Origin of the sequence: Seramator thermalis (genome assembly GCF_004138125.1) — a bacterium.
GTDB lineage: Bacteria > Bacteroidota > Bacteroidia > Bacteroidales > Dysgonomonadaceae > Seramator > Seramator thermalis.
This window is the reverse complement of sequence record NZ_RXHS01000009.1, coordinates 1-57,671: the sequence shown is the minus strand read 5'-3', so window position 1 is coordinate 57,671 and position 57,671 is coordinate 1. Positions and strand designations below refer to the sequence as shown.

At 43.0% G+C, this 57,671-nt stretch carries 33 protein-coding genes and 1 pseudogene (1 of these 34 running past the window's edge); 32 read left to right on the top strand and 2 right to left on the bottom strand.

The features are described 5' to 3' along the window. A protein-coding gene (locus tag EJN84_RS08095) for a transposase (protein WP_238943975.1) crosses the window boundary here: on the bottom strand, window positions 1-923 show its 5' portion. It extends 154 nt beyond the left edge of the window; the window shows 923 of its 1,077 coding nt (coding positions 1-923); the start codon lies at window positions 921-923; the stop codon falls past the left edge of the window. Between the two features lie 646 nt (window positions 924-1,569). On the opposite strand from EJN84_RS08095, the pseudogene EJN84_RS08090 reads away from it, so the two are divergent. The 31 genes and pseudogenes from EJN84_RS08090 (at window position 1,570) to EJN84_RS07945 (ending at window position 55,515) form a co-directional block, all read left to right on the top strand. Beyond that, a pseudogene (locus EJN84_RS08090) lies at window positions 1,570-2,707 on the top strand (IS630 family transposase). An 88-nt stretch (window positions 2,708-2,795) separates the two neighbouring features. After that, window positions 2,796-5,318: a hypothetical protein gene (locus tag EJN84_RS08085; RefSeq protein WP_129594952.1), complete on the top strand. Its 2,523-nt coding sequence runs from the start codon at window positions 2,796-2,798 to the stop codon at window positions 5,316-5,318. A gap of 334 nt (window positions 5,319-5,652) precedes the next feature. After that, a complete protein-coding gene (locus EJN84_RS08080; RefSeq protein WP_165004184.1) occupies window positions 5,653-8,778 on the top strand; it encodes a SusC/RagA family TonB-linked outer membrane protein in 3,126 nt (1,041 codons plus the stop codon). A 13-nt stretch (window positions 8,779-8,791) separates the two neighbouring features. Continuing rightward, the gene (locus EJN84_RS08075; RefSeq protein ID WP_129594950.1) at window positions 8,792-10,798 is read left to right on the top strand and encodes a RagB/SusD family nutrient uptake outer membrane protein; all 2,007 of its coding nucleotides are present in this window, start codon (window positions 8,792-8,794) and stop codon (window positions 10,796-10,798) included. 25 nt (window positions 10,799-10,823) lie between these two features. After that, window positions 10,824-11,615 carry a DUF3823 domain-containing protein gene (locus EJN84_RS08070; RefSeq protein ID WP_129594949.1) on the top strand — a complete coding sequence of 264 codons (792 nt, stop codon included), beginning with the start codon at window positions 10,824-10,826 and terminating at the stop codon, window positions 11,613-11,615. 149 nt (window positions 11,616-11,764) lie between these two features. Next, on the top strand, window positions 11,765-14,629 hold the full coding sequence (locus tag EJN84_RS08065; protein WP_129594948.1) for a glycoside hydrolase family 3 C-terminal domain-containing protein: 2,865 nt from the start codon (window positions 11,765-11,767) through the stop codon (window positions 14,627-14,629). 77 nt (window positions 14,630-14,706) lie between these two features. Then, window positions 14,707-15,186 carry a glycoside hydrolase family 71/99 protein gene (locus tag EJN84_RS12375; RefSeq protein WP_238943974.1) on the top strand — a complete coding sequence of 160 codons (480 nt, stop codon included), beginning with the start codon at window positions 14,707-14,709 and terminating at the stop codon, window positions 15,184-15,186. Beyond that, a complete protein-coding gene (locus EJN84_RS08060; RefSeq protein WP_238943973.1) occupies window positions 15,183-16,199 on the top strand; it encodes a glycoside hydrolase family 71/99-like protein in 1,017 nt (338 codons plus the stop codon). The genes EJN84_RS12375 and EJN84_RS08060 overlap by 4 nt, the downstream gene beginning before the upstream one ends. Window positions 16,200-16,242: 43 nt before the next feature. Next, entirely contained in the window at window positions 16,243-17,223 is a 981-nt protein-coding gene (locus tag EJN84_RS08055; RefSeq protein WP_129594947.1) for a family 43 glycosylhydrolase, read from the top strand. A gap of 62 nt (window positions 17,224-17,285) precedes the next feature. Continuing rightward, the gene (locus EJN84_RS08050) at window positions 17,286-20,093 is read left to right on the top strand and encodes a glycosyl hydrolase family 28-related protein (protein ID WP_129594946.1); all 2,808 of its coding nucleotides are present in this window, start codon (window positions 17,286-17,288) and stop codon (window positions 20,091-20,093) included. Window positions 20,094-20,139: 46 nt separating this feature from the next. Next, complete coding sequence (locus EJN84_RS08045) at window positions 20,140-23,019, top strand: glycoside hydrolase family 2 protein (protein WP_129594945.1); 2,880 nt, start codon at window positions 20,140-20,142, stop codon at window positions 23,017-23,019. A gap of 14 nt (window positions 23,020-23,033) precedes the next feature. Then, window positions 23,034-25,976 (top strand): glycosyl hydrolase family 28-related protein, encoded by a 2,943-nt coding sequence (locus tag EJN84_RS08040; protein WP_165004181.1) that lies wholly within the window; start codon window positions 23,034-23,036, stop codon window positions 25,974-25,976. Next, window positions 25,936-29,457, top strand: a complete 3,522-nt coding sequence (locus EJN84_RS08035; protein WP_129594943.1) for a glycosyl hydrolase family 95 catalytic domain-containing protein — start codon at window positions 25,936-25,938, stop codon at window positions 29,455-29,457. The genes EJN84_RS08040 and EJN84_RS08035 overlap by 41 nt, the downstream gene beginning before the upstream one ends. A gap of 136 nt (window positions 29,458-29,593) precedes the next feature. Next, window positions 29,594-32,101: a glycoside hydrolase family 3 C-terminal domain-containing protein gene (locus EJN84_RS08030; protein WP_394343089.1), complete on the top strand. Its 2,508-nt coding sequence runs from the start codon at window positions 29,594-29,596 to the stop codon at window positions 32,099-32,101. Between the two features lie 81 nt (window positions 32,102-32,182). Further along, entirely contained in the window at window positions 32,183-33,448 is a 1,266-nt protein-coding gene (locus tag EJN84_RS08025; RefSeq protein WP_129594941.1) for a glycoside hydrolase family 71/99-like protein, read from the top strand. 63 nt (window positions 33,449-33,511) lie between these two features. Further along, window positions 33,512-34,876 (top strand): Gfo/Idh/MocA family protein, encoded by a 1,365-nt coding sequence (locus tag EJN84_RS08020; RefSeq protein ID WP_129594940.1) that lies wholly within the window; start codon window positions 33,512-33,514, stop codon window positions 34,874-34,876. Window positions 34,877-35,012: 136 nt separating this feature from the next. After that, window positions 35,013-35,960, top strand: a complete 948-nt coding sequence (locus tag EJN84_RS08015) for an IS1595 family transposase (protein ID WP_129594939.1) — start codon at window positions 35,013-35,015, stop codon at window positions 35,958-35,960. A 54-nt stretch (window positions 35,961-36,014) separates the two neighbouring features. Next, window positions 36,015-37,778, top strand: coding sequence for a family 43 glycosylhydrolase (locus EJN84_RS08010; protein WP_317125859.1), 1,764 nt, complete (start codon window positions 36,015-36,017; stop codon window positions 37,776-37,778). A 24-nt stretch (window positions 37,779-37,802) separates the two neighbouring features. Continuing rightward, the gene (locus EJN84_RS08005; RefSeq protein ID WP_129594938.1) at window positions 37,803-40,055 is read left to right on the top strand and encodes a GH92 family glycosyl hydrolase; all 2,253 of its coding nucleotides are present in this window, start codon (window positions 37,803-37,805) and stop codon (window positions 40,053-40,055) included. Between the two features lie 10 nt (window positions 40,056-40,065). After that, window positions 40,066-41,145 (top strand): metallophosphoesterase family protein, encoded by a 1,080-nt coding sequence (locus EJN84_RS08000; protein ID WP_129594937.1) that lies wholly within the window; start codon window positions 40,066-40,068, stop codon window positions 41,143-41,145. A gap of 2 nt (window positions 41,146-41,147) precedes the next feature. After that, on the top strand, window positions 41,148-41,999 hold the full coding sequence (locus EJN84_RS07995) for a metallophosphoesterase family protein (protein WP_165004178.1): 852 nt from the start codon (window positions 41,148-41,150) through the stop codon (window positions 41,997-41,999). A 15-nt stretch (window positions 42,000-42,014) separates the two neighbouring features. Next, entirely contained in the window at window positions 42,015-45,182 is a 3,168-nt protein-coding gene (locus EJN84_RS07990; protein WP_238943972.1) for a glycoside hydrolase family 2 protein, read from the top strand. 126 nt (window positions 45,183-45,308) lie between these two features. Continuing rightward, window positions 45,309-45,602 (top strand): transposase, encoded by a 294-nt coding sequence (locus tag EJN84_RS07985; RefSeq protein WP_129594934.1) that lies wholly within the window; start codon window positions 45,309-45,311, stop codon window positions 45,600-45,602. Between the two features lie 13 nt (window positions 45,603-45,615). Continuing rightward, on the top strand, window positions 45,616-46,065 hold the full coding sequence (locus EJN84_RS07980; RefSeq protein ID WP_129594933.1) for an IS3 family transposase: 450 nt from the start codon (window positions 45,616-45,618) through the stop codon (window positions 46,063-46,065). 116 nt (window positions 46,066-46,181) lie between these two features. Further along, complete coding sequence (locus EJN84_RS07975; protein WP_262707352.1) at window positions 46,182-46,418, top strand: integrase core domain-containing protein; 237 nt, start codon at window positions 46,182-46,184, stop codon at window positions 46,416-46,418. 626 nt (window positions 46,419-47,044) lie between these two features. After that, window positions 47,045-48,619: a sulfatase-like hydrolase/transferase gene (locus EJN84_RS07970; protein ID WP_129594931.1), complete on the top strand. Its 1,575-nt coding sequence runs from the start codon at window positions 47,045-47,047 to the stop codon at window positions 48,617-48,619. A 322-nt stretch (window positions 48,620-48,941) separates the two neighbouring features. Beyond that, window positions 48,942-50,018, top strand: a complete 1,077-nt coding sequence (locus tag EJN84_RS07965) for a transposase (RefSeq protein ID WP_238943971.1) — start codon at window positions 48,942-48,944, stop codon at window positions 50,016-50,018. Between the two features lie 902 nt (window positions 50,019-50,920). Beyond that, window positions 50,921-51,733 (top strand): 4-(cytidine 5'-diphospho)-2-C-methyl-D-erythritol kinase, encoded by an 813-nt coding sequence (gene ispE / locus EJN84_RS07960; protein ID WP_129594930.1) that lies wholly within the window; start codon window positions 50,921-50,923, stop codon window positions 51,731-51,733. A gap of 51 nt (window positions 51,734-51,784) precedes the next feature. Continuing rightward, window positions 51,785-54,334 carry an alpha/beta hydrolase family protein gene (locus EJN84_RS07955; protein WP_129594929.1) on the top strand — a complete coding sequence of 850 codons (2,550 nt, stop codon included), beginning with the start codon at window positions 51,785-51,787 and terminating at the stop codon, window positions 54,332-54,334. A 31-nt stretch (window positions 54,335-54,365) separates the two neighbouring features. Further along, window positions 54,366-55,133, top strand: a complete 768-nt coding sequence (locus EJN84_RS07950; protein ID WP_238943977.1) for a HipA family kinase — start codon at window positions 54,366-54,368, stop codon at window positions 55,131-55,133. Further along, on the top strand, window positions 55,123-55,515 hold the full coding sequence (locus EJN84_RS07945) for a DUF3037 domain-containing protein (RefSeq protein WP_129594927.1): 393 nt from the start codon (window positions 55,123-55,125) through the stop codon (window positions 55,513-55,515). The genes EJN84_RS07950 and EJN84_RS07945 overlap by 11 nt, the downstream gene beginning before the upstream one ends. A gap of 38 nt (window positions 55,516-55,553) precedes the next feature. Here EJN84_RS07945 and EJN84_RS07940 read toward each other — a convergent pair whose 3' ends face one another. Beyond that, window positions 55,554-56,021 carry an Lrp/AsnC family transcriptional regulator gene (locus EJN84_RS07940; protein WP_129594926.1) on the bottom strand — a complete coding sequence of 156 codons (468 nt, stop codon included), beginning with the start codon at window positions 56,019-56,021 and terminating at the stop codon, window positions 55,554-55,556. Window positions 56,022-56,207: 186 nt separating this feature from the next. Between EJN84_RS07940 and EJN84_RS07935 the strand changes: the two genes are divergently transcribed. Further along, window positions 56,208-57,488, top strand: coding sequence for an O-acetylhomoserine aminocarboxypropyltransferase/cysteine synthase family protein (locus EJN84_RS07935; protein WP_129594925.1), 1,281 nt, complete (start codon window positions 56,208-56,210; stop codon window positions 57,486-57,488). The last annotated feature ends 183 nt before the right edge of the window (window positions 57,489-57,671 follow it).

Below are 57,671 nucleotides of genomic sequence, written 5' to 3'. Positions count from 1 at the left end.
GCGTTCATTTTATTGCTCAAATGAATAATCTTTGCAATATTGACCGTTGTAAGTGATGCGTTGAAGTGAAAACAGAGTTTGTCCAAGTCTCTTGCCTGAGAATGATTCAATCCGGTAGCCTGTTTGGCATCTCTGAAATTGAATTCCATTTGAAAACGACAGTGATAATACGCCAAAACATCAAGAGCATTCATTTGGGTATCGGTGGAGAATATCAAACGTTGTATCGTTTTTCCGTTTTTCTCCGTTTTTTGTTCGACAACCAATAAAATGTCCGTTTTCAAAGATTTGGAGTTGACAACGGCATAAAAAGCCCGGGTGTTTTCATTGATTTGAATTTGAGTAAAAACATTCATATTCAAATTCTCAAGGTCAACTTTTCCTGCCCATTGGGTTGGCCTTCCTTTACCGGAGTACTCACCCGTAAATTTATAACGCAGGTTGGCATCGTCCCTGAGTTTGGATATTACGTGAAATCCGTTTTTCATAAGAGGTTGAATGAATGTTGTTTTCGAAAAAAATGCATCTGCAACAACGATACGGGATAATTTCTGCAGTTCTTCTTTTCTCTCGATAATAGAAAGAGCATACCGGTCGACTAAAGACACGGAGACTGTTTTTAATGTTTTTGAAGGAACAGTCTGTACGGCTTCCAAATGAAAGCTTTGATTCAAGTCGACGTCGATTAAAGCGATTTGTGCAATTTCAAGCCCTTTTTTGGTGCATTGGTCGCAGCCCGACCAAAATGAGCCGAGATAAGGTGTCTTATTACCCGATTTCTCGATATAACTTGGGTCAAAGGAAATAGCGATTCGTTTGCCGATATGGGGAGTGATCAGTGAAGAGTTGAATGACATGAAATCAAATCTTTCTTTAAACCGATTCCGAAAACGTTGTTCGCAGTGCTTGCTGTAACGGCTCATTTGCTTAAAATTAATTCGACCGGGAATACAGAGATACAACATAAAGATTTCCAATAAAAAGTCACGTCGCCATTTATTGCGTGATAAACCTTTCAAAGCGTTACTGACAATTGAATTAAAGGCGTTAACTTCCCTGAAAATCATACTTTATAAATTAGTTGAGTAATCTATAAAGATACTGATTTTCAGGGAGTTAACCAAATAAAATATAAGATAATTTATTGATTTACAGTTATTTAACTATAAATATAACATAGTATTGAAATACTGATTCGCATAAATAATTAAAAAGGGAACCATTCTTAAAGAAAATTACGTAAATATTTATATTGAGCACAGTCGAAATAAAGAAGAAATGAATGAGGCTTTGATGGCTTTTCCCGTATATTACATGATAGAAGACATGGCGGAGTGAGAAAAGAACCGGGCGTAAAAACCCCTTTTCGGGCTGTCGAAAAATGGTTTATGTTAAAACCTGAAATTTTTAAACAAAATCATTTCATATTTAAAAACAAAATTTTATGTTTGTAACCGAATAAAAGTCCAAGTTTTCATAAACAACCTTGTGAAATTTGACAAATAAGATAGTGTTAAGTTAATTTGGATATGACGGATATTGTTTATATCTTTAGGTCAAAAACGACGAATGGCACATTACACAATTAAGCTAAATAAAAATGAGGTAGAAGAGTTCAATAATATCATTAACAAAGGGCGTCATACCTCGCAAGTCTTTCGCACAGCGTACATTTTACTAAACTGTGATAAAGGCGAATTTTCAGAAAACAAAGAGATCACGAATGCAGAAATCTGCAAGATTCTCAAAGTAGGTGAAAGGACAATAGATCGGGTAAAGAAAAAGTTTATCGAGGAAGGATTTGAAAGTGTGCCGGAACGACGGGCATCGCCGCAGAATTATATCAAAAAGGTCGATGGAGATATGGAAGCAAAATTGGTAAAACTCTGTTGCAGTGAGCCACCTGAAGGATTTGCCAAATGGTCACTCAGACTCTTGGCTGATAAAATGGTAGAGTTGAATTATATCGACTATATCTCTCATGTAACCGTGAGGAAGGTTTTAAAAAAAACGAACTTAAGCCTTGGAAAGTAAAAGGGTGGGTTATCCCACCGGAACAAAGCAGCGAATTTGTAGCCAACATGGAGCATGTGCTGGATATATACAAGCTGCCGTACGATGAAGATTATCCGGTTGTATGTATGGACGAGTCGCCCAAACAATTGATCGAAGAAGTGGCATCAACCCCCATCATGCCCGGACAGGACACCCGAGTGGACTACGAATATATAAGACATGGAATGGTCAATATTTTCATGGCAAATGAACCACTTAAGGGTAAAAGGTTGGTTGAAAAATTACGGAATACAAAACAAAGAAAGACTGGGCGAAATTTATGAAGCGGATAGCTGATGAAATGCATCCAACGGCAAAAAAGATAAGGTTGGTCATGGATAATTTCAAAACACATGATGCCTCGGCTTTCTACGAAACCTTTGTCCCGGAAGAAGCCAAACGGCTATGGGACAGATTTGAGTTTGTTTTTACCCCAAAGCACGGGAGCTGGCTAAATATGGCAGAAATCGAATTACATGTCCTGAATGGACAATGTTTAAACCGACATATCGATTCAATAGGGAAAATAACCTCGGAAGTTGAAGCATGGGTAAATCACAGAAATAATAAAACGGCTAAAATTAATTGGCAGTTTACTAACGACCAGGCACGGATCAAGCTAAAAAGACTTTATCCGTCAATTTTATATTAACACAACAATAGTTTATCTTTGCCTTAAATGCGGACATAAGAAAGCATACCATTTTGTTTTTATACATTTGTTTATGATTTTTCAAAATATGAATTGGTGTAAAACAGTAATTTATCTGTTGTTTTTTGTCTGCTCATTGAAGGCCTCGGCTCAAAATGATATGTTCTCCGGTTTGTATTTTTCTTCCCACGAGGTGATTCAAGACAAACGCACTTCTTTAAATCTGACACCCCGTGATTTTTTTAAATTTTCTGATCAGTTTTCACTTGAGTTTGAAGCTAGCTTCAGAGAGGGAGATGGCTATTACGGTTATATTTTCAGATTGTTGGGAGATGATGCAACCAATATTGATTTGGTATCGAACCTTGCTTCCACCACCTCTAACTTTTGGCTGGTATATAAAGAACAGACACTTCTTTCCTTCAAATGGGAGCAACTGCTGGGTGCAGGTTATGATCAATGGGTGAAAATCAGATTCGACATGGATATACCGAACTCCCGTGTCTCTTTGTCCATCAATGATGTAAAGCAGGAGGCTACTTTCCCTGAATCAGTCAGAACTCATCTGTTTGATGTTGTTTTCGGGGCGCTTCATCATCAGGATTTTATTAGTGTGGATGTGTGCCCCATGTCATTGAAAAATGTGCAATTATTTAACAATGGTGAGCTTTGTAGATACTGGAAATTGTCGGAACATTTCAATGATAAAGTGTACGATGAAATTAAAAATGCTGAAGCATGGGTTTCCAATCCCATCTGGATCATCGACAGACACGTCAAATGGAAGAAGATAAAGGAATTTCAAGTCGATGACCTGATGGGAAGCACGCATGATGCGCGAAACGGAAGAATTTTTTTTCTGAATGACAAGAAAATATACTGTGTGAATATGGATTCCTTCGCAGTGGATACGATTCCTTATCTGGAAGGTAAACCTTACGAAGATAGGCTTGCGCGGCAAATTATTTACAATGAATATTTCGATCAGTTATGGTCTTTTGATTTTGATACAAATGTAATTAATGTTTTTAATTTTGATACTCATACTTGGTCTGAAAATTCCGACAAAACGGTGGAATCATTGTATGCCCATCAGAATAAACTTATTTCTCCCGTAGATAGTTCATTGGTTACCATAGCCGGATATGGTCATTACATGTATTCGAGTGTTGTTCACCACTACAACAAACAATCAAAATCATGGGAAAAGATCGACAGAAAAGATCAGATAGGCCCTCGTTACCTGAGCGGGGCTTCTGTAATAAGTGATGAACAGGCATTGGTATTCGGAGGTTATGGTAGTCAGACCGGTCATCAGGAACTATCACCGAAATTTTATTATGATCTGTTTTATTTTGATTTAAATGAGTATACTTTTGAGAAAATCTGGACACTCCCTACTCCTGAAACGCCTTTTGTTCCCATTGAAACATTGGTATATGATGAAGGTCAGAATTGTTTTTATACCCTGATATATAACAATATGCAACACAATAGCCATCTCCGGTTAGCCCGGTTCAATATTGATGATGGGGAATATGTGGTGTTTAATGATTCTATCCCGTATAACTTTCTGGATGTTGAGTCATGGACTTCCCTTTTTCTGGATGAAAAGAGATCAGAATTAATTACCTATATTACTACCGGATCAAAGGTGGAAATATTCTCCATCGCCTATCCCCCTAAATTAAAACAGGAAATTCTGCAAAAAGCAGGAAAAAAGATATCGGTGGTACATCTGTTATGGGGAGTCTTCATTTTGTTTCTCTTAGCTGGCATACTCTTTGTCGTATTGATGAGGAAACGTCGTAGAGCCCCTTTTTTTTACGATGTACCCGTGGTTTCGAATTATACAGAACTCATCCAGCTACCTGAGCAAAACAAACCAGCCTCCATCTATTTATTGGGAAATTTTAAAGTGATTGACAGCGAAGGCAACGATATCACCGGTAGTTTTACACCCACTACTACTCAATTGTTTTTTCTGATGCTGATGAACACCATCAAAAAAGGCAAAGGGACTACTTCTCAGGAGCTAAAGAATATTTTGTGGTTCGACAAGGACGATAACAGCGCCCGAAATAATCGAAATGTATATATTAACAAATTAAGGTCAATTCTAAAATCGTTTGAAGAGATAAAAATAATTAATGACGGTGGGTATCAGGCTATACAGGGTCTTGATCTTATTTTTTGTGACTATATGAGGGTGCAGACATTGATCAACTTACTAAAAAATAACCCCATTTTCAATAAACAGGTATTAGTGGAATTGGTCGATTTGGCTCTAACCGGTACACTTTTACCATTTGCACAATTTGAGTGGCTTGAATCATACCAAACAGAATACACAAATGTCCTGATAGATACGATGCTTCAATACAAGGAACATGCTGAGGTAAAAAAGGATTTAATTTTGTTGGTAAAAATGGCAGATGTTATTTTATTACACGATAATATCGATGAAGATGCCATTTCAATGAAATGTTACGCCCTCTTTCACATGGGACATAAGAAACAAGCATTGGATTCCTTTAATAAATTCTCCTCAGATTACGAAACTTTACTTGCTGAAAAACCAAAACTAACTTTTGAAGATTTAATTAAATAATCTCAGTGAGTTTACTTTTAATGTTTCTTTTACCCTTGAAAATAATCCCTTAAATAGACCTCTCTTTCTTTTGTTATCAAAAATAAAAGTTATAAAAATAAAAGTTATAAAAATAATCTTGCCATTAATCGAAATTTTAATCACTCTATTAAGTATATCGGTTTTTCTTTGTAATAAAAATTAATGATTAAATACGTTTAAAAAAGATCTTTATTACCAGAATTTGAAACATAAAATGAAAGGTTTCCTTTCAGATTCGCATTATTAATTTATTAATCTAAAAAAATGAGACAATGAAATGAAAAGAAAAATTTTAAATCTATCAAGAGGAATTATGTACATATTATTTTGTACAATTTCTTTATCTGCCTTTGCCCAAAACATTAAAGTTACTGGAAAAGTAACGGACAACACAGGAGAAGCTATCATTGGAGCCAACGTTACCCAAAAGGGGACGACAATAGGAACGGCAACCGATATTGATGGCAATTTTACCTTGAACGTACCAGGGAATGCAACTCTTGTAGTTTCCTTCTTGGGGTATATTCCTCAAGAAATAAATGTGAATGATCGGACAAACATCAACATCACTTTGTTGGAAGATGTACAAGCTTTGGAAGAGGTAGTTGTTACGGGTTATGGTACGCAAAGGAAAGCGACACTAACGGGTTCAATTTCATCAATTAACAGCGAAAAATTGACTATTACGAAAAATGAAAACGTTGTTAACATGTTGGCCGGTAAAATGCCTGGATTGCGTATCACACAAAGATCATCACAACCGGGGCAATACAATACTGTGATTGATGTTCGTGGTTTCGGCGAACCTTTGTTTGTAATTGACGGTGTAGCCCGGAGCAAAGATGATTTTGCTCGAATGAATCCGGAAGAAATTGAATCCATATCTTTGTTGAAAGATGCGTCGGCTGCAATTTATGGTATTCGGGCAGCGAACGGTGTAATGTTGATTACCACTAAGAGTGGTACTGCTCAGAATGGGAAGGTAGATGTTAGCTACTCTGGAAATGTTTCGATGCAAGAAATGCTTTTTATACCTGGAGGCTATACCGTTTACGAGTGGAAAATGTTGAGGAACGAACAAAATTATCGAGACTTCAACAATATGTATTTCTCTCGCAAGTCACCTATTCACTCCGATGAAGAATTGGCTGAAGCACTGAATGCAAAGGAGTACAATTGGCAGGAAAAAGTGTTCAACAAACTTACTCCTCAAACTCAGCACAACATGAGTGTTAATGGAGGAACAGAAACACTTCGTTATTTCTTCAGTTTAGGTTATCTGAAACAGGACGGTTCATATGCTAGTGGCTCATTATGGTCCGACAAGTACAATTTGCGCACGAACGTCGACGCAAAAATTTCCGATCGCTTGAGCATGAGAGTCTCTTTGGGAGCTATTATAGGAGCCGTCCATGAACCAGCTGGAGGTCTGTGGGACAACTATAAACAGGCATTTCTCGTAATTCCCGGTACTCCGTTTTACGCGAATGATAACCCTGATTACCTGAACGGTTACACTCCATGGAACAACGAGTTCACAAATCTGATAGGGAAAATGGATGAGAAGTACGCCGGATATACCCATAGAAAAGATCGGAGAATGAACGGATCTTTATCTCTAAATTATGATATACCTGGAGTGAAAGGATTGTCGGCATCTGCATTTTATGATTATTATGAGAATACGCCGGACACCAAAACGTACAAAAAAATGTATGAGACGTATAAATATATAGAGGAAACGGACTCATATGTTTTGGCGAAATTGGAGAACGGGCCTAATAATACCGTGACACGCTCCGCCAGCTATTCTACCGGAACGACCTTGCAATTGGCATTGGCTTATCAAAATACTTTTGGGGATCACAATGTCGACGGAAAAATAATTCATGAAGAAATTTATTCGGAATGGGATAATTTCAATGCTTCTCGTATATTAAAATTGAATGCAGAGGATCTGTTTGCTGGAGAAACTAATGGTCAAACTGGCTCTGGTGGTACTCCTGGTGATCGGTCTCAAAGCGCATATATTGGCAGGATGAACTACGATTACGCCGGGAAATACATGCTAAGCCTTATTGGCCGCTATGAAGGAAATTCACGCTGGCCTGCAAATAAACGTTGGGGATTCTTCCCATCAGTAGCTGTTGCATGGCGCTTAAGCGAAGAAAATTTTATTAAAAATAATTTTGATTTCGTGTCTAACCTTAAGTTAAGAGCCTCATACGGTAAATTAGGAGATGAAGCAAATGCCGGCAATTACCCAGAAATTTTCGTGGGATATCAAACCCATGGTGATTTTGGATGGATTTACTCTAAAGGTACACCTACACAAGGAGTGCGTGCCACTGCTATTCCTAACCTACAAAAAACTTGGATAGAAATTACTTCTCAGAATGTGGCTCTGGACTTCGGTTTCTTACGAAATAAAATTAGTGGAACTTTTGATCTGTTCAGACGCGACCGCGATGGTTTGATGGCTACTAATTTAGCAGTTATTCCCGGAACCGTAGGTGCAAATTTGCCGCAAGTAAACATGAATAGTGACCGATATTATGGATGGGAGTTTGAATTGGCTTATCGCGATCGCATCGAAGGGTTTAATTATTCTGTTTCAGGCCAGATTTCATCGACACGCAGAAAGTGGTTGTATCTGCAAGAAACACCTGCCAGCAACTCGTATGATCACTGGCGGAACCGTTACAACGGAAGATTTCCAAGTGAAGATATGTGGTGGTCGATTGAATCAAAAGATATGTTTACAAGTATAGAAGAAATTCGCAACTTTACAACATATCCCATTGGTCAAGCCACATTGCCGGGCGACTGGTATCTAACTGACTGGAACGGTGATGGTATTATAGACGGAGGTGATAGCCGCCCAATGGCCACTAAAGGGTTACCGTATTTTAATTATGGGTTTACGTTGGCTGCAAACTACAAAGGATTTGACCTGGCTGCTCATTTTCAGGGTGCTCAAAAAGTTTATATGGATTTATCCGAAGTCTTTACCGAACCGTTGCCTTTTGGCGGACAAAACAGTTTAAACTGGTTCCTTGACAGATGGCATCCCGTAGATCCGAATGCCGACTATTGGCATCCGGATACCGAATGGATTCCGGGATACTATCCACTTACGGGCGGTGGTTCCCGCCGGGAGAATTCAAATGCGATAATGGATGCTTCATACGTTCGTTTAAAAACGCTGGAATTAGGATATTCTATGCCCAAATCCTTGTTGGCTAAAGCGAAAATTAAAGACGTACGGATATATCTAAACGGATATAACCTGTTAACTTTCTCAAAACTGGATAAAGAAATTGATCCGGAACGCCCTGCTGTCACCTCAGGAGCCGGAGGTTCCCCGGGTGGTGCAGCTAATCAGTATGTGTATCCTAACAACAAAACTTATACCGTTGGAGTAAGTTTTAAATTCTAAATAACTGAACAATATGAAAATAAAAAATTTAATTATTATCTGCATAGCCTTTTTTTGTATTGGTTTCTATTCCTGTGTAGATTTGGATTTGGAACCTAAAGGGCAGTTTACTGAAGCTGAATTTTTCGGTACGGAGGCAGGCGTACAAACCTATTTTGCCGGTTTATACGGATGGTTGCCCATTGAGGATTTTCATTATCAACAGAATAACGGTTATCGCCCCGGTGACGCGTGGGGCACATGGGAGTCTCCGAAACAACAACAGGCAACCATGTCGGCCGAATACGTGGGAGATCCCCAGGTGAATAATGATGGTAACGATTACTGGCGTTATGATCGTATTCGCGATGTGAACACGTTCATTAATAATTTTGAAAAATACAAGCATTTATATAGTGAGAAAAAATATAACGAATTGTTAGGTGAAGCACGTTTTCTGCGCGCATTCATTTTTTCGGGAATGGTAAAACGATACGGTGGAATACCCATTATAACAGAGGTCCAAGATCCTATGGGTGATATTGAGACTTTGCGCGTGAAGCGTGACACCGAATATGACTGCTATAAGTTTATTTATGAAGATTTGAAGTTTGCTTCAGAGAACATGACCGAAAAGGCGGATAAATATCGTGGTACCAAATGGACCGCTCTTGCCCTGCAGTCCCGTCTGATGCTTTACGCCGCAACGATTGCAAAATACACTCAATATGTACCTTTTGCAGGTGAGGAAGCGTATGAGAAAGGATTTGCAGGAATTGATGCAAGCAAGGCTAACGAGTTTTTCCAATATTCATATGATGCCAGCAAGGAACTCATCGAATCGGGGCCCTATGAATTATACAATGAATATTCCGATCTGGCGATAAATTTCCACGAAATGCTTTTGGATACTGAGTCAAAGGAAACGATCTTCTTCAAGAATTATATCCACCACGATTTATTTGATCGTAATGCTTACCTGATAGGACACAACTGGGATGCATTGATGCTTCCGAACCCCAGCATGTCAAATTTTGTGGGTGCCCAGGCTTATCCATCCTTAACGACCATGCGGTCATTTGAAGGTTTCCCAAATCTTGTTGCTGAAGATGGTACCCCCAAACGTTGGGACAGCCCTGCTGATATTAGGAATAGCATGGAACCACGTATGCGCGGTAGTATGTTTTTTAATGGTGATGTATTTCAGGATGTAGAATTTGAAATTCGTCGCGGTTTATACAAAACTTTTCCATGGAAAGCCGACGTTGTAATAGATGGACTTAATAATGAATCGCCGCACAATACGAATGGTAATCGTTTACTGAGTAATGATTATAACACGAGGTATACGTTTACCGCTCAGGAGGCTGCCAATATTAAAAACATTAAGGTAAAAGAAGAAGGTGGTACGTATTACATCAACGTTATTGGGGCACACGGGACAAGAAACTCCACCGGTAGAGAAAACAATTGCCTTACGGGTGCATACGTTCAAAAATACATCAATCCAAAAATGGAAAAAGGTAGGATTATAGAACACGCCAGTTTCCAACCTTGGGTAGTGTTCCGCTTAGGCGAAGTTTATCTGAATCATGCAGAAGCTGCTTATGAGTTGGGCTATAAGGATGAAGCTAATACCTATATACGTAAAATTCGAGAAAGAGCAGGTTGTAAAAACCTTGATATATCAAGTAATCCTGCTGATGTTATTCCTTGGGATTATGAAAAAACAACAACTGCTTATCCCATTGACGTGGAATTACAGTTTATTCGTGATGAGCGCTATCGTGAATTATGGGGTGAAAATCACCGCTGGTGGGATTTGCGACGCTGGAGAGTTGCAGACAAAGTTTTAGAACAGTTCAGACCCCGAATTCTTTCGTGTTATTATGTGCTGGACGAAGATAAATATATTTATCTGGATGAGCGTGAAATGGGTGATCGGACTTGGACTGCCAATAGAACTTGTTATTATCAGGCAATTCCTGTGGGTGAAATCAATAAAAACCCCAACCTGTTACCTCAAAATCCATTCCGTTAATGTATCATTTATAATTTAGAAATTCATGAAAAAAATATTATTTTTAATGGGAGTAGTTCTAATTAGTTTCTCTTCTTGTTTTGAGGTGGATAATTGGGATGAGCCCAATTGCACTTGGAAGGGAACCGTAATAGATTCATATACCAATGAACCTCTACTTTCGTCACAGAACGACTGGCAAATCCGTATTTGGGAAAGATCTTGGACTGGATTGGAAGGCGGTGCATCCAATTTTCAAGATTTGCGGATAAAGCAGGATGGAACGTATCAAAACACCAAGCTTTTCGCCGGAACTTATGATATGCTTCCCTATAATGGCCCTTTTTGGCCTATGGATACGATTAAAAATTTGGAATTGAAAAAAACGTTGGAGTATAACTTCACGGTTATTCCGTACATACAGATTGTGGATTTCAAAGCTGACTTGGTTTCGCAGGATGCTAAGTATTACGTAAAGATGGCCTTTAAGGTAAAAGCTCCTTTATTGGAAAAAGATGGAAAAGTGCTTCCTCGTCTTTACGAATTGAGACCTTTCCTGAGCCTCACTCCTTATTGTGGAAACGGGGCAGATAGCAGTATCGGTGTACCCCAGTACAATGATTACGTCAGGATTCGCCCTGCTGATAATTGGGAAAACAGTTGGGATAATTTAATCAGCAATGGTCCTGGCGATAATACAACTCCCGAGTATGAATTCGATTTGATGGAGGTCAAAAAAGGATATACGTATTATGTTCGTGCCGGAGCTGCCGTAGATGATACTTATCGCAGGCATGTTTATTCACCGATTGTCAAAATTGAAGTTCCAAATAACTAAATTCCAGATGTAAGAAGTTGAATAATCACCTTGAATCAGTGTTTTCAATTTATGAGAAATTGGTTTGAGGTGATTATTACGAATAAAACTGTTCTGATGCCATGATATCAGGCACCCATATAGATCGAATTATTTTACAACTAAATCACATGAACAAAACTATTTTGTGTATCATAATATATTCGGTAGTTTCTTATTATGCAGTTTTTCCCCAACAAAAAGGAGTTATAGCCGTATCAGCTTCTGTCAATGCCAACCAGTCGGCATTGACTTTAGATGGCAATTCTTCTACAAGTTGGATGCTCACTGCAGAGAATGTGAAGGACGACCATTTCTTGATGTTTTCATTGCAAACACCGAGTGATGTGAAAGGATTGGTGATTGAGTCGGTAGGTATTACGAACAGAGAATTAAGAGATCTGATTGATATTTTTGTAACATATGATCCGATGAATTTTGGAGATGCCGTTAAATACACTGTAGGGGGGGAAAATAATATGTTTACAATAAATTTTCTTCCCAAATACGGAGCGTATGTGAAAATATCATTCAAAGGCGGTATTGTAAATAAGAGCATATCTATAAATGAGATAGATATTGTTTACGATGAAAAGAAAAGGGTACAAAGAGAAATGAAAGAACAACCCTGGAGAGATCCGCAACTTCCCGTAGATAAACGTGTTGAGTTGCTGCTGAACGCCATGACTCCGGAAGATAAGATGGAATTACTCCGTGAAGGATGGGGTATACCGGGTATTCCTCATTTAGGAATTCCTTTTTTAAATAAAGTAGAGGCGATTCATGGTTACTCCTATGGAAGCGGTGCGACCATATTTCCCCAGTCCATAGCCATGGGTGCAACATGGAACAAAGAGCTGGTGGAAAAAGTGGCCATGATTATTGGAGATGAAACAGTCAGTGCCCATACACTGCAAGCTTGGTCACCTGTACTGGACGTTGCCCAGGATGCTCGCTGGGGACGGTGTGAGGAAACCTATGGCGAAGACCCTGTACTTGTTTCTCAAATAGGTGGAGCCTGGATCAAAGGTTACCAGTCCAAAGGGTTGTTGACTACACCCAAACACTTTGGAATGCATGGAGCACCATTGGGGGGAAGGGATTCACATGATATCGGCTTATCGGAAAGAGAGGCTCGTGAGATTCATCTTGTTCCATTTCGCCACGTGGTGAAGAACTACGATTGCCAGTCTATCATGATAGCTTATTCCGACTATTTGGGTGTTCCCATAGCCAAAAGCGAGGAGCTGCTTCATGGCATTTTGCGTGAAGAGTGGGGATTCAATGGTTATATAGTCAGCGATTGTGGCGCCTTGGGTAACCTTACCAGCAGAAAGCATTATACCGCAAAAGATTTTGTCGAAGCGGCTAATCAAGCTTTAGCGGCAGGTATTGCCACCAACTGTGGGGATACATACAATAACAAGGATGTGATCGAAGCCGCAAAAAAGGGAGAACTAAATATGGAAAACCTCGACAACGTTTGTCGAAGTCTGCTGCGTGTGATATTTAGAAACGGACTCTTCGAGCATAACCCCTCCAAACCTTTAGATTGGGATCAGACATACCCGGGATGGAATAGTCCCGAGCATAGAGATGTAGCACGAGAAGCAGCACGGCAGGCTGTCGTATTGCTTGAAAATAAAAACAATATCCTGCCCCTGTCAAAATCAATCAATACAATAGCAGTTATCGGTCCTGGTGCCGATGATCTCCAGCCGGGAGATTACACCCAGCAATTGCAACCAGGCCAGTTGAAATCTGTTTTAACCGGTATTAAGGCAGCCGTAGGCCCAAATACGAAAGTGCTGTATGAAAAAGGTTGTGAGTTTTTTAGCCAAGAAAGGTATGAGATTGACAAGGTATTGGCTGTAACCGGAAAGTCAGATGTTGTTGTAATGGTTCTTGGTGATTGTTCTAACAGTGAGAATATGCAGGGAATGGTAAAGACCTCAGGAGAAAATCACGATTTAGCTACACTTGTCTTACAAGGGTATCAACAAAAGATGCTGGAGGAAGTTTGCAAAACGGGAAAACCCGTAATATTGGTCTTACAAGCCGGACGACCCTATAATCTTTCTTATGCAGCCGAACATTGTGAAGCCATTTTGGTAAATTGGCTTCCCGGACAAGAGGGTGGGTATGCTACAGCCGACGTTCTTTTCGGAGACTATAATCCTGCAGGACGTTTACCTATGACTTTTCCACGTCATGTGGGACAATTACCCCTTTATTATAATTTTAAAACATCGGGTCGCAGGTATGAATATTCGGATATGGAATTTTATCCGCTTTATCCGTTCGGATATGGATTGAGCTATACGCAGTTCAGCTATGCCGATTTGAAAACCGAAGTGCTATCAGACGGGAGCGTTATTGTAAAAGTGAAGGTATCCAATACCGGCGAGCGGAAAGGTGACGAAGTGGTACAATTATATATTACCGATATGTATGCGACTGTGAAAACGCGGGTAATGGAGTTGAAAGATTTTGAAAGAATAACTTTAGCATCCCGGGAAACCAAGGAAGTGATATTTAAACTGTCGCCATACGATCTCTCTTTGCTGAATGACAAAATGGATCGTGTAGTTGAACCGGGTGAATTTAAAATCATGGTGGGAGGAAAAAGTCCTTCCTACAAAGCTGCCGACAGGATCAAAGACAGTGTGGGCTTTCAGCATACATCAGAGGGACTGAATGGAATAATTGAATATCCCTTGTCTTATTCTGCCGATTTTGATATCGAGTACACGGGTATGGAAGAGAATCTCGTGAACCACAACAAAAATGTGTTTGTGACGGTTAAAAATAAAGGGAACTTAACGGATACGGGTAAAATATATCTCTACATGAACGACAACCGATCGGATGAGGTACATCATTTTGAACTGGACCCGGGCCAAGAAACGAAAATCAATTTTGAAATTGATAAGAATACAGAGATACAAAATCTGACATTCGTTACAAAGTATAAAAAGTTAACGATTGATTATTGATGATTATACTTAGAGTCATGAGGTAATCATCCGATGATAAGGGTGAATGATATTAAACTAAAAAAATAAAAAATAAAATGATTAAAAATAATTATATGCAGATTAAAAGTTTTTGCAATCTTACACTATTGAACGTCCTGTTATGCTTATTTGCCTGTAATAGCGGAGAAGGAGAAATAACGGATCCGGTGAAGCCGCCGGAACAGCCTCCTGTAGCTGATGATATTTTCAATAAACCTGATTTTACACCTCATAAAGAGGGGGAACCGTTTGATACTTATCGCGGATTGGTAATGGCTGGTTATCAAGGCTGGTTCTGTGCGCCTGGTAGCGGCTGTTCACATGGTAATCATAAAAATACCGAGTGGTATCATTACCGAGAAAATGAAATGTTCGAACCTGGTGTGCTGAGAAATTCTATCGACTTTTGGCCGGATACTAGGGAATATGAAAAAAAATATACGCCAGGAAAATTTATTCTTCCCAACGGTGAAAAGGCCAGTGTATATAGTGCTTATGATATAAATCGAGTGTCTTGCTTCACTTTAAATGGATGAAGGACTACGGTACCGATGGTGTTTTTATGCAACGCTTTGTAGGTGAAGTGATAGATAATCCCGATGGAAAAGATCATTTCGATAAGGTTTTAGAATCTGCTATGGAGGGTTCCAATACTTATCAGCGTGCAATTTGTGTGATGTACGATTTAGGCGGGTTTTTATCGGACAGGCTGACTAAAACACTGGCTGATGCTCAGAATATTATGGATAAATACCAGCTAAAAGATAGAACAAAGCAAAAGTTTTATCTGTACCAGAACGGCAAACCTCTAATTGTATTATGGGGAGTGGGTTTTAATGATGGACGGCCTTATTCTCTTACAGATGTGGAAAACCTCATGAAAGGATTAAGAGAAAAAGGTTTCAGTATTATGTTAGGGGTTCCTACTTTCTGGCGAGAAAGACGAAACGATGCCGTATCTGACCTTAAACTGCACGAATTGATTAAGGCTTCTGATGTTGTAATGCCTTGGTTCGTAGGACGCTATGGGATGAGTAATTATGCCGACTTTCACACGTTGATCGAAAAAGATATTGCTTGGTGCAGAAGCAACAGTGTAGAATATGCACCTCTTTGTTTTCCGGGATCCTCGGACCGTAATATGCATCCAAATAATGCCATCAATAAACGGTACGGGGGGCAGTTTTTGTGGAACCAGATTTATCATTGTATTAAGTCAGGTGCACAAATGCTGTACATTGCCATGTTTGATGAGATTGATGAAGGAACGGCAATTTATAAATGCCTAAATCAGCGTGATGTGCCCGGTAATGACCCCGAGAATGATTACTGGGTGCTGTATCAGAACGGAAAGTATAGCATCAGAACCAGTCAAGTAACCGGACTTACGGGAAACGACTGGTGCAAGCTGGCCAGCGAACTGAATGTGACTTTCCAGGGAATAGAAGACGGTTTGCCTACAGATCATTACCTTTGGCTTACCGGACAAGGCCGGAAGATGTTAAGGGGTGAAATTCCTTTGAAACAGTCACTGCCGGAAAGAAAATAAATTGAGAAATAAAACGATATAAAATAATTAGAAACAGATAGTTATGAGAAGACTTTTATTATCCACAGCTGTGGTTGTTTTTACATTGGCAAGTTGCCAAGCCCAGAAGGAGAACACTGAGACTGTTGTTTTGGGGCCTAATCCGTTTATAACCCATCTTTACACAGCCGATCCCTCTGCCCGTGTTTGGGGAGACGGGCGGTTATATGTGTATCCGTCGCAAGATATTGATCCTCCGAAGGGTTGTGATATGATGGACAAGTACCATGTTTTTTCGACAGACGATATGGTGAATTGGACGGATCACGGTCAAATTGTGGAAGCAGCAGACGTTCCCTGGGCCAAAAAACCTTCTCTTGCTGGAGGTGCGACTTTTATGTGGGCACCCGATTGTGTGTATAAAAACGGAAAATATTATTTCTATTTTCCCCATCCCAGCGATGATCCCTGGAACGATAATTGGAAGATCGGAATCGCTGTGAGTGATAAACCCGCATCCGATTTCGTTGTCCTGGATCATTGGCTCGAAGGGTTGGGAGATGACACCTTTGCCATGATCGATCCGAACCTCTTCATTGACGACGATGGTCAAACTTACTTCTATTATGGCGGTGGAGGTAGATGCGCCGGAGCCAGATTGCACGACAACATGACTCAATTGGCAGAACCTTTAACTTTCATGGAAGGGCTTGTGGATTTCCACGAAGCTACCTGGGTTTTTAAAAGAAATGGAATCTACTATCTTACTTATTCTGACAATCATACCGAAAATGGAAGAGGTGCCAACCGGATGAAGTACGCAACAAGCAATAAACCGCTGGGCCCCTGGACTTATAAGGGTACCTTTCTGGGATCAACAAGCTGTGATACCAATCATGGATCAGTAGTGGAATACAAAGGGCAGTGGTATGTTTTCTATCATAGCAGTGATATTTCCGGACGCGGCAACCTCCGTTCTATTTGTGTGGATAAGTTGTATTTTAATAAGGACGGAACCATTCAAATGGTACAACAAACGAGATAACGCTTTGTTGATGATGTTTTGGTAAAGAAATAATTAATATTCATCTGTAAGACGTATATATCATGAATAAAAAAATATATTTATTCGGTATTTGGTTTCTCTTTCTTATTGTGAATTGTTCACAGGCTCAAAAAGAAATGAAAAATGCCATCACAACCATTTATCCGACAAAAGATTGGGTAATATCCGACTATGTGGTAACTGACCCGATGTTTGGAGCGAAAACCGAACCTGGGTTCGACAACAGAGCTGCTTTTCAGGCTGCCATCGACGCCGCATACCATGATGGCGGTGGTGTGGTGTACATCCCAGCGGGGAATTATGAATTTCACAGTACCCTAACCGCTACAAGTAGGGTCAGAGTACGCGAGGGGGGGGCAGAATCGATGAAAGATTTCAATTATGAGTATGTTCTACAACTTCCCCCGGGTGTGCAGATTCGCGGCGATTGGGCAAACCCAGAACTGCATGGGGGAAAGGTGCTCGGAACGATTCTGGAAGTGTACGCCGGAAAAGATTCGCCCAATCACAATGGAACGGTAGAAAGTTGGTGGAACGATCCGCAGGCAAATAACGTGCTCCACACGACCTATACCAGCATAGCCGACAGATTCATCGACATGCGGGAAGGTACCGGCGTAACCAACCTTTCAATCTGGTATCCGGAACAGGATATAAAGGATGTGAGACCTTATCCATGGTCGCTGTATCAGGCCACAGGTAACAGTGCAACGGTCGAAAATGTAACGCTGGTAAACTCTTACAACGGTTTTTATTCAGCACCTAGCGAGTTGCATTATGTTCTTAACAGCTACATGACGGCACTAAATACTGGGATAGAGGTACATGTATGTACAGACATAGGGCGTATCGAAAACGTGAAGATCAATCCTGCCTATTGGGCAAATTCGGGACTACCGGGGGCGCCTTCTCTCAAGGAGGTAACTGCCTTTACAAAAGCACACGGTACGGGGTTTCAGATGCATCGTTCCGACTGGGAGTATGTATCCTATCTGAATATATCCGGATATAAAACAGGGATGTGGATAGGAAGAGAGCCCGGATTTACCGATGCTCCCAACGCGCAGTTTTTTTGGATAAATATTGAAGATTGTGAAGTAGGCCTCTATGTTCAGGATGTCAATCCATACGGATTGCTCTTCTCCAACTCTCAATTTGGCGCAGATAAGAATGGACTGTCAGTTTATTTCTACAATCATTTTAGTTCTTCCGTACAATTCAACGGTGTGGATTTCCATGGTTCTGTCGTTAGTGATGGAGGTGGCGGGGTAATATCTTTTGAAAATTGTACATTCGCCGACTACAAAGATTACGCGCTTAAAATAAATAACGGAAATGTGTTGCTTAGTCAGACAGAATTTTCGAAACCTGGCAACCATGTCTACCTGACCGAAGAGGTGGATACATTAAAATCGATCAATTCAGGGTATCATCGTAAGTTAAAGGTGAAAAAACAGGGTAAGAGGGCGTACGTGGAGTCCATTACCGATGATCAATATCTCTTCGACCCGATTCCGAAAAATGTCAAGACCGATATTGCCAAACATCCCAAACCGGTATCGAACAAATTACTGCGCGTCGATTTGCCGAAAGCGGCCGGCCTTAATGGCGATGAGCCGACAATAGACATTTCTGCAGCATTGCAGACCGCACTCAACAGGATGAAAGATGCAGGCGGTGGCACCGTTTTCATGCCTGCCGGGAGATACCTAGTAGACAAACCTGTCACCATTCCTTCGGGAGTTGAATTAAGAGGTACCTGGGATGTACAACACCATACACAAAGCGGAGGTACAGCAATATTCACAAATTATGCGGGAGGCGGTGTCGGGGAAAAGGGTACCTCACTCATACAGCTTGAAGCAAACGCAGGCATACGCGGGATGAATATTGTACAGCTGAACATAGCCAGTGATGAGTTTGACGTTAGCAATCCGAGGAAAACTCCTTTTCTGATTCAGGGGCGGGGTGAAAATGTTTATATTGTCAATGTAACGGTTCCTGCCGGAGACAAAGGAATCGATCTCGCATCATACAACACCAGCGGACATTATGTGGATTATTTTGCCGGTGTACTTGCCAGAGCAGGTATCTGGGTAGGCGGCGGTGCTGCGGGCGGATTTATCAGAAACATACAATTTAATCCGCATTATGGAACAAGACTTCCTCGTGGAGGACAGGGATACCCACGTGTAGCTTTGGGGCGGTTTGTTCAGGCAAATTGCAGCGCTTTCAAATTTGCCGATGTGAAGCACGAGACAATCTTCAACAATTTTGTATACGGATCGGTATATGGCATTCACTTTTTGAAAGATGCGATCACCGGTAAAAATCCGGGAGAGATGATGATGGTGGGTCATGGCTCTGATGGTTGCACGTATGCTTTATTTGTGGAAAATGCAGATGAAAAAAGCAAAATCGTAGCGATCAACTCCGAATTGGTGAATACCCGAATTCAGGGACAACCTGTCAGATCATATGTACTCATGGGAGATGAGATAAATACCGGTAATGTTCATCCCGATGCGCAGCTGATACTCTACAACAGCGCATTTTGGGGTAGCCCTACCGTAGGTGCCATTATCAATAATGGTACCGCACGTTTTCAACAAGCCAATTTTCAACGTACAGGTACGCCGGGTGTAGATGTCAGAGGAGGGAAGGCATACGTATATTCTTCGTACTTCGCACAACCATTAACGGGAGTTCCTGCGGGTGATAATGTGTACGTACGACTTCGATCGACGGGCAAATCCATAGAACTCACGAACAACTATTACCAGTCAGGAGTGAGAATCAATAACGAAGGGGCGAAGGATATCCTTGGATCAGATGTCTTACCAAAATAATTGCAATTAAAAAGATTGAAATGAATAAAATCTTTTAACAACGGATATGTCTATATCAAAATTAATTTATAGTTTATTGTTCTTTCTTGTTTCTTATCTACATGTGCAGGGGCAGGTTTTATTTCAAAGAGATTTTTCCCCCGCGGAGGGATTAGTAAATAAGTATGAAAAAGATTTTCGAGACGAGATTTGTTTAAACGGCTACTGGGATGTGCAAATCATCCATTTGCCTGCCGGCTGGAAAAACGGAAGCGGTGTTCCACCCATACTTTCCAAGGCTGTTGATACAGAATGGGAGAAAACCAAAATAAAGATTCCTTCGCCCATTAACGTGAATAACTGGGGCGGCGGTCAGGACGTTGGAGAAGGCACCCGTTTCCCCTATGCCCCAGGCTCGGTTTATTACCCCAGTTATCCAAAACATTGGGTAAATGCGCGCATGGGTTGGTTACGTAAAAACATAACAATACCCTCAGATTGGAAATCGAAGCAGGTCGTACTTCATTTCGAAGCAGTTGCCGGTGAATGTGTTGTGTATATTAATGGCAAAGAAGTCTATACCAACTTCGACTCCTATCTGCCCTTTGAAGTGGATATTACCAGAGACATTAAACCCGGTGAAAAAGCAGAAATACTATTGGGACTGAGACATAGCAAGCTATTTGATAAACACCATCCTCTTTATGATAAGTTCGGGGCGGTTTATCCTCCCGGTTCCTACACAGACGATCTTATTGGAATATGGCAGGATGTTTATTTGCTCGGATTGCCGGAAGTAAGGGTTGTCGACGTTTTTGTGAAACCCTGGCTCGACAGGAACGAATTGGACGTTGAAGTAACTGTTACAAACAGCTCTCAGAAAAAACAAAAGATAGTTTTGGATGGGGATGTACGCAAGTGGATCAATAACAACCAGTCTAAAGATCCGCTGTTTGCTCCGGAAATTTCGTGGGAGTTGTGCCATGCTTCCGCATTAAAAATAAACTCACAAAAGATAGAATTAAAACCGGGCGAAACAAAAACTATTCATCTATCGACAAAAGTTGACAACAAATTAGACACATGGTCACCCGAGTTCCCCAATTTATACACCCTTCTGTTAGACATAAAACAAGGTAAACAAACGTACGACCGTAAAGCTACCCGGTTCGGATGGCGACAATTTAAAATTGTAGGTGATGAATTTCATCTTAATGGAAGCAAAATACAGTGCTTTGGAGATATCCAGCATCCTTTTGGTCCATATGTCTGTTCACGACGTTTTGCCTGGGCATGGTACACCATGATCAAAGACTTTGGCGGAAATGCTGTGCGCCCTCATGCACAACCATGGCCAAGAGTTTATTATGATCTGGCTGATGAGATGGGACTGATGGTTCTTGACGAAACTGCGCTATTTGGAAGTTCCATACGCCTTAATCTGGAAGAAGAGATTACTTGGCAACGATCGGAAGAACACTTTCACCGGTTGATTCTACGCGACAGAAACCACCCGTCAGTAATCGGATGGAGTGCCGGAAACGAGATGTTCGCGATCGCGCTCCTGAACAAAGCCGAGAAATCAGTTTCAGATATATGGGATGACAAGATGGTAGCCATGACACTTACTGCTAAAGAAATTGATCCTACCCGTGACTTTATCACCATAGATGGCGACGGGAATATGAACGGGCGTCTTCCTGTGTGGAGCAAACATTTTGGACATGGCCTACATCTACAGGATTTACCGAAAGACCTACAAAAACCATTAATCGTGGGTGAATGTGGTGCCACTTACTACGGTAAGCCCGCACAATTGTATACTTTTGCAGGTGACAAAGCTTATGAATCATACTACGGGCGAAGTGAAGCTTTGGCTGTCGATTTATACCAGAATGTGACGAAAATGGCACGTCCCTACCTGGCTTATTTCTCGCCGTCTGAGGTCTGTTGGTTCGGAATCGAGCATCTGGGTCTCGGCTACAATGACTATTCTCGCTTACCGAATCTACATGATGGTGTTTTCGCAGGCAAAAAGTATGAAGAAGGAAAGCCCGGTTATCAGTTTGAAAGAATTCCTCCTTATGTATCCACATTCAATCCGGGGATCGATCCAGAAAAGCCCCTCTACAAACCATTGCCGATGTTCGAAGCCCTGAAAGCCGCAATAGCCAGAGAACCATCGCCCTGGGATACGTACACCGAATATAAATACTCCGAAAAACCCGTGATTCATGATTATCAATACGGGAATGCTCTTTTTTTAGGTGATGAAAACGGATCATTATACCGTCAATTGAAGAAAATAGGAGTCAGCCTTTCAGAAAAACCGTCACAGCTGCTGATTATTGATGCGCATACCTACCAGGGAGGACAAGATAAACTGATCGAAGATGTCAAAAGACAAGGTGGAGTCCTCCTGTTGATGCTTCGTAACCAGGATATAAGCCCGGCAATCGGGACGCTGTTGCCCGAACGCATGGAACTCACGAACAGAGAGGCTACCGCGTTGGAAAGCAACAAACAAAGTGCATGGGGCAAACATTTCGATTTGCCTTCTATCTATTTCAGCGAGATCAAAGGCGATAAACATATCCTGAAATGCGGGCTCGCGGGAGATTTTACGGCGAAAGGAGAAATAATACTGACCGCCTCTCGAACGGACTGGTCTCTGTTTAATGAAATTCCCGAAAATCGAAAATGCGGGCAGATAGTTCTCTACGAGCAACTGGAAAAACCCGAAGGTGCAGCCTTAGTATCCCTAAAAGTCGGCAATACATCCTATATTGTATCAGCATTGGATTATGCCATAAGCACAGAAGAAACGTTCGCCTTCTGGAGAAAGTTATTTCCGGTAATGGGCGTCAAACTAAATCCGGTATCCGAATGGATGAACGAGGAAAATAAAAAGGATCATGATCTATTAATGGATGGACCCGTCAATTAACAATAATTATGGACATGGAAGCAAGATCTTTTTTATTTTGCTCATTATTCGTGCTAAGTTTTTCCGGTTTGTTTTCACAAAGTGTATTTTTCCCGGATGACACCAAGAAGCGTGGATATTACGATAGACCATACAAGCGTTATGAAGCAGAACCAGGGAAATGCTTCACTACTGGATTATTTCTATTTCCCACTTCTGTGCAATCGGAATTGCAGAGCGAAGCCTCCAATTCTATGGCAACTCAACTTATAGAGAAAGACTCTTATATTCAGTGGAAGAATGAAGAGGCAGCTGATGGAATGGTCATTCGTTTTTCTATTCCTGATGGCAAGAATGGAGGAGGGACAAAAGGAGTAATTGCTTTGTACATCGATGAAAAATTTATTGAAAACATCACACTCGATTCCTATTGGGCATGGCAATATGCTTTAATGACAGGCCAAATGTATCCCGACAATATACCTGAGGCAAACAAATTTGCCCGTATGCGATTCGACGATATTCGGGTTAAACTCACGAAGAAAATACCCCGGGAAGCTACTTTTAAATTGGTAAAGGTTGACGATAATAAAATTCCTTATACGATTGATTTCGTTGAACTGGAACCTATCCCGTCTTCGGTAACATACGAATCAATCACAGATCAAAATAAAGTAAGTTATCGTTTATCGGATGGTCCTTTGGACGAATTTATTAGAAACAATGGAGGGAAAACCATTTATATTCCCGCAGGAAAATATGACGTTTTCGAGAGAATTTTTATACATGAACCAAATACCAAAATTATCGGTGCGGGTATGTGGTACACCGAGATTTATTTTGCTTCTTCGTCTGACAATGCAGAGACATATGCAAAAAGAGGTATTCAAACTGATCAAAACAATATACTGCTTGATGGATTGTATATAACATCGGCTAATAACAGGCGCTATTTTGTTTTGCCTGATGGACGGAATGGAGGAGTAGGAAAAGGGGTTATGGGTTCATTTGGTTCAAATTCTATCATCAGAAACGTGTGGATAGAGCATTTTGAGTGTGGAGGTTGGATCATAGGGACAAATAATCTTACTGTTCAATATAGTCGCTTTCGGAATCATTATGCTGATGGATTAAATTTAGCAACAGGGAGTAAAAATTCCCTCGTTGAATATTGTAGTTTTCGCAACAATGGGGATGACGACATGGCTTCATGGTCAAGTGGTAAAAATATGTGTGAGAACAACACATACCAATACTGTACGGCAGAAAATAACTGGAGAGCATCAAGTGTCGGTTTTTTTGGAGGAAAAGAACATAAAGCATTGAATCTTGTCATCACGGATGCCATGGAAGCAGCCCTGCGAGCAACAACAGACTTTCCAGGTCAACCTTTCAGTGATGAAGGTTTACATCTTTACGAAAACATTTCCATCTATAATTGTGGTGCACAAGAGGGCCCATTGGGTTTGAAGGGAGATTTTATCAGCGGAAAAACAGCAGGGGCAATACATCTTACCAGTTATTCTCATTACGATTTGTTGAATGTGAAATTTTCAAATATAGATATTTTTAATTCAAGATCTGATGCAATTTATCTTGATACCAGCAAGGATAAAATGATGAAAAACATTCATTTTGAAAATATTTACATCAATGGTACAGGAAGATATGGTATCTCTTTCAACAATGCTGTTGGAGAAGCAACATATTGTAATATGATTTTTGAAAATATTGGAAACGAAAACTTTGGAGTGATACCCAAGGGATTTGAATTTACAAAAGATGAGGCATGCTCCGCCAACCCCGGTCCTTACTATTTTGACGAATCGGGTATCTCACGACCGGTACTGGAAAACTACCTGAAACGATCGGTTACCATGACCGAATTCCTGGCAGTTGACCCTTACACGAATGATGGTCCCTATCCCTACAAAGAAGACGATGTCCGGCTGATAAAAAATATTGGCGCAAAATTTATAGGAAGAGCCATTTACCGGTGGGGGAGAGAAGATGTCCTGATCATTCCTGATTATATAGAACAGGCAAGAAAAATAGTCGAAGAGGTGCATGCCTACGATAAGGATATCATTTTCCAAGCATCGCTATTTGAAATTATCACACGGAATGTGGAAAAAATTCCCATTCCTGCCTGGGTATTCGAGGCAATAGGGGTGCCCGCCGAAGACCGGCATTTTAGTTATGAACTGATGCTAAATCCTGATGGGAAGTTCGTGAATCATTGGCGTGAAGGTTCAAGCGTTCCCGACATCACGAGGCAGGAAACCCAGTTGTGGTTCATTTTTCTTGCAGGAACTTATTTCGATCTCGGATGCGAAGCGCTTCACCTGGGACAGACAGCTCTGATGGGGATGGCCGATCCCGATTTGCTATACTGGCAGTCGTTTATTGACAAACTAAGGAAATATGCTAAAACAGCCACTCGTCGGGGATGGGTACTGCTGGATGCCCATGTGCCGTATGGGGGAATGATCGTAGATGGAGTGAGTTTGTTGGATTTCAATTCTTTTCCGTTGCGGATAAAAGAAATCCCTGACAAACCTCGGCAGGCCCTATTGGAAGTGGGTTATCTGGATGCCTTGTATCTCAAGAGTAAAGGAGGTACCACCCCAAGTGGCTGGCATTGCCAGTCGCTGCCCTACCTGGTTGAGTTCGATAATTTTGGCTGTAGCCGCACTCCGGGCGAAGCAACTGTCGACAGTCATTTCATATGGGGTTATGATGAAATTACCTGGTTTTATCTGCAAAGTGAACAATATCGACGAGAGTGGTTGAGGTACGCATATGATTGGATACGGAAAAATGATCCGAATGGTTTTTTACAAATGCCCGTGAGTCGACTGGTTAGCTTATGCGAAGGAAAAGGGCGAGGGAAATACCGTGCAAATAACAAATCAGCAAAAAATCCTGATGGCCTGAATGTGGAAGAAACCATCAAGGAGTTATGGAGTAACCAATAACAAACTTAACAATTATATAATCATGCAAGAATCATGTTCTTATAAGAAAAAACGCACAGTTCTTTTCACGTGCTTACTGCTCGTTGGCTTCTTTTTGATGTGTCCAATGCTTTCTACAGCACAAGGTAAATCAGCAGATCTACACCACAACCCGTTTATCAGGCATATGTACACAGCTGATCCTTCTGCAAGAGTGTGGAATGATGGCCGGTTGTATATTTACGCATCGCATGATATTGCTCCACCGAGAGGATGCGACCTGATGGATCAGTACCACGTCTTTTCCACCGATGATATGGTGAACTGGACAGATCATGGAGAAATACTTCGTGCAAGTCAGGTCCCGTGGGGAAAGCCGCTTGCCAACGATGCAAAATTTATGTGGGCGCCCGATTGTGCATACAAAAACGGGAAATATTATTTCTATTTTCCGCATCCGAGCCAGGATCCATGGAACAGGAACTGGAAGATTGGAATTGCGGTTAGTGACAAACCTGCTTCGGATTTTGTTGTTTTGGACCATTGGTTGAAAGGCCTTCCGGATAACGGAGAAATTGATCCCTGCGTGTTTGTCGACGATGACGGCCAGGCTTATTTCTACTATGGCGGTGGAGGTAGATGCTTTGGAGCCAAACTGAAAGACAATATGACGGAATTGGATGGTGAACTTCAGCCTATGGAAGGACTTTATGATTTTCATGAAGCAGCGTGGGTACACAAAAGAAACGGCATTTATTACCTTTCCTACTCCGATAACCACGACGAAAATAACGACAAGGAGGGCGTAAAAGGGGATAACCGGATGCGGTATGCCACCAGCGATAACCCCTTGGGACCTTGGAAACACCAGGGGGTCTATATGGATCCTACCGACAGCTATACCAACCATGGATCAATTGTCGAGTACAAAGGGCAGTGGTATGCCTTTTATCATAACAGCATGCTTTCACGGGTAAATGGAGAGCCCAGCGATTGGTTACGCTCCATCTGTTTTGATAAGCTCTATTACAATCCCGATGGGACAATTCAAAAAGTGATTCAAACTTCTGGATTGGGCGCCAGTGAGAGGAACGTGCAAATTAATGCCAAATGGTTTGACCGTGTTGAATTTACAGGTGAAGGGAAAAAACCTGAAAACACAAAAAATGTATTATGGTACCGTAAGTCGGCGAAAGTTTGGGAGGAAGCGCTGCCCCTGGGCAACGGACGCCTGGGTGCAATGGTTTTCGGGGGAGTGGCAGACGAACGAATTCAATTAAATGAAAATACCCTGTGGGACGGCTACCCACTGGATCCCAATAACCCTGAAGGACGGGAAGCCTTGCCCGAAATTCAACGTTTGTTGTTTGAAGATCATAATAACGAAGCCGTTAAACTAGCCGAAGCCACCATGTTGGGAAATCCCAAAAACATCAGGTCGTACCAATCATTGGGAGAGCTGTGGTTTGATACTCCTGAACTTAACGCACAAGATTATGTGAGAACTCTGGATCTTTCGACGGCCATTTCTACCGTGAACTATCGTTCCAAAGGAGTAAATTACACGCGCGAATATTTCGCCTCGGCACCCGATAACGTGATCGTGGTGCGAATTACAGCCGACAAAAAGAACAACATAAACCTTTCGTTGGTCCTAAAAAGAGCGCAGGATGCGAAAACCGAGAAACTAGGAAATGACGGGCTACTGCTCAACGGGCAGATTGCAAGGAAGGACAAGGATGGGAATTCACGTGGAATAAGCTTTGCCGCCCAGGTGAAAGCCGTTGCCGACGGAGGAGATGTAGCTGTGGTGGAAAGCGTCGATCAGGGATACCTGCTGAAGGTGAACGATGCCAATACCCTCACGCTGTATATTACAGGAGCGACCAATTATCCCGGTATGGAGAACCTTGCCAAAGGAATTACCGATTTCTCGGGAGACTCCCGGGAAAAATGTGCCGAAATAATCACTAAGGTGATTCATAAATCGTACGACAGGATTAAGTCTGACCATATTGCCGATCATCAGCAGTATTTTGGACGGGTAGACCTTGATCTTGGACCAGTTTCGGCAGATATTGATGCATTGCCAACCAACGAGCGATTAGACCTGGCACGAGAAACAGGACAACCGGATTTGGAACTGGTATCTACCTATTTCCAGTTCGGACGCTACCTGCTGATCAGTTCTTCTCGGCCGGGAGGGATGCCCGCAAACTTGCAAGGACTCTGGGCGTGGCAGATGAATGCCCCTTGGAACGCAGATTTCCATACGAATATAAACCTCCAGATGAACTACTGGCCGTCCAACCTCACGAACCTGTCGGAAATGCACATGCCCCTCTTCGATTTAATGGATATGCTGGTTAAACCGGGGGAGAGGAGTGCAAAGGTTATCTACGGGGCTCGAGGATGGGTGGTTCACCACCTGACCGATGCCTGGGGATTTACTGCTCCCGCCGATGGTCCCCAGGGAATATGGCCCATGGGCGCAGCATGGTTGGCACAGCACCTGTGGGAACACTATTGCTTCACCGGAGATAAAGAGTTCCTCGCGGAACGCGCGTGGCCCCTCATGAAAGGAGCGGCTCGCTTCATCATGGATTTCCTGGTGGAAGCACCGGCTGGCACAGCGTACGCTGGAAAACTGGTGACCAACCCTTCCTATTCTCCCGAGAATACGTTTATCCTGCCCAACGGGGAACACTCAATGTTCACCTATGGAGCGACCATGGACCTGGAGATCATCCATAACTTATTGACGAACTGTATCGAGGCTGCTAACATACTGAAAGTGGATGCCGATTTCAGAAAAGAGTGCGAAGCTACCTTGAAAAGGATCCCCGGTATCCGCGTCAGCGAAAGAACTGGTCGTATCCTTGAATGGGCCGAAGATTACGAGGAAGCGGAACCGCACCACAGGCATACTTCCCACCTGTTTGGTTTATATCCCGGAACCCAGATCACGAGGGTGGGGACACCCGCACTGGCTGAAGCTGCCCGCAAAACCCTGGTCGCCCGTGGCGATGGGGGCACTGGTTGGGGGTTAGCCTGGAAAATCAACATGTGGAACCGTCTTTACGATGGCGATCATGCCTTTAAACTCCTCTCCGTGCTGCTGGCAGAGAAAACGTTACCCAACCTATTCGACGACCATCCGCCCTTCCAGATCGACGGGAACTTCGGAGCCACGGCCGCGATTGCTGAGATGTTCCTTCAAAGCCAACTGAAAAAGAAAAACGGAAGTTTTGAAATACATCTGCTCCCGTCCCTCCCTTCGGCGATGGCGAAAAGCGGATCGGTAAAAGGCTTGAAAGCCAGAGGTGGATTCACTGTGGACCTCTCCTGGAAAGATGGAGCGGTAACCGAAGCACAGGTCCAGTCCCAATTGGGAGGCAAATTGTATCTCCGAGCCAGGAATATCCAAAAAACATACAACACAAAGCCGGGAGAAACAATCAAGGTGGACGCCCGGCTGAAACGAATAGATAGATCGAAATAACTTACTGAACTTTCGCGCGTGATTGTACCGCTAAATGGGTAAACGGGTTAGCTGTAAACACATCACAAGCGAGGATAGAACAATGAATTAGATGAATAAGAGACTTTTGCTTTTCGTGCTTGTATTGGGAGTGGCGATGCCACTTATCCACGCCCAGGAGGAGATGCCCTTCAGAAACGAGAACCTGCCCACGCACGAACGGGTGATGGACCTGCTGTCCCGCCTGACCATGGAAGAGAAAATAAGCTTGCTCTATGCCACCTCTCCCGGTATACCGCGGCTGCAGATTCCCAAATACTATCACGGGAACGAAGCACTCCACGGTGTGGTACGTCCGGGACGCTTTACGGTCTTCCCCCAGGCAATCGGCCTTGCCAGTATGTGGAACCCCGAGCTGCACCAGAAAGTGGCTACAGCCATCTCCGATGAGGCCCGTGCACGGTGGAACGAGCTCGAACAGGGCCGCTTGCAGACTGCCCGTTTTACGGATCTGCTGACCTTCTGGTCGCCCACCATCAACATGGCGAGAGACCCTCGCTGGGGGCGCACTCCCGAGACCTACGGTGAAGACCCCTATCTGTCGGGGGTACTCGGTACGGCATTCGTAAAAGGACTTCAGGGAGACGATAACCTGTACCTGAAGATTGTCGCCACACCCAAGCATTTCGCTGCGAACAACGAGGAGCACAATCGCTTTACCGCCAACCCCCGGATATCGGAACGGCAACTGCGGGAGTACTATCTCCCGGCATTCGAGATGAGTGTGAAGGATGGAAAGGCCGCCTCAATCATGTCGGCATACAACGCCATCAACGATCTGCCTTGTACGGCAAATCCCTGGCTGCTCACCAAGGTACTGCGACACGACTGGGGATTCAACGGCTACGTGGTATCCGATTGCGGAGGACCCAGCCTGTTGGTTTCGGCCATGAAGTACGTCAAGACAAAGGAGGCCGCTGCCACATTGTCTATCAAGGCGGGCCTCGACCTGGAGTGTGGGGACGATGTCTACATGGCACCCCTACTCAACGCATACCGGCAGTACATGGTCACGCAAGCCGATATCGACACGGCTGCCTATCGCGTGTTGCGTGCCCGCGTGAAACTGGGATTCTTCGATGATCCCGATCACAACCCCTATAGCAAGATCCCGGTATCCGTGATCGGCTCGAAAGAACACAAAGAGCTGGCGCTGGAAGCTGCCCGTCAAAGCATCGTGCTATTGAAAAACAGCCACAACACCCTTCCCATCAATACGAAGAAGGTGAAATCAATCGCCGTGGTAGGAATCAACGCGGCCAACGCGGAGTTTGGCGATTACAGCGGAACCCCCGCCAATGAGCCCATATCCGTTCTTCAGGGTATCCGAAACCTGGTGGGCGACAAGGTCAGGATCGTGCATGCCCCCTGGAAATCGGCCAAAGACGGCATGGAGCTTATTCAAGGAGCGAGCTTCCCCAACGGATTGAAAGCTGAGTATTTCGACAACATGAAACTGGAGGGAGATCCCGTGGTGCGTACCGAAGAGTGGATCAACTTTGAACCGGCCAACCAGGCACCCGATCCTTTCCTGCCCGCATCCCCGCTCTCTATCCGATGGACCGGCACGTTGCGCCCACCCGTCTCGGGGAACTACACGTTCAGCTTTAGCTACGACGATGGAGCCCGACTGAGTATCGACGGCAAGCTGCTGATCGATCGATGGCGGGGTGCCGCGATCTCCAAGGATACGGTGCGTATTTACCTTGAAGCGGGGAAGGATTACGAGCTGAAAGCCGAATACTATGACGATCGGGACTATGCCCTGGCACGTTTGCAGTGGCGGGTACCGCAAGTAGGGAAGAAAGAACGGATCGAATTGTACGGCGAAGCCGGAAATGCAGCCCGTACGTGTGACATGGTTATTGCTGTGCTGGGGATCAATAAAACCATTGAACGGGAAGGCAAAGACCGGGAAGACATCTTCTTACCCGAAGATCAACAGGAGTTTATCGAAGAGCTCTACAAGATCAACCCCAACACGGTGGTCGTACTCGTTGCCGGGAGCTCGCTTGCTATCAACTGGATGCAGGATCACCTCCCTGCCATTGTGAATGCATGGTACCCCGGGGAGCAGGGAGGAACTGCCGTAGCGGAAGTGTTGTTCGGTCGCTATAACCCGGGCGGGAGATTGCCGCTGACCTATTATAACTCGCTGGAAGAGTTGCCTCCCTTTGGAGATTACGATATTACCAAGGGACGCACTTACCAGTATTTCACGGGAAAACCGCTTTTCCCTTTCGGGTACGGATTGAGCTATACAACGTTCAAGTATGGCAAACCGGAGATCAAAGACCTGGGCAAAGAACTGCTCGTGTCGTTCGAGGTCAGAAACGCAGGGAAGTACGACGGGGATGAAGTCTCCCAGGTATACGTGAAACTGCCTGATGTGGGGGTCGTCACCCCCAACAAGGAGCTGAAAGGGTTTGCACGCACCACCATCCGGAAAGGAGAAAACAAGCGCGTGAAAATCAAGGTCCGGAAAGACCTGCTGCGTTATTGGGACGAAAAGACGGGTGATTTTGTGACACCCGCTGGCAAGTATACCTTCATGATAGGTTCGTCATCCGAAGATATTCACCTGACAAAAGAGTTCTGGTTGTAACAGAAATCAATCTATACACAATATCAAAAATAAGCATAAAGGTTTCTATCAGAAAAGTGTAACCAAGTTAAACATAGCAGCATGAGAAAAAAAATAAAGCTGATTTTTATCGCAACATTGTTGTTCGCGTCAAGCATTTTTGCAGGAAGCAAACATGCTACAGAAACAAAGTACCCGTCATATAAAGGCCTTGTGATGGCCGGTTACCAGGGTTGGTTTCGTCTGCCTACAGATGGGGTGATGTACCCCGATGAAAAACAAGTCCGCATCGACATGTGGCCCGATGTGAGTGAATACAAGCAGACCTATCCCACCGGCCTGAAACATGCCGATGGCAGCACCGCCCGCTTTTTTAATTCGGCCGATAAAAGCACCGTCGACACCCATTTCAGCTGGATGCAGGAATATGGGGTGGACGGGGTGTTCATGCAACGTTTTTTCAGTGCCGCAAGACCGGGCGCCCGGAAAGGACACGCCACCGATGTGCTGACTCACGCCTTTGAGGCTGCATCGAAGTACGACCGCGCCATCGCGATTATGTACGATCTGTCCGGGTTGAAGAGAGAAGGGGAAGACTGCTCAGCACTCATAGAAGACTGGAAGTATCTGGTTGATTCGCTTAAAGTAACAAACCAGAAAGGAGCCAAAACTTATCTCCATCATAACGGCAAGCCGTTGGTGGCCATTTGGGGGGTAGGTTTTCCCGATCGTCCTTACAATATTCGAAATATAGGCATCGAGCGGTTTATTAATTTCCTGAAGAACGACCCGGTGTACGGGGGATGTAGCGTGATGCTGGGCGTACCCACCTTCTGGAGAGACCTGAACGCCGACTGTATTCCTGATCCTTACCTTCACGACATTATCCGGAGTGCCGATATTGTACTCCCCTGGATGGTGCAGCGGTTTACCCCCCTGCTTCATAACGATATGGATCGTTACCGCGATGTCATAATAGGTGATATCCAATGGTGCAAAGAAAATAAGATCGATTACGTGCCCTGTGTAACACCGGGATTCAGCTGGCATAACCTGAGCCGGTTCGAGTTCCCCGATGACATTAAACCTTCGGGCTCCATACCCCGTCAGGGAGGACGTTTTTACTGGCAACAGATGTCGACTGCGATTCGTTCAGGAGCCGAAATGATTTATGTGGCCATGTTTGATGAAGTAAACGAGGGAACAGCCATCTTTAAATGCACCGACAACCCGCCCGTGAGCGAGCATGCCAAATTTGTGGGGATGGATGGAAAGCCTTCGGACCATTACTTGTGGCTGACCGGCGAAGCCGCCCGGATGCTGCGTAGCGAGAAACCGTTATCCATGAAAATGCCTGAAAGAGAATGATAAATATCTTCACCAAAATAAAAAAATCAAGTAGAAACAATATTCCAAAAAAAATACAAGACTATGAAACGACGCAATTTTTTATCGAATTCAGCAATACTGAGTGTATCTGTACCGTTAGGCATTGCCACTCCCGCTTTTATCTCATCTTGTTCAACCGAAGGAAAAAAAGAGTCCGGCAAAAAATATACACCAGAAGAACTGGGAACGTTCTCCTTCGTAGATATCGCTCCTGATGGTGACCCGCTTAAAGCCGCATTAATTGGATGTGGTGACCGAGGTACGGGTGCCGCAATTCAGTTTCTGGAGTCGGGTCCTAATATTTCAATAGTTGCTCTTGCAGATCTGTTTTCCGACCGAATGGATACATGTCGTAAAATTCTTGCGGATAGATTCAGTAATAATGTTGAGGACAGCAGATGCCTTTTAGGTTTTGATGCCTATAAAAAAATAATGGAAATGCAGGATGTAGATATTGTCCTGCTGTGTACTCCTACCCACTTCAGGCCTGAGCATTTTAAGGCTGCCGTGGAAGCAGGAAAGCATATTTTTATGGAGAAGCCTTGTGCCGTTGACCCGGTAGGGATACGTACCGTAATAGCAGCTTCTAAAGTTGCTACTTCAAAAGGGTTAACCGTTATAACCGGAAATCAGCGTAGACACCGTCGTGATTATTGGGATGCATATGTTCAGGTACGTAACGGAATTATTGGCGATATAATATCCGCAACTTCTCATTGGAATCAGGGAGCGTGGTGGAATAAAAAACATCGTCCGGAGTGGAGTGACATGGAATATTGTATACGTAACTGGTTCAATATAAAATGGTTGAGCGGAGACCATATACTGGATCAGGGTATTCATAATATTGATGTAGTAACATGGTTCATGGGAGAAATGCCACTTAGAGCAGTTGGTTTTGGTGGTCGTGCCCGCAGACTTACAGGGGATATTTATGATTTCTTTAGTGTTGATTATTACTATAACAACAATAAACGTATGCTGCATACTGCACGACAAATTGATGGATGTGACGGCAATGTCTCAGAACAGGTAATGGGTACAAAAGGTATTGCACAATTGAATGATCGTGGTGAAATAAAGATTTTGGATTGGAACGGGAATCTGTTGTGGGAATATGACTATGAAAACAAACCTGTAAACAATCCTTATAATCAGGAGCATATTCATCTTGTTGAGTCTATAAGAATGGGTAAGAAAATTAATCAGGCAGAGGACTTGGCTTACTCAAATATGGTTGCAATTATGGGAAGAGAAGCTGCTTATACCGGGAAAGCAATCTCTTGGGATGAAATTATGGCTTCCCCCTTGAGATATGGTCCGGAGCATTATGAAATGGGTCCTTTACCAGATTATCAAGAAGGAGTGGTGCCAGTTCCGGGAAAAGATCCTTCGGCTCCCATGTAAAGCGATCTTCAGTTTGTTATTTATACATGACAAATGGGGCCGTAAATGATAAAATGTAAAATGATTATCCGTAATTAACCCAATAATTGAAATATTTTTTGTATCTTAAAGTCGTACACCAACAGCTTAAAAAAAGATGAAACTATCAGATTTTGACAAGCATTATCCCACAGAAAAGTCCTGTATAATACGTTTTAAAGAAATGTGCATTCAATCGGGAGTTGTATGTCCTCATTGTGGACATAGAGAACATTTATGGCTTCCCGACTCGATGCATTTCGAATGTAAGAGCTGTCATCATCTTCAATCATTACGTTCGGGGACTATCATGCATAGTTCCAAACTTCCGTTTCTGTATTGGTTCAAAGCCATTCACCTGATGACAAGTCCCAAAAAGACCTTTTCCGCATTAGAGATACAACGCCGGTTAGGTCACAAACGCTATCAATCCATTCGGGAAATATGCCACAAGATACGAAGTGTAATAGGTCTGCGAGATTCAGAGTACACCTTATCCGGTATGATAGAAGTGGACGAAGATTTTTTCTCCACCGGGCGTGATGACCATGACAATACACCTTTAAAACGTGGACGTGACAGTCAGAAGAAAAGCAAGGTTCCGGTTATGATTGAAAGTCATGAAGTTGATAACCCAAAGAATACGGAGAAACCTAAAAGCGTCAATCATCTGAAAATGATTGTTATTCCTGACTTAAAAGCCCAAACAATAAACAGTGTTGCTCAAAACAGTATTGAACAGGAGGCTGTAATTGATACCGATGCTTCTACTTCTTATACCGCCTTTGCCAATTATTTTGCCCAACATAATGCCTCGGTTATTCCACCTCAAGAGATAAGTAAAGCATTACCTTGGGTACATATTGCAATCAGTAATGCCAAAACGCTGCTATCAGATATGCATCACGGAGTAAAACTTGAATTTCTCCAAAGTTATCCCAATGAGTTTTGCTATAAAATGAACCGAATCAGAATCCAGCCGAATCCTTTTGATAGGCTATTAGTGGTCACTACAAATATAAATCCGACTTCAATCATATACTCTATAGACAGGTCAAAAATATAAACTGCACGTCTTGCGGATAATCATAAAATGTAAAATAAAAAGGATAGATATGTTATGGCAAAAAGAAACAGGATTACAAAATACATAGCGTTGAAATCAATTTTCTATTGTATAGCAACCTTGTCTGTTTTGATGCTTGGCTGTGCCAGATTCGAAGTTCGGCAAAACGCTGGCAATGTTGTTGCGAATCCGATGAACCTGAATTACCGGTTTCAGTTTGATGAGCCATCAAGGAGAGAAGCTGCCGATCCCGTCATCGTCTTATTTAAAGGCAAATATTATCTTTTTGCCTCTAAATCGGGTGGATACTGGAGTTCGGAAGACCTGTGTGAATGGACCTACATTCCCTGTAAATCCATTGGCAACATAGAAGAGTATGCTCCCGCTATCCTTGCCCTTGATGATGAATTATACTATATGGGTTCGGGTGAGCCGAGGATCTATAAAACCGCTGATCCTGATGCCGACAATTGGGAAGAAGTGGATACAAAATTCCGTTATCCTTTAGGCGGTTCGGTCGACCCTGCTTTTTTCAAGGACGATGACGGGCGGGTCTATGTTTATTGGGGTTGTTCGGATAAAGATCCCATCATTGGAGTGGAAGTGGATCCCAAAGACGGCTTCAACGTGATCGGCGAAGCAGCTGTACTAATCGCACACCATTCCGATAAGTACGGTTGGGAGGTGTCCGGAAACAACAACGACAACGAAAGGGATGGGTGGAACGAAGGCCCCAGTCTCATCAAGTACAAGGGGAGATATTACCTGCACTATGCGTCACCGGGTACCGAATTCCGGGTCTATGGCGATGGTACCTACGTGGCCGACAAACCACTTGGTCCATACACCTACGAAGAAAACAGCCCTTTTTCCTTCAAACCGGGGGGCTTTATCGGGGGTGCCGGCCATGGACACACTTTTCGGGATAAATATGACAATTACTGGCATGTAGCCACCATGCGCATTGCTGTCCGACATCCCTTTGAGCGGCGTCTGGGCCTGTTTCCTGTCTATTTTTCAGACGACAGTTGCCTCCACGCCCACACGGTATTTACCGATTATCCCTACCGAATACCCCGGGAGAAAATTGATCTGGAGACCCACGATCTTTCCATGAACTGGAACCTGCTTTCCTATCGGAAGAAAGTGCTTGCTTCGTCTTCATTAAGCGGTCATGAAGCTGAATATGGCAATGATGAGCAGATTGAAACGTGGTGGGCATCTCGGACCGGTAAAAGAGGGGAGTGGTGGCAGGTAGATTTGGGTGAGGCAATGACCGTTCATGCCCTGCAGGTCAACTTTGCCGACCAGGATTTTGACAAGAAAGCACCCGATTCATTTTTCAATTACCAGTATCTGATCGAATATTCGAATGATGGTGATCAGTGGAAAGTGCTGACCGACCAGTCGAAAAATGAAAACGACAGGCCCCATGAGTTGCTTGTTTTTAATGCCGGCAGGAAAATGCAATTTCTTCGCATCACCAACACGAAAGAGATGAAAGGAAAATTTTCCATATCCGATTTCAGGGTTTTCGGAAAGGGGCACAAGGACCTTCCCCAGGCGGTGTCTCAGTTCAATGTCTCGCGGGACAGCGACCGACGAAAAATCACTTTTCGGTGGAACACCCAGGATAATACCACTGGGTACATTCTACGCTGGGGGGTAAAAAGAGAGCAACTGGATCATGCCGTCATGGTCTTTGAAAACCAATTCGAAGGTCGTTTTTTCAATCGTGATTCAAAATATTATTTTTCAATTGATGCCTTTAATGAAAGTGGCATCACGGAAGGAAGTGCCATTTTAGAAAGATCTTAAAAAAACAATTAGTATTCAAACACAATGAAACATTCGTCATTTTTCGGAAATTCAATCATTTATTATCCCATATCGGCGATATGGATAATGATCCTGCTTCTGTCATGTTCGTCCGTCCAAAACCAATCAGCAAAGGAGCCGGTTGATTATGTGAATCCCTATATGGGAAACATCAGTCATTTACTGGTACCTACTTTTCCAACTATTCACTTGCCCCATAGTATGTTACGCGTGTATCCCGAACGGCGCGATTTTACCGGCGATGTGCTGGAAGGACTCCCTATCGTGGTTACCAGCCACAGGGGCAGCTCGGCGTTCAACCTGAGTCCTTTTTATGGTAGCAGGAAAGATGTCAAGCCCGTCGTTGCCTATAGTTATGACAATGAAAAGTTAACACCCTATTCCTACTCGGTTTATCTGGATGATGAGGGAATATCGGTTGAGTATGGACTTTCTCACCAATCTGCGATCTACGAGCTTCTTTTCGAAAAAGAGGAAGCAGTCAGGGTGGCGCTTAATTCCCGGAGGGGAGAGCTTACCTGGGACGGAACGGCCTTCTCGGGATTCCAGATGATCGAGAACGACACGAAAGTCTATCTCTATCTTCTTCCCGAGCAGTTGCCGGAGAGCGTATCGCTGTTGGAAGAGGGAAATCTGGTGAACAAAACATCCGCCGCCGGCAGAAATGCGTGTCTCATCATGAGCTACCCCGCCGGCAGCAAAAAGCTCACCCTGCGCTATGGAATTTCTTTTATCGATGCAGCGCAGGCACAAAAGAACATGGAGCGGGAATTGAGTGGAAAAGACCTGGCTTCTCTCCGTGAAACAGGTCGCAAAGTATGGAACGAAGCCTTGAATAAGATTCAGGTGTCAGGCGGTCTGGAAAACGACAAAACGGTCTTTTATACCTCACTATACCGCAGCTTTGAGCGACCGGTATCCATTTCGGAAGATGGACGTTATTACAGTGCTTTCGACGGAAAAGTACACGAGGATGGGGGACGCCCGTTTTATACCGACGACTGGATCTGGGATTCCTACAGGGCACATCATCCGCTGCGCATTCTCATTGAACCGGAAAGGGAAGAAGACATTTTACATTCATTTGTGTTGATGGCAGAGCAGATGGAGCATTTCTGGATGCCTACTTTTCCGGAAATTACCGGCGACAGCCGCCGTATGAACTCCAATCACGGTGTAGCATCCATACTGGACGCTCATCGCAAGGGCTTGAGCAATTTTGATTTGGAGAAAGCATATCTTGCGGCTAAAGGTGCGATCATGGAAAAGACCCTGGCTCCCTGGTCGGGTAAACCGGCCGGAGAACTGGACAAATTTTATAAAGAACATGGATACATACCTGCATTGAGGGAAGGGGAGGAGGAAACTATTCCGGAGGTACATGGTTTCGAACGCCGGCAGCCTGTCGCCGTGACGCTGGGTACCTCCTACGATCAGTGGTGCCTGGCACAGCTGGCGAAGGAGCTGGGGCTGACGGAAGATCATGCTTACTTTACGGAGGCATCCTTTAACTATCGCAATCTCTACAACAAGGAGACCGGTTTTTTCCATCCCAAAGATAAAAACGGAGAATTCATCCAGCCCTTCGACTATCGTTATTCGGGAGGTATGGGTGCACGCGGTTATTATGGAGAAAACAACGGATGGATTTATCGTTGGGATGTGCAACACAACATACCCGACTTGATCGACCTGATGGGGGGAAAGAAGGCGTTTGTCCACAATCTCGATCAGATGTTTGCCACTCCCCTGGGAAAGGGCAAGCCCGAGTTTTACAGCCAGCTGCCCGACCATACCGGCAATGTAGGACAATTCTCCATGGCCAATGAACCCTCCCTACACATCCCCTATTTGTATAATTATGCCGGCGAGCCCTGGAAGACCCAGAAACGGATCAGGACCCTCATCCACCAGTGGTTTCGTAACGACCTGATGGGCGTGCCGGGCGATGAAGATGGGGGAGGCATGTCTTCTTTCGTCGTCTTCTCGCAGATGGGCTTTTATCCTGTCACCCCGGGAAGTCCGGAATACAGCATCGGCAGTCCGTTCTTCAATCATGCCAAGATTGATTTGGGAAACGGGAAGTTTTTTGAAATTGAAGCGGTCAACAATGCACCTGGCAATAAATATATCCAGTCGGCCACATTGAACGGCAAGCCCCTGAACAAGCCCTTTATCCACCACGACGAGATCATGAAAGGTGGAAAAATTGTGTTTGAAATGGGTGACAAAGCCAACCGAAACTGGGGAATATAAGACAAGGAACATGAAAAGAAGTTTGATCTGTTTTTTTGTGTTGTTGATTGCTTCAACAACCATCGCGCATGAGCAGAGTTTTTTGGTCCTGGGAGACATCCATTACGACCGGATGGAGGATCACGACATGACCTGGCTGTCGAAGAAACCCGATGATCTGAGGCAGGTAAAAGAATACACACAGATCACAAAAGAGGTCTGGCCGGTATTCAGCAGCCACCTGCGTCAAAGAACATTGCAGCACGATCCTGCAGTAAAAGCCGTGGTGCAGCTGGGTGATCTTTCGGAAAGACTGGCCGGAAGTGAGAAAAAGGCAGATCAAATGGCGCGTGCGGTCGTTACAGCCGTGGAAGCGGTGAACATGCCCGTACCCTGGATCATCATCAAAGGCAACCACGATATCACCGGTCTGGGTGCCGTGGAAGCTTTTCATAATCACTATATTCCCCTGTTGCAGAAGCAATTAAAAAGAAACGATGTCACTTCATCCGGCTATGCGCATCAGATTGGGGAGAATCTGTTTGTCGCCTTCGATCCATGGGATAAAAGCGAAGGTGTGCTGGATCAATTGGATAAGAACCTCTCATCCCCGGATGCCAGATTCAAGTTCTTAATAGTCCACGTGCCCGTCATTCCCATCAATGAGCGTTGCTGGTATTTATACAGAGACGAACCCCGGAAGAGAGAGAGGTTGCTTGAGATCATTGCCAGAAACGGGGCTGTGGTTTTAACCACACGTCTGCATCTCTACTCCATTGTTCGCAGGGAGACCGATTACGAACCTGTGGTTCAGCTATCCTTCAACAGTGTGGTAAGAGATCTGGATAGGAAAACTTCGGATAAAGTACATACAAGGTATGGCCAGAAACTGGCTACCGATCATCCCGAATGCGAAACCTCTACTTTGATTCAGAGAATACACCTGCTTCATGAAGAAAGCAGGTATGTCTCATTTTTCAAACAACAGGACCTTGCAGGCTATGGTTTGATTACAACAAATCCCTACGGGGAAGAGATATTTCTGGAATACCATGCCGGGGTGAACAAAACCCCTTATGAAAGAATCTGTATCTCGGATCTTTTGAAATGACAATGAAACAAATATTTATTCAGTTGAAAAATTTCCCGAAGCGACTGTCGCTTCTTGTTTGCATGGAAATGCTCTTTTTGGGTTCCTATGCCCAGCGGGATTCCTTGTTGATCGTCCAGATTACAGACCCTCAGTTCGGTTTCTTTGCAAAAAATGCTAACTTTGAAAAAGAGACGAAGCTGTATGCGGAGGCAGTCAGGCAGATAAATCAGATCAAGCCCGATTTTGTGGTTATCACAGGTGATTTTGTGAATAACAGCAGGGATACTTTACAAATAAATGAATTTAAAAGGATTACTGCATGCATAGAGAAGAGCATACCTGTTTATCTGAGTCCCGGTAACCACGATCTGGCACTGAATCCGACAAAACAGGATTTTGAATGGTATGATTCGGTGTATGGGAAAGGGTCTGACCGTTTTTCTTTTCGCCATAAAAATGCACACTTCATTGGATTCAATTCGGTGATCATAAAATCCGATAAGAGCCGAAAAGAAGAAAAAAAACAATTTAGCTGGCTTCAAAAAGAATTGAAGAAGGCTGCCCCGGCTGATCCCATTCTTCTGTTTACCCATTATCCTTTTTTTATTGACAATTTTTGGGAGAAAGAGACATACAGCAACCAAAGTATGAGGCAACGCATTAAATATTTTAAATTATTTGAGAAGTATGGCGTTGATGCGATATTCGCAGGACATCTGCACAATAGTTCAGAAGCATCATACAACACTATTTTTATGGTCACTACAAATGCTGCCGGAAAACCTTTGGGAAACGCACAACCGGGCTACCGGCTTATAAAAATTAACAACGCACAACTTGAACATACTTATATTCCAATCTGTAAATTTTAAATGAATCAATTCCACATGAAAAAGTGTCATAAAAGCTTGTTTTTCGTACTTTCGTTGTTTATAACATCTTCGCTGTTTTCTGCTGACAAGCTGTTTTATCCCTATGTTTTTGCTCCTTCCGAAGGGCTTTTCAGCAAAGTTGAGAAGGATATCAGAAAAGAAATCTGTTTGAACGGACGTTGGGAGTTCCAGGCAATGCCCTTACCCGAAGGTTACCGGCAAGGAGGAGGCGTTGCGCCTGAATTGCCGCTTCCCGATCAGAACAACTGTGATAAGACAAAAATAAAAATACCATCTCCATGGAACATCAATTCGTTCGCAAACAGAAACCTGGAAGGTCCTGATCATCGTAATTATCCCTCATACCCTGACAAATGGAACGAGGTTAAAATGGCGTGGATGCGTCGTACGGTACAGATACCCGCTGAATGGGACGGATTTCAAATCGGCTTGCATTTCGAAGCGGTTGCAGGATTTGCCGAAGTGTATGTCAATGGCAACAAGGTTGCTGAAAACTTCGACCTTTTTCTTCCGTTTGACGCGAATATAACCCCTTACGTGAAGGCTGGAAAAAATGTTGAAATATGGGTCGGTGTCCGTAGCCAATCGTTGTTTGAGGACAACAGTACAAAAGGAAGGCGCATTGTGCCCGCAGGTTCCATGTGGGGATGTCATGTGTCGGGAATCTGGCAGGATGTCTTTCTCACGGCAGTGCCATCCGTACATATCCGGAATGTGTATGTGAAGCCGTTGGTCTCTGAATCTGTATTGGAAGCGGAAATCGAGATTGAGAACAATACGGTCGGGGAAGTTCACACTACGCTGGAAGGGGATGTCAGGCGATGGATAAACAAAGCAGGCAGGGATGTAAATACGGCACCGGTGCCCGATTGGGAATTGGCTGATTCGCCTTCACTCCTGTTGACCAAGCAAAAAATAACCATACCTTCAAAAGGAACACGGCGCATCGTCGTCCAGATACCGGTGAAAGGGGGAGATTTGGACTACTGGACTCCCGAGCATCCCAATTTATATGGATTTACATTGACTCTGGGAGATAAAAACAAGATCGGTGATATTAAGTATGAGCGTTTCGGTTGGAGGGAATGGACGATTTCCGGAACCAAACAGTTTCTGAACGGAAAACCGATTGAGCTGAGGGGCGATTCGTGGCATTTTATGGGCGTACCGCAAATGACACGTCGTTATGCATGGGCATGGTTTACTGCGCTGAAAGATGCGAATGCGAATGCCGTTCGTCTTCACGCCCAGGTGTATCCGCGTTTCTACCTCGATATGGCTGATGAAATGGGAATCTGTGTATTGGCCGAAACAGCCATATGGGCCAGCGATGGAGGTCCTAAAATGGACTCACCCGCTTTTTGGGAAAATTGCAAGGAACACATACGCCGCATGGTATTGCGAGACCGCAACCACCCAAGTGTTTTCGGCTGGAGTGTAAGCAACGAAAATAAGCCGGTGATCCTGCACGTCTTCAATAAACCCGAATGGATGGAGATGCAAAAACAGGCATGGGCCGACTGGCGGGATATTGTGCGTGAAAATGATTCCACCAGGCCCTGGATATCCAGTGACGGAGAGGACGATGGCGATGGTATTCTTCCGGTTACGGTGGGACATTACGGCGATCATAACTCCATGAGGAGGTGGAAGGAAATCGGTAAACCTTGGGGAATTGGTGAGCATAGCATGGCCTATTACGGTACACCTCTGCAAGTCTCCAAATATAACGGCGAACGGGCGTTTGAGTCTCAGTTGGGACGCATGGAGGGATTGGCCTATGAATGTTATGATCTGATTGCACAACAGCGCAATCTGGGTGCATCCTATGTATCGGTATTCAATCTGGCGTGGTATGGCCTTCAGCCGTTACCGTTCGGCAAGCGGGATATTTCTACAAAACCGGAGCTGACCGATGGCATTTATTTTGCTGAATATGAAGAAGGAAAGCCAGGAATACAACCCGAAAGAATGGGAGCGTATAGTTCTACGTTTAATCCCGGTTATGATCCCACGCTACCGTTATATCGTACCTGGCCTATGTTTGATGCGGTAAAAGCGGCCAATGCCCCGGGTGGGCCCGCATGGAGCCCATGGGCGGTAATGCCGGAGAAACCGGAAGAAGAAATCATAAAAGCAGATAAGGATTATCAAACAATTTTATTTTTTGGAAGTGCTGACTCTGCCGTTAAACAGATCTTTGAAAGTAGTGGCGTGGTCTTCCAGGAGAAGGCGGATCCCCAAAATAGTACCATCATCATTGCGGATGGTGCGACAATCCCTTCGGAAAAGGATGTAAAGATGTTGAAAGATTTGACTGGTCGTGGTGCAGATTTGTGGTTGTGGGGGCCTACACCCGAAACAATCGAAACTTACAACAAGGTGTTGCCTGCAAAACTGGAACTCGACAGTCGAAACGCATCTTCTTATTTACCGAAAGATAAATCCTGGACAAAAGGTTTACACAATTCAGATTTCTACTTTTGTGAGATTCAGCTGGAAGATACATCTGATTATGGGTTGAGATCAGATTTTGTAGACGAAGGGATCGTTCTCCTTGAGGCGTGTAACACCAACTGGCGAGCGTGGAATCAGCGTCCCGAAGAGTTGAAAACGGCAGCTGTTATCCGCAGTGAAAATGAAAAGAAAGGAGCCGCAGCAGTACTGGTGAAACATCAAAATGAAAATGCAACATTTTTTGTAAGTACATTATCCCGGTTTGTTTCGTCCTCAAAGGGATATGACACATTCGGAAAGCTGCTTGCCGGTGCAGGCATTCCAACCAATGGAAGTAAGATCTCCGAAACGCTGATCAACAAAGACGGAACCGTGAATATTGCAAACCTGCCTTCCATTCGCCGAGGGAATAAAACGCTTTACAATTTCATGGTGTGGAGCCCCAGAGACCTGGATGATCTGCTGATAGAGCCTGATATGCCAAAGCTTGATATCGCGGTACAACCAGCAGAGCATAGTGAATTATTTATCAATTGCAACAAAATAGAAGGATCAAAAGGCCTGTTTAGCACAGTCCCCCTTAAACAAGGATGGAATCATTTGAGTATCAGTGTCCAAAATGCGAAGGACAATAACGTGTCCGTTCGATTCAAAAGCGACAATAAGCCTGAATTTATTCATCAATTAATGACTTCATTTGAATGAAATTATCTCATGATTATCCGCAACTACTCCTATTATAAATTTTTGATTTGAAATCGGGGGCATACGTGACAGCGGCTATCAATGTAGTACTCCCTCAAAATTATACCACTTGTTAAGTTGAAAAAAATGACTAAATTAGTGGCAATTATGAAAGCAACAAGGAGAAAATTTTCAGCTGGCTTTAAAGCCAAAGTCGCCATTGAGGCGCTCAAAGAGCGGGAATCACTTGCCGAGCTGTCCAAACGTTTTGAAGTACATCCCAACATGATCAGCAAATGGAAACAGAAATTTATTGAACACTCATCAGAAGTATTCGAAAAGAAAAAAGAAGTTGAGGACGGGGTCGATTTGGAGAAGCTCTATACCAAGATTGGAGAGTTGGATTTGGATATGGAGAACGACTTTTTTAAAAAAACTTAAAGAAAGTCGGTCTATGAAAGCATGCAGGAATCTGGTGAACAAGGAGGACGCCTTGAGCATTCGCAAACAGTGTGAGATTTTGTCTGTCAATCGAAGCAGCTTATATTATGCACCGGTTGGGGAATCGGAAGAAAACCCGGAGATCATGCGCAAGATAGACGAGCATTATTTGGATTATCCCACCGAAGGCGTCATTCGTGCCCGGGATTTTTTGTTTGCACTGGGTTTTGTGGTCAATCACAAAAGGGTTCGTCGGCTACTTCGTCTGATGGGATTGATGGCGACATATCCAAAAAGGAATCTGAGTAAATACATTCGTCCGTACTTGCTAAGGGGATTGAAGATAGAACGTCCTAATCAGGTATGGGCTATCGATATCACCTATATTCCCATGAAGGATGGGTTTCTGTACTTAACGGCCATTATCGATCTGTACATCGTTGGGGATATCCGATACGCTTGAAGCATAGGCATCCCTTGCAGTCTTGAAGCAGGCCATAGAAGATTACGGCAAGCCGGAGATAGATAATCAATTCCGATCAAGGACGCCGGTTTACCTGTGAAGAGTGGATAAACTATTTGGAGAGCGAGAAAATCGAAATCGGCATGGATGGTAAAAGAAGAGCGATCGACAACGCTTTTATCGAGCGGTTTTGGAGATCATTGAAGTACGATTATGTATATTTGCATCCTGCCGGCGACGGTTTGGAACTGTATAAGGGTTTAAAGAAATATATGCACTACTACAATTACGAATTGCATCATCAGGGAATTGAAAGGAAGACCCCTGCGGAGTTATACCGGCCGGCAGCATAAAGATGAAAAAAATGAACTTACAGGCAAAAGAAGTAACGAGAAGAAAAGATATTAATAACCGGAAATAACTCGCAGAGTTATTTCCGGTTATATAACACCTCATCATCATTATCATCAGGAATTATGATAGAAATTCAATTAAGAAATGACCAAAAGTGGTCCTAAAAATGGGTAGTACCTCAATTTTTTTTACCGACGAACGGACAGCAACAGCCGAACTAAGGCGTAAACCGGCTGCCATTCCTCAGCAAGAACAGAACATAAGAAACAACGTGGAGGCAACCATCTTTCAGTATTGTTTTCATATTCATACGAGGAACAACAAAACACGATACAGAGGTTTACTCAAACACAAATTGTTTCCTTTCACCCGATGTTTACGGATAAATCATGTCCGTCTTGGAAATTATCCGGTAACAACAGGTCAAAGAGCGCATGAAAATGGTTTGATAACCGATTTTCGCTATATAAAGAGCTCTATTGTGGAGAAACTTTTTTTCTTTATTTTTTTTTTACTTCCTCGTTTAACAAAAACCGGAAAAGTAAAATCAATAAACTTATTTTTGAAACTTCAAATTGCCACTATTTAAAGTGGACTCAAAGTTGAATATTAAACGGATTTAAATATGAAACAGATACTTAGCTCAACGGCATTGGTGCTTCTTTTGATTGGTAATGCACATGCGCAACAAAAGAAGAATCTCTTGTTTATTATAACCGATCAGCAGCGATACGATGCATTGAGTATTGCCGGGAACAGTGTCCTTGAAACCCCAAACCTCGATCGCCTGGCAAGGCAGGGAGTTTATTTTAAAAATGCATATACGTCATGTGCTGTATGTGCCCCGGCACGGTCGTCCATCCTTACCGGGCAGACAGTCGAACACCATGGGGTCTGCACCAACGACAGGGCCTATTTTTATGATGAAGAGGTCGTTATGGATATGCCCACCTTCGATGAAATCCTTTCGGAAAACGGGTATCATTGCGAGTATTACGGGAAATGGCACAGCCAGACTTCGCACACAGGGGTTTACCAAAATCCCAAACAGGTATCAAAAGAGGGAAAATCCGTTTTTGCTCACGACGGACAACGATTCGTATATCTTGATTATCTTGATGAGCATGTCCCGGAAAGGGGGTTAAAACCCGGTGAATTTTACGACGGGTTCACGGCAAGTCCGTACAGGCCCAACCCGTTGGACACTTTTTACGGACGAAAATATGAGGAGATCAAAAAATCGAAAAAGAAACCCAGTCAGCCTGATCTGCATGGCTGTTCAACGATTCCCGCGGAGTATAGCTTAACGGCTTTTCAGGCGAAAGAAACCATGAAGGCGCTCGAACGGTTAAAGGATAGCACATTTAGCATTACCTGTTCGTTTCATTTTCCACATGCGCCCATGTTGCCGCCTGAGCCCTATTGCAGCATGTACCCAGCAGAAAACATGACACCTCCTGCGAGTTTACATGATGATATGGAAAACTCGCCTTATAAAAAGGCCAACGACAGGTTGTACCTGCCTGAATATTCGGATCCTCAAAAGATTAAGTACATGATTTCCAATTATTACGGACTGGTGAAGGAGATTGACGACTGGGTGGGGAAAATTCGGGCAAAGTTGGATGAACTTGGATTGAGCGATAATACACTTGTTATTTTCACCAGCGATCACGGAGAAATGCTGGGCGCCCATGGCATGAGGGAAAAGAATGTATTTTACGAAGAATCAGCACATATTCCGCTTATGCTCAGATTTCCTGGCCACATAAAGCCGGAAACAACGGTGGATGGATATGTTTCCAATATCGATCTTTTTGCCACAATCCTTGATTATCTGAAAGTTGGGAAACACAAATCAGACGGCAAGAGCCTGCGTGGTTTAATCGAAGGAAAAGATAAAAAGCATGGTAAATATGTGGTAGCTGAATGGGACTACAGAGGAGACATCGAATCAAATTACATGATTGTAAAAGATGGCTGGAAGCTAATCATTCCTTATTCCAAAAGCTCAAAGGTTATCAATGCTATGTACGATTTAAACAGCGACCCAAATGAAATGAACAATTTGATTGGCGACAATCCCCAAAGGGGGTTATACCAGGAAAAGGCTGAAGAATTACGAAAGTGTCTTCTTAAGTGGCTAAAGAAAAATAATTCCAGGCATTATGAAGGCGTAAAAGAGAGGGAGTTAATTTAGTTGTTAGGTAAGTAATTAGAGTTTGTTTATAAAGTCCTATATTTTTTGCTTTATTATTAACAATACTATGTTATATTTATAGTTAAATAACTGTAAATCAATAAATTATCTTATATTTTATTTGGTTAACTCCCTGAAAATCAGTATTTTTATAGATTACTCAACTAATTTATAAAGTATGATTTTCAGGGAAGTCAGCATCTTTAATTCAATTGTCGGTAACGCTTTGAAAGGGTTATCACGCAATAAATGGCGACGTGACTTTTTATTGGAAATCTTTATGTTGTATCTCTGTATTCCCGGTCGAATTAATTTTAAGCAAATGAGCCGTTACAGCAAGCACTGCGAACAACGTTTTCGGAATCGGTTTAAAGAAAGATTTGATTTCATGTCATTCAACTCTTCACTGATCACTCCCCATATCGGCAAACGAATCGCCATTTCCTTTGACCCAAGCTATATCGAGAAATCGGGTAATAAGACACCTTATCTCGGCTCATTTTGGTCGGGCTGCGACCAATGCACCAAAAAGGGGCTTGAAATTGCACAAATCGCTTTAATCGACATCGACTTGAACCAAAGCTTTCATTTGGAAGCCGTACAGAGTGTTCCTTCAAAAACATTAAAAACAGTCTCCATGTCTTTAGTCGATTGGTATGCTCTTTCTATTATCGAGAGAAAAGAAGAACTGCAGAAATTATCCAATATCGTTGTTGCAGATGCATTCTTTTCGAAAACAACATTCATTCAACCTCTTATGAAAAACGGATTTCACGTAATATCCAAACTAAGGGACGATGCCAACCTGCGTTATAAATTTACGGGTGAGTACTCCGGTAAAGGAAGGCCAACCCAATGGGCAGGAAAAGTTGACCTTGAGAATTTGAATATGAATGTTTTTACTCAAATTCAAATCAATGAAAACACACAGGCTTTTTATGCCGTTGTCAACTCCAAATCTTTGAAAACAGACATTTTATTGGTTGTCGAACAAAAAACGGAGAAAAACGGAAAAACGATACAACGTTTGATATTCTCCACCGATACCAAAATGAATGCGCTTGATGTTTTAGCGTATTATCACTGTCGTTTTCAAATGGAATTCAATTTCAGAGATGCCAAACAGGCTACCGGATTGAATCATTCTCAGGCAAGAGACTTGGACAAACTCTATTTTCACTTCAACGCATCACTTACAACGGTCAATATTGCAAAGATTATTCATCCGAGCAATAAAATGAACGCAGAACAACCATTCTCAATCGCCAACTATAAACTATTGTATCACAATGCTTTTATGTTGAATCGATTTATTGAGGCTTTCGGTGTAAAACCTAAAACCCTAAAAAGTCGCCACCTTGTCAAAGAACTTCTATATTTCGGCATTAAAGCTGCGTAATAGCTATTTTTTCTAACGAACTATTGAGTATTTAAAAAATTAGATAAATGAAAGCGATGGCAATTTTGCCCATCGTATGAACAAGCAATAGTTCGTTAATTATTTAATATACGAGTCATGCAGCAATTGCTGCAAACTCGACGAGTTCTTTAACAAGTTTATCATTTAATCTTCTGTTCGGCTTTATGCCGGACACGCAAATAAATCGTTCAAGCAGATAGGCATTGTGTATCATTGTTTTACACGATGCCATAGAAAAAGGGATATATATACTATAGTACTACCCATTTTTAGGACCACTTTTGGTCATTTCTTAATTGAATTTCTATCATAATTTCTGATGATAATGATGATGAGGTGTTATATAACCGGAAATAACTCGCAGAGTTATTTCCGGTTATTAATACCTTTTCTTCTCGTTATTTCTTTTGCCTGTAAGTTCATTTTTTTCAACTTAACAAGTGGTCTAATTTTTGGGGAGTACTACAGGTTTTTTCAACGCCTTGAAACCCTTCAAAATATTTATGCTCTCCAATTTATTTTCAGTGAAATCTGTTCCGATTTCAGAATTTTTTCTTTAATTTTGTCCGGCAGCATATTTTTTCTGTTTTGGTAATTATGCAGCTAATATACTCATTTTTAATGATATATTAGACAAAATATGCTGCTTTTTTTCTTTTTTATCTCTTTTTTCTCCTTTATTTTCAGCCCTTTCTGAAGTGCGAAACTTTAGCATGTTGATATTCAAAAAATAGTGAGAGGCATTAGTTATAGCATGTAGATTTATCTTTGAATCTGCAATTACAAGTTCGTTTTGAACCTTCGCATATCCTGTTATTTTCCTTTTTTTTTGGACATCTTTTTAATCGTTTTTCCTTATCTTTGCGAAAAACCCGCTGTTGATGATCTGTTTTCCGAATGCAAAAATCAATTTAGGTCTTCAAGTTATTTCTAAACGAACGGATGGCTACCATAATATTGAAAGCATTTTCTATCCTATAGGGATGAGAGATGCGCTTGAAATTATTCCTTCTGATGTTGGTCAGCCATACCGTTTTTTTGTCAGTGGTATTCTCGTCGATTCCCATCCCGAAGACAACCTTGTGGTGAAAGCTTTGCATCTGATCAAATCGCAAAAACAAATACCGGACATCGATATTTATTTGTTGAAAAAAATCCCATTCGGAGCCGGACTGGGAGGTGGATCGGCTGACGGTGCTTTTATGTTGACCCTGCTCAATAAAACATTTGCATTGGATTATACGCACGAACAACTGCTTGCTTTTGCCCGACAGTTAGGGGCCGACTGTTCGTTTTTTGTGAATAACCGCTCTGCATTGGCTACCGGCGTTGGAGACCAAATCGAACAGATAGATCTCGATTTAAGCCAATATCGTATAGTGGTAGTTAAGCCTCCTTTTGGAGTTTCCACACGCGAAGCCTATGCGATGGTAGAACCTCACGTTCCGGAAATCTCGCTTCGCGAAGTCGCAAAACAACCTGTATCGGAATGGAAACGGCTGCTGAAGAACGATTTTGAACCTCCAATTCTGGATAAATATCCGGCTATTGGTGCCATTAAGCAAAAGCTTTACGATATAGGTGCAATATATGCGTCGATGTCCGGTTCCGGATCATCGGTATATGCTCTTTTCGAACGCAATGTTCCCGTTAAGCCAAACTTTGGCGATTGTTTTGTGTGGATCGAAGAGTAAAGGGTGAAGAGCAACAGTTTTGATAACAAATTGTAAAAAAATAGACAGATAATGAGAAGAATTTGCATCGCTTGCCTATTGATATTAGGAATCATCAATGTGAATAAGGCAATTTTTGCCCAGCAGATATTTACACCAAATAAGGTATGCATGTTGGGTCCTATACCCGTAGAGGAGCCTGTGATGCTCGATAGTGTGGATATCAACGAAAAAAAATTTACCGATGAATCTTTGTTGGCTTTCCCAATGGCGCTGCCGCCCATCAATCGTTTTCCGATGGAATTAGAACCGGATACAGCGGGTAATTTTTATCTGAAAAAACCTGACGAAGGCAAGGCATTGTATCTTGTTTCGTTTTTTGTTTCCGGTAGTCGTTACGGTAAAGGCAAACTGACTATAACTTCTCCCAATATGCTCGAACTCTATGTCGATGATGACAGACGTGGCAGCAAGACGCAACGCAATGACAGTTTGCATCAAGCAGGCACTGTTGATGTTTCGCTAAATGGGTTTACGAATGGGAATCGCATTGTCGTAAAAATACTTGCATCTGCAAGCGATAAACTCGATCCTTCTCTTAAAATTGAATTGAAACCCGACAAGGAAGATTCTTTGCTTATCTACACCTTTGGAACGGAGGAACACCGACGCATCACAATTGAGGATATTCTCGACGGAAAACGTGTTACTTCGTCCGAAATCTCACCGAGCGGACGTTTTATATTGTTGATCTATACCGAAACATTGCCGGGAGGCAGTCGTATCCAATCTGTCGAGGTGTATGATGCACAACAAAAGCGCATCATTTTTTCGGAAAATTCGGTTCGTGAACAACTTGGATGGATGCCAAAATCTGATCTGTTGCATTATGTTGCAGACAATGAGAATGGACGAACGCTTTACACGATTGATCCATTGACTATGCAGAACAAAATCCTCGCAGAGAATTTGCCGAAAGAAAAATTTAACATAGCGCCTGATGAAAAATCGATGTTCTACTCTACCAAAAAATCGCAAATCATAAGCAATCCATCCGGACTCAAACGACTGCTTTCTCCCGAAGATCGACAGCCCGGCTATCGTGATCGCTATTATATATATCGGCATTTTTTCGATTCGGGATTGTCCCAACAATTGACTTTTGGTCAAAAAACGGCTTCGCTCAACGATATCACAAGCGATGTCCGCAAATTACTATTTTCCGTTTCGGAAGAAGATTTGAGTCAACGTCCCTTCAGCAAAACATCGATGTATTTGCTTGACTTGCAAACGATGCATCTCGACACGATTTGGGAAGACGAACCGTTTGCCTACTCGGCTCAATTTTCACCCGAGGGTACGCAATTACTCATACACGGTGCACCCGAGGCTTTCGGTGGTATCGGACTGAATATTCGTCCCGAACAGACAGCCAACAGCTACGATACGCAATCTTTTATAATGGATTTGGCAACTCGACACATCGAACCCGTTACTAAAAACTTTAATCCCACCATTGATTCGCAGCAATGGAACTACAAGGATGGATTTATCTATTATCGCACGCAAGATGGCGATCGCGAAAACATGTACCGTTACTCCTTCAAAACGAAAAAATTTGAAATGTTGCCTTTGCAGGAGGATGTGATTCGTTCGTTCGATATTGCTCGAAACGGAGAATGGGCCACATACACCGGAATGAGCGTTTCGAATTCGAGCCGAGCATATCTTTTCAATCTAAAAACGATGAAATCTACCTTGCTGTGCGATCCTTATGCCGAAAGACTCGAAAAACTGGAATTGGGAGATGTGCAAGATTGGAATTTTACCAGCTCTTTTGGTGACGTAATTGAAGGGCGATATTATCTTCCACCTCATTTCGATCCTGCAAAAAAATATCCACTCATCGTTTACTACTATGGTGGTACAAGCCCTACGCAACGTATTTTCGAAAGCACTTATCCATTGCACGTGTATGCAGCTCAAGATTATGTTGTTTACACGCTTCAACCGAGTGGTACCACCGGTTACGGTCAGGAATTTTCGGCACGTCACGTTAATGCCTGGGGAAAACAAACGGCCCAAGAAATCATCGAGGGTACGAAGAAATTCGCGGCCGAACATTTCTTTGTGGACAGCACGAAAATAGGTAATATCGGTGCGTCGTATGGCGGATTTATGACTCAATACTTGCTCACGCAAACAGATCTGTTTGCGTCTGCCGTGTCGCATGCAGGTATTAGCAATATAACTAGTTATTGGGGCGAGGGTTATTGGGGATATACGTATAGTGCCGGAGCTAGTGCAGGAAGCTATCCTTGGAACAACCCGCAACTGTATGTGGATCAGAGCCCACTCTTTCATGCCGACAAGATAGAGACACCTCTTCTGTTGTTGCATGGTACTGCCGATACCAACGTACCAATCGGCGAAAGTATTCAGATGTTCACTGCATTGAAGCTGCTCGGGAAACCTGTGGAATTTATCCAAGTAGAAGGGGAAAATCACGCTATCTACGATTACCAAAAACGCATTGCATGGAATCATACCATCTACGCATGGTTCGACAAATGGCTCAAAAACGATGCACGTTGGTGGAATTCGATGTATCCGGAGAAATAACGAAGACACTTATCAAATGACTGAAAAAGATATTTCGCTGCGAACCGTTCATGTTTTGCGTTATGTTGTTCCATTGCGCGAGGGAGGTTCTTTGCCGGCATTGGTAGAAGCAGACGACGGATTCAAATACGTGCTCAAATTTAGAGGTGCAGGCCACGGCGTGAAAATGTTGATTTCCGAATTGTTGGGCGGATTAATTGCTTCACGACTTCGATTGCAGCTGCCCGAACTGGTTTTTGCATATCTCGACAGCGATTTTGGTAAGTCGGAAGGTGATGAGGAAATTCAGGATTTACTCAGAGCGAGTGAAGGTCTGAATTTGGGAATGCATTTCCTGTCAGGGGCTTTGCCTTACGAGCCTGCGATAAAAACCGATCCATTGCTTGCCTCTAAAATCGTATGGTTCGACGCTTTCACCACAAATGTTGACAGAACCGTCAAAAATCCCAATCTTTTATGGTGGCACAAGGAATTGTGGATTATCGACAATGGCGATTCGTTTTACTTTCATCATTCGTGGAAGGATTTCGAAAAACAGGCGCTCAATCCGTTTCCCTATATTAAGGATCACATTTTGTTACCACAGGCGACGATGCTTGATGAGGCCGATGCATTGGCACACGAAATGATTTCGGACGATTTTTTGGGAGAAATTGTGCGCATGATTCCCGACGATTGGCTTCATTGGAATGGTTCTTCGGAATCACCTGACGAAATCAGAGATATGTATTTTGCCTTTCTCAAAACGCGATTTGCTCATTCTTCAAACTTCGTAAACGTTGCCAAAAATGCCCGCTAACGACTTGAATATCTTTCAGTATGCTGTGATTCGATTTGTGCCGAATGTAGAGCGCGAAGAATTTGTAAATGTTGGACTGATCATGTATTCCAAGAAAGCTCGATATATTCGGATGGAGTATCGGTTATGTGCCGAAAAATACAAATCGATTTGTATATCAGGTCCGGAATACGATGAAGTGATAACAGTCCTTGCCAATATGAAGGATATTTCGTTGGGAAATAGCCAAGCGGGTCCGATTGCCGCACTCGATTTATCGGAACGTTTTCGTTGGCTGACGGCAGTGCGAAGTACCGTGATACAGTCATCGTCGGCTCATCCGGGCAAATCGAGCGATTTGGATGCTACATTCGATCGGCTTTTTAACGAATTGGTGCTTTGATGTAACACCAATTTAAACGATATTCTTTTGCCACATTTTCAATCGTTCTGAACGATGCCGTAGCTTTGTTTAATTTCATCCATGACAAATACACTGTGAATGCCCGCAATGTGATCGAATTTTCCTAACGTGTTAATAAGGAACGATTGATAATATTTCATGTCGGGAGCCTGAATTTTAAGCAGATAATCATACTCTCCCGAAATATTGTAGCACTCGGTAACTTCGGGAATTTGTGCAACAAAATTCACAAAATCATTGGCGATAGTCGAGTTAATTTGTTTGAGCTTGATGTTACAAAATACGCCGAAGCCCCGATGGAGTTTTTCGTAATCGAGAATCGCTACATATTTTTTGATAAAGCCCTCTTTTTCGAGTTTACGTACTCTTTCGTAAACGGGTGTGGCGGACAGATTTACTTTCGCTGCCAACTCTTTGGTTGTGAGTCGACCATCTTCCTGCAAAGCTTTTAAGATTTTGAGATCTGTTTCGTCGGGTTGATACATTGAAAAGAAATTTTTTTCTGCTAATCGATTATTTTTGCTATTCTACTGTATAGTCTATCTATATAAGACTGCAAATATAGAAAATATATCTTTATTTGTCGATACATTTTAAATTCTATACTATATTGTCTTAATTTTGTAGTAGAGAAATTCAGACAAAAATTCAATTAATAATTACAGCTTATTATGGCAAATAAAGAAAAAAATTTTAAGTTCGAAACCTTGCAGGTGCATGCAGGACAAACACTCGATCCGACGGGCTCAAGAGCGGTCCCTATTTATCAGACAACATCGTATGTTTTTGAGAGTGCGGATCAGGCCGCAAATCGTTTTGCGCTGACCGATGCCGGAAATATTTACACCCGTTTGACAAATCCAACTACTGCGGTGGTTGACGAACGTGTAGCGAAGCTCGAAGGTGGAACTGCCGGAATTACGGTTGCATCAGGTTCTGCTGCAATTACGTATGCAATTCTCAATATAGCCGATAGTGGCGATCACATCGTTGCTGCGAGCACACTCTATGGAGGAACATACAACCTTTTCAGCGTAACATTGCCCAAATTGGGAGTAACGACTACTTTTGTCGATCCAGACTTCGTCGAAAATTTCGAAAAGGCCATTACGTCAAAAACCAAAGCATTATTCATCGAAACAATTGGGAATCCGGGCATCAATCTCATCGATGTAGAGGCTGTGGCCGAAATTGCTCATCGACATGGTCTTCCGCTGATTGTGGACAATACTTTTGGTACTCCTTATTTGTTTCGGCCCATCGAGCATGGCGCCGATATTGTAGTGCACTCGGCAACAAAATTTCTGGGGGGACATGGGACAACGCTGGGAGGTGTAATCGTGGAATCGGGAAAATTTGATTGGAAAAACGGTAATTTTCCCGGATTCACCGAGCCCGATCCACATTACAACGGACTGGTCTTCGGTGATTTGGGAGAAATAGCCTTCACTACCAAAATCCGGGCACAATTGTTGCGCGATACGGGTGCTGCCATTTCACCTCTTTCATCATTCTTGCTTTTGCAGGGAATCGAAACACTCTCGTTGCGCGTTGAAAGGCATGTCGAAAACACTCGCAAAGTGGTAAACTATCTTGCAAATCATCCGAAAGTAAGTTGGGTAAATTATCCCAATCTCCCGGGAAATAAGTACAAAGCATTGGCCGATCGTTATTTTCCAAATGGAGCAGGATCCATTTTCACTTTTGGAATAAAGGGTGGGAGAGAAGCAGGAGCCAAATTTATCGATTCGCTCGAATTATTTTCACATTTGGCAAATGTGGCTGACGCTAAATCGTTGGTCATTCATCCGGCAACGACAACCCATGCGCAGCTCAATGATGAAGAATTGAAAGCTGCCGGTGTCACTCCCGATATGATTCGTTTGTCAATTGGTATTGAAAACATCGATGATATTCTTGCCGATCTCGAGCAAGCTTTAGCAAAGGTTTAAAGAGAATAATTTGGCTGAGAGGTAATTTCAGCATACTTATATTGTCGAAAAGGAACAAAGGGGCTGTCTCAAAAGTAAGGACAGTCTCTTTTTTTAGTTGGGAAATATCATAAAAAACAGGGAAAAAACAGGATAAACGATTTGTGTAATTGCAAAATATTTTGTATTTTTATAGCTGAATAT

Coding starts and splice junctions, on each gene's coding strand:
- EJN84_RS08085 (WP_129594952.1), top strand. CDS start 2,796: ATGAATTGGTGTAAAACAGTAATTTATCTGTTGTTTTTTGTCTGCTCA.
- EJN84_RS08080 (WP_165004184.1), top strand. CDS start 5,653: ATGTACATATTATTTTGTACAATTTCTTTATCTGCCTTTGCCCAAAAC.
- EJN84_RS08075 (WP_129594950.1), top strand. CDS start 8,792: ATGAAAATAAAAAATTTAATTATTATCTGCATAGCCTTTTTTTGTATT.
- EJN84_RS08070 (WP_129594949.1), top strand. CDS start 10,824: ATGAAAAAAATATTATTTTTAATGGGAGTAGTTCTAATTAGTTTCTCT.
- EJN84_RS08065 (WP_129594948.1), top strand. CDS start 11,765: ATGAACAAAACTATTTTGTGTATCATAATATATTCGGTAGTTTCTTAT.
- EJN84_RS12375 (WP_238943974.1), top strand. CDS start 14,707: ATGATTAAAAATAATTATATGCAGATTAAAAGTTTTTGCAATCTTACA.
- EJN84_RS08060 (WP_238943973.1), top strand. CDS start 15,183: ATGAAGGACTACGGTACCGATGGTGTTTTTATGCAACGCTTTGTAGGT.
- EJN84_RS08055 (WP_129594947.1), top strand. CDS start 16,243: ATGAGAAGACTTTTATTATCCACAGCTGTGGTTGTTTTTACATTGGCA.
- EJN84_RS08050 (WP_129594946.1), top strand. CDS start 17,286: ATGAATAAAAAAATATATTTATTCGGTATTTGGTTTCTCTTTCTTATT.
- EJN84_RS08045 (WP_129594945.1), top strand. CDS start 20,140: ATGTCTATATCAAAATTAATTTATAGTTTATTGTTCTTTCTTGTTTCT.
- EJN84_RS08040 (WP_165004181.1), top strand. CDS start 23,034: ATGGAAGCAAGATCTTTTTTATTTTGCTCATTATTCGTGCTAAGTTTT.
- EJN84_RS08035 (WP_129594943.1), top strand. CDS start 25,936: ATGTGGAAGAAACCATCAAGGAGTTATGGAGTAACCAATAACAAACTT.
- EJN84_RS08030 (WP_394343089.1), top strand. CDS start 29,594: ATGCCACTTATCCACGCCCAGGAGGAGATGCCCTTCAGAAACGAGAAC.
- EJN84_RS08025 (WP_129594941.1), top strand. CDS start 32,183: ATGAGAAAAAAAATAAAGCTGATTTTTATCGCAACATTGTTGTTCGCG.
- EJN84_RS08020 (WP_129594940.1), top strand. CDS start 33,512: ATGAAACGACGCAATTTTTTATCGAATTCAGCAATACTGAGTGTATCT.
- EJN84_RS08015 (WP_129594939.1), top strand. CDS start 35,013: ATGAAACTATCAGATTTTGACAAGCATTATCCCACAGAAAAGTCCTGT.
- EJN84_RS08010 (WP_317125859.1), top strand. CDS start 36,015: ATGGCAAAAAGAAACAGGATTACAAAATACATAGCGTTGAAATCAATT.
- EJN84_RS08005 (WP_129594938.1), top strand. CDS start 37,803: ATGAAACATTCGTCATTTTTCGGAAATTCAATCATTTATTATCCCATA.
- EJN84_RS08000 (WP_129594937.1), top strand. CDS start 40,066: ATGAAAAGAAGTTTGATCTGTTTTTTTGTGTTGTTGATTGCTTCAACA.
- EJN84_RS07995 (WP_165004178.1), top strand. CDS start 41,148: ATGAAACAAATATTTATTCAGTTGAAAAATTTCCCGAAGCGACTGTCG.
- EJN84_RS07990 (WP_238943972.1), top strand. CDS start 42,015: ATGAAAAAGTGTCATAAAAGCTTGTTTTTCGTACTTTCGTTGTTTATA.
- EJN84_RS07985 (WP_129594934.1), top strand. CDS start 45,309: ATGACTAAATTAGTGGCAATTATGAAAGCAACAAGGAGAAAATTTTCA.
- EJN84_RS07980 (WP_129594933.1), top strand. CDS start 45,616: ATGAAAGCATGCAGGAATCTGGTGAACAAGGAGGACGCCTTGAGCATT.
- EJN84_RS07970 (WP_129594931.1), top strand. CDS start 47,045: ATGAAACAGATACTTAGCTCAACGGCATTGGTGCTTCTTTTGATTGGT.
- EJN84_RS07965 (WP_238943971.1), top strand. CDS start 48,942: ATGAGCCGTTACAGCAAGCACTGCGAACAACGTTTTCGGAATCGGTTT.
- ispE (WP_129594930.1), top strand. CDS start 50,921: ATGATCTGTTTTCCGAATGCAAAAATCAATTTAGGTCTTCAAGTTATT.
- EJN84_RS07955 (WP_129594929.1), top strand. CDS start 51,785: ATGAGAAGAATTTGCATCGCTTGCCTATTGATATTAGGAATCATCAAT.
- EJN84_RS07945 (WP_129594927.1), top strand. CDS start 55,123: ATGCCCGCTAACGACTTGAATATCTTTCAGTATGCTGTGATTCGATTT.
- EJN84_RS07940 (WP_129594926.1), bottom strand. CDS start 56,021: ATGTATCAACCCGACGAAACAGATCTCAAAATCTTAAAAGCTTTGCAG.
- EJN84_RS07935 (WP_129594925.1), top strand. CDS start 56,208: ATGGCAAATAAAGAAAAAAATTTTAAGTTCGAAACCTTGCAGGTGCAT.